Source organism: Rhizobium sp. 05L429, assembly GCF_056397645.1.
Genome location: NZ_JBFTNV010000033.1, coordinates 1 through 57117, shown reverse-complemented (window position 1 = coordinate 57117; position 57117 = coordinate 1). Strand labels below are relative to the sequence as shown.

Below are 57117 nucleotides of genomic sequence, written 5' to 3'. Positions count from 1 at the left end.
CTGGCCGGCCGCATCGATGGGCTTGCGCTGCTCTTCGGCTTCCTCGTCCTGTTCATCCTCGGCAGTCGTGTCGTCCAGCCGGTGCTTGATCGCCAGAGCATAGATCACATCGAGGATATTGCGGTCCTTCAGGTGGGGATCGGTAAGCGCCAGCAGCGAGGCGCGAACGATCTTCTTGCTGGAGGCCTTCGGACAGCGCTTGCGTACGAAATCATAAAGTGCATCGCCCACCAGACCGTCCATCGCGCCGTCCACGAGAGCCTCGTAGACCCGCTTCTTCTCTTTCATACTCTATGGTCCCCTTACAATTCTGCGGGGCATACTCTGTCATAGAACCGTCATAAACAACCGCCGAACGCGATCTGTCGACGATTGACCAGCTGTGCAATGGTGGAAAAACAATGATTTTTCGCCTCGCTTCTCCGGGCGTCGGGAGGATCTCGGGGCCGGCTGAGCGGAAATTGCTCTGCCAAGCCGGCCCCGGCAGACTCAATCCGCAAGCTGCAGCTTCAGCGCGGCGACACCGACAGCCAGATTGACGCCGACCTCGCCATCGAGCGAAACCGGCTGCAGCGAGACGGTCTTGCTCGTTCCGCCGACCAGCACATTGGCGCCGCCGCCGACGCCGACACTCGCATCAGCCGTGACACCGGCATAATTGCCCCCGAGGCCGGCAACCGGTTCGCGCGTGGCGTTGAAGACCAGCCACACCATGCGGCCCTTTTCGACGGTGCCTACATCAAGGCCGAAATTGGTGATCGTGCCGACATAGCGCTGTCTGGCATCGCCTGGAGCGCTCGGCGTATAGGTGCAGTCGACGTCCTGCTTGGAACCGACGATGACACCGATGCCCTTGGAAACGTCGCAATCCAGCGTGCCGACATCGGCCTGGGCGGCGTTTGCAACGACAGGGGCGGCCAGCATGCCGGCTGCGAGGAGAGAAAGAAGAGTGGTTTTCATGATAAATCCTGTTCGGAGTTGGAGATCGCATCGTGGCACAGCGCGTCAGGAGGACGGGTGTCGTCCGATTTCGTCGGCGGGGCTCGCCGATCGACGAAAAGAATAGGTGAGCAGTTCGACGCGATAAAATCACCTGCTGGTTTAGACGGGCCAATACGTAAGTTTAGTTCCGCCGTGCCAGGGATGGGCGTATCTTCTTCTCCATCGCCTGACGCCTCCTCCTGACAGGCGATAAAGATCTCGGTTAAGGCTTCCCGGTGTCCCTCCCCTCCGCCCGAAGTCACGGATTGCCCGAGGATCCGCAAATGGCCGCCTTCCGCATATCGGAGGCGGCCTCTTTTTTTGGCTGTGTGGCTATCGACCGCAAGCAAGGCCGCGGCCGCCTCGGATGCTGCCAATGCAAGGCGTACCTGAACCTACCGGCAGGCGCCCTAGACGTAGGTATGATTCAGCAATGTAGCATACGCGACTAACCTTCACGCCACCGGGGAGAAGCCCGGCTTGATCACCACAAAGACGAGGTGCCGTCATGTATCAGGATTCGATTGATCACTTCGCCCAGTCCGGCGAAGAGAAAGCAGCGGCAGTCCGAAGCCACTTTCCTGCCTTTCTGATCGGCGCGGCGATGGCCGGGGCCTATATCGGTTTCGGCGATATCATCATGTTCACCGTCGGTGCTCATGCCGATCCGGCCTGGGCGCATCTCGTGATGGGCATCGTCTTCTCGTCCGCCCTGACAATCGTCGTCTTTGCTGGCAGCGAGCTCTTCACGGGAACGGCGATGTATATGCCGCTTGCGGTGCTGACCAGGCGCATTCCGATGTCCGATATGCTGCTTGTCTGGATCTCGGCCTGGATCGGCAACCTGATCGGCGCCATGGCGCTTGCCGGCCTCTTCCACCTGGCAGGCGGTGGCGTGCTTCTGGGCGATGGAAGCCAGGCGTTCTTTTCCATCGTTTCCGCCAAGATGTCGGCAGGATCGCTGGAACTTCTCGCGCGCGGCATTCTCTGCAACTGGCTCGTCTGCCTCGCCATCTGGATGGCGGGACGTACGGAAAACGCCGCTGCCAAGATCATGCTGATCTTCTGGCCGATCACCATTTTCGTGGCCGCCGGCTACGAACACAGCGTCGCCAACATGTTCACCTTCTCGATGGCGCTGATGGGCGAGCATCCCGCAAACATCACAGTTTCTGCTGCCGTACATAATCTCATCTGGGTCACGCTCGGCAACCTTATCGGCGGCGCTGTCTTCATGGCCCTTGGTTACTGGCTGCAGGTCGACGGCAGCGGCCATGTCTCCTTCACGCCGGCACCGGTCCGCATCCGTGCAAAAGTTTCCACCGACCGCAGCAAGAAGTGAAGTGCCATGGCGGAGCCGACCACCATCACTAGCCTCAGTCCGTCCGAGCCTGCTCGCCCGTCGCAGCCGTCGGAGGCCCCTGCCGCGCCCGCGGCCGCCTCCCCGGTAGCCATGGCATCACTGAGACGCTTTGCCATTCCCCTCATCGCCATTGCCCTTGTCAGCGGCGGTGTGGCGATCGTAACCGTCGATTGGAACCGTTGGGTGGCTGGCGCGTCGCGCCAATCGACCGACGATGCGGTTGTCAGCGCTGATGTGTCGACGCTCAGCGCTCAGATCAGCGGCATCGTCCAGACCACCCCGGTCACCGACTATCAGACCGTGGCCAAGGGCCAGTTGCTCGCCGAAATCGACCCGCGTGAATATGATGCGGCAGTCGCCGTTTCGAAGGCCAATCTTGCAGCCGCGACCGCGTCGCTTGCCAATCTGGCAAACCAGATCGAATTGCAGAAGGCCGTCGTACAGGTAGCTGAAGCGCAGAACGCATCGGCCCAGGCACAGCAGACCCAGACCGAACAGGAGTTCCACCGCCAGACCAGCCTTGGCGGGGCGACCTCGCAACAGCTTCTGCAGCAGGCGCAGGCCGCCTATCTGCAGGCGCAGGCCTCAGTCAAATCGACGGCAGCTTCGATTGAGCAACAAAAGGCCCAGCTTAACGTTCTGAACGGACAATCCCCATTGCTGCAGGCTCAGGTAAATGCCGCTGAGGCCTCGCTGGATACGGCGTTGATCCGCCAGGGCTATTCCCGCATCTACGCCCCGTTCGACGGCGTCATCGGTCGCAGGCTCGTCCATGAAGGCGATTTCGTCACGGCAGGCACAAGCCTCGTGTCGGAGGTCCCGCTTCCGAGCGTCTACATCACCGCCAATTTCAAGGAGACGCAGCTCTCCCGGATAACGCCGGGCCGGACTGCCGATATCACCGTCGACACCTTCCCCGGCCAAAGGCTGCACGGCAAGGTCGTCGGCCTGTCGCCGGCAAGCGGTTCGATCTTCGCGCTGCTACCGCCTGACAATGCGACCGGAAACTACACCAAGGTCGTCCAGCGCATTCCGGTCAAGATCGTCTTCGATCCCGGCCAGCCGCTGGTGGATCGGCTCAAGCCCGGCATGTCGGCCGTCGTGACGATCGATACGAAGCCGGACCTCAGCCAATGAGCTCGGCACCGCGCGCCTTTGGTCCGCTTACCAGCGGCACGACGACGAGCCACCCTCTGCTTATCGTCACGGCGCTGCTGCTCGCCTCCTTCGTGGTCGGCTTCGACACGCGCGTTTTCGCCGTCGGCCTGCCGGATATCCGTGGCGCCTATTCGCTGGGCTTCGACGAGGCGTCCTGGCTTAGCACCGTCGCCAATGCGCCGCAGATCCTCATCTCATCGGCAGTGGCCTGGCTTGTGACGGTCTTCGGCGTACGCCGCGTGATGATCCCGACGACATTGGTCTATGCCGGTATTTCGCTCGCCATTCCCATGGTCCATGACGGCACCGCACTCTTTGTGCTGCATGCAGCAAGAGCCCTTTTGCTCGGCGTCTTCATTCCGGCCACCATCATGGTGATCTTTCGGAATCTGGACATGAAATACTGGCTGATCGGCCTCTCGATCTACGCACTTCGCGTGCCGCTGTCGCAAAATCTCGGCTTTGTGCTGGTCGGCATCTACGATGATTATCTCGGCTGGCAGTGGGTCTATTGGCAGGACGTGATCGTCACCCCGATCATAGCGCTGCTCCTCATCATTGGCGCCCCGAAGGAAGAGATCAATATCGGCCTGCTCGAAGGCGCCGACTGGGGCGGCATGATGCTGCTTGGATGTTCAATGACCATGGTTTATGTCGGTCTCGATCAGGGCAACCGGCTGGACTGGTTCAACTCCGGCATCGTTACCTCGCTGCTCGCGGGCGGTGCTCTCCTCTTCATCGGCTTCCTCATAAACGAGAGCGTCGTTGCCAATCCCTGGGCGCATGCGAGCGTGATCCTGTCGCGCAATATCGGCATCGGCTATGCGATCATCATCGCCTTCACCTTTGCAAGTTCCGGCGCCTCACTTTCCATTCCAGGCTTCCTGCAGACGGTCGTCGGATTGCGGCCGATCGCCATCTCCGAACTCTATATCTTCGGCGCCGTTATCCCGGTCTTCCTGTTCATTGTCCTTGCGATCTTCCTGCTGCGCAGGATCGATGCGCGCCTCTGCATCATGATGGGCCTAACTGCTATGGCGCTCGGCTCTCTCTGGGGATCAAACCTCACGATTACATGGGCGCCCGTTAACTTCCTGCCGGTCGTGCTGCTGCATACGGCCGGGCAATCCTTCGCCTTCTTTGCGACAGTCGTCTACCTGATTGCCAATTCCGATCCCAAACGCTCGACAGCGGTCTCGGCCTATATCCAGGTGATCCGGCTCGGCAGCGTCGAGCTGACGCTCAGCCTGTTAAACACCTGGCTTCGCCAACGCGAGCAATACCATTCCAATATATTGACCGGGCCGATTTCCTCATCCTCGGGCAGCCTTCACGACGCTTTGGCGAACCTGGAGACGCTGTTCGGCACCGGGCATCACGAGAGCCTCAAGGCCCTCACAACGGTCGCAACAGCAGTCCGCGCGCAGGCGAGCGTGCTTGCCTATGCCGATGTCTTCATCCTCTCCTTCTGTTTTGCGATTGCAGGCATTGCCCTTGTCGCCTGCATGGGCGCCATGCCCTTCGGACCACTGCATCCCGATTTCCGCAGGAAACCGCCGGCGGCCGAAGCGCAGCCGGCCACGGCGCGTTGATCGGCCACGCTCACTTTTCCTTTGAGGAGGTGCAGTGAGCCGGTGCGAATGCTTTTCGCGCCGGTCCTTCTGCGTCTCGCCGGCTGCCCGGATGCGGGAGCGTATACCTATGGGGAACGGCGACTAGACCTGCGTATAGATGCGCTGATGCCCGCCCGGACGTAGCCTTCTCGCGTGGAATTGATTGGCAGGACACAGAAGCGCCGGTCGGCTGCCGATAATCAGCAGTCTGACCCCTGGCCTCGGCACCACCGTCAATTCAGGAGACAGATACAGAGGCCGCCCAATGCCGGTGGCCGTTGCAGCATATTCAACCTTTAGTCTATGGAGCCGGCAGTGACATCCATCCGCATCATGACTGAACCCCGTCGTCGCCGGAAACCGGCGATCCTTGCTGCGATTGCCATTCTCGCCGTTGCGGGCGGATCGGCCGCAGCCTTCTGGTTTGCAGGGACGGAGCCGACCATTGCCGCCCCGGAGCCTGGCGCGCCGGCCGTGCCGGTCGAGGTCGCCACGCCTACCGTTACCAACGTACCTGTCTATCTTGACGGTCTCGGCACAGTGCAGGCGAACTATACAGTCAACATCACGACGCGTGTCGACGGAGAGCTCCAGAGCGTGATGTTTAACGAGGGACAGGCCGTCAAGAAGGGCGACGTGCTCGCCATCATCGACCCTCGCCCTTTCCAGGCGGCCGACGATCAGGCTGCCGCAAAGATCAAGCAGGACCAGGCCGATCTCGCCAACGCCCAATATCTGCTCGGCAAGGACCAGAAACTGGGCCAGCAGCAGATCGTCACGCAGGAAACCGTTGAACAGCAGCAAAGCATGGTGGCAAGTGCACAGGCACAACTTGTGCAGGATCAGGCGGCCAAGGAGGCCGCTGACATCTCGCTCTCCTACACGCAAATCCGCTCACCAATCGACGGCCGCACGGGTATCCGCCGGATCGACGCCGGCAACGAGGTCCACACGACCGATACGACCTCGATCGTCACGATCACCCAGACGCAGCCAATCACGGTCATCTCCACACTGCGTGAGGACGATCTCGACGCAGTGCGCAACGCGCTGAAGGCCGGCCCGGTCGAGGTGACCGCGATGTCGATGGACCAGTCGCAGCAGCTTGCATCAGGCACGCTCTCGCTCATCGACAACGAAATCGATCAGGCAAGCGGCACGATCCGCATCAAATCGATTTTTGAGAACAAGGATGATGCGCTCTGGCCTGGTCAATTCGTGACGCTGAGGGTCAAGCAGCAGACGCTCCAGAAGGCCGTGACCATTCCCTCCGCAGCACTTGAGCGGGGTGAAGACGGCTTCTTCGTTTACATTATCGATGCTGCCGGCACGGCCGCTGTGCGCAAGGTCACCCCCGGGCCGATCGAGAGCGGCCACGCCGTCATCAAAAACGGCCTTTCCGGCAACGAACAGGTCGTCACGTCGGGCCAGTATCGGTTGGATGTCGGCACTCATGTCAGCATTCAACAGGCGGCCGCTACGCAAGCCGCTAGCAAGGAGTAGGCCATGTCCATCTCCTCCTGGTTCATCGAGCGGCCCATCGCCGCCTCGCTGCTGATGGCTGGCCTCTTTGGCATCGGCATTGTCGCCTACCCTCTTTTGCCGGTGGCACCCCTGCCGCAAGTCGATTTTCCGACGATCCAGGTCTCGACGCAGCTCCCCGGCGCCGATCCGAAGACCATGGCATCGGCGGTAACCCAGCCGCTGGAGCGGCAGTTCGGCCAGATCCCCGGCGTTACCCAGATGACCTCGACGAGCACGCTCGGCTCGAGCGCGATCACTCTGCAATTCGATCTGTCGCGCGACGTCGATAGCGCCGCCCAGGACGTGCAGACCGCAATCAACGCAGCCGGAGGGCAATTGCCGACGGACCTGCCTTCGCCGCCAACCTATCGCAAGGTCAATCCCGCCGATCCGCCGGTCATGGTTCTTGCGCTCACATCGGATACGCTGCCGCTGACGCAAGTCGACGATTTTGCCGAAAGCGTGCTCGCCCAGCATGTCAGCCAGATCGACGGCGTTTCGCAGGTTCTGATCTTCGGACAGCAGAAGCCGGCCGTACGCCTGCAGATCGATCCCGGCAAGATCGCTGAGATGGGGCTTTCGCTTGAGGATATCCGCAGCGCCGTGACCAGCATCACCAGCAACTCACCGAAAGGCAGTGTGCAGGGTGGAGAGCACACCTACACGATCTATGACAATGACCAGCTCCTGAAGGCCGCCCCCTGGAACGATTCGATCGTCGCCTATCGCAACGGAGCGCCGGTACGCATCAGCGATATCGGCCAGGCGATCGACGGACCGGAGAACGATCAGCTGGCGGCCTGGGCCGATGGCAAGAGGGCGATCCTCCTGCCGATCTTCAAGCTCCCAGGCGCCAACATCATCGATACGGTCGGTGCGATCCGCGCTGCCCTGCCGCAGCTGCAAGCGATCGCACCGGCCGCCATCCACCTCTCTATCCTCAGCGACCGGACGACCACGATCCGCGCCTCGGTGGCGGATGTCGAAACGACGCTTGTCATTACCATCGCCCTTGTGGTCATGGTGATCTTCATCTTCCTGCGCAATGTCTGGGTGACGGTGATCCCGAGCGTCACCGTGCCGCTGGCGCTCCTGGCCACATTGGCGCTGATGTATGTCGCAGGCTTCAGCCTCGATAACCTCTCGCTGATGGGCTTGAGTATCGCCGTCGGTTTCGTCGTCGACGATGCGATCGTCATGGTCGAGAACATCCATCGCCATATGGAGATGGACAAAACGCCGAAACAGGCAGCAATCGATGGCGCGCGGGAAATCGGCTTCACCATTATTTCGATCAGCATCTCGCTCGTCGCCGTCTTCATTCCGCTGCTCCTGATGGGCGGAATTGTCGGCCGGTTGTTCCGCGAGTTCGCAATTACCGTGACGATGACGATCGTCGTCTCGGCAATCGTCTCCCTGACCATCACTCCGATGATGAGCTCGCGCTTCCTGAAGCCGGAAAAAGACGCCCACCACGGCAGGCTTTATGTAATAAGCGAGCAGGCATTCGACGGGCTTCTTGCCGCCTATCGCTACACGCTTGATATAGCGCTGCGCCATCACCGGCTGACCATGATAGCTTTCCTCGCTTCGCTCGCGGCAACCGGCTACCTGTTCGTCAATATTCCCAAGGGCTTCTTCCCGATTCAGGACACCGGTCTCATCACCGGTACCCTCGAAGCCGCGCAGGATATTTCCTTCGCTGAAATGTCGCGCCACCAGCTCGAGGCAGGCAATATCGTTGCCAGCGATCCCGGGGTTGCCACCGTCGGCATGGCCGTCGGCAGCGGGGCGGGCCAGACCGTCAATAACGGCCGCATGTTCATCACGCTGAAGCCTGAAGACCAGCGCGATGCCTCGGCAAGCGAAATCATCAACCGGCTTCGTCCGAAACTCGCGCAGATGCAGGGTGCAGAACTCTTCCTGCAGCCGGCGCAGGATATCAATGTCGGCGGACGGGCCTCGGCCACGCAGTTCCAATATACGCTGCAGGACGGCAATGCCGACGAGTTGGACGACTGGGCAGCCAAGCTGCTTGCCACATTCAAGACGCTGCCGGAGCTGACCGATGTCGCCACCGACCAGCAGAATAGCGGCGCTACCGTCACGCTTACGATCGACCGTGACCAGGCATCGCGCTTCGGCATTGCGCCGCAAATGATCGACGATACGCTTAACGATGCTTTCGGCCAGCGTCAGGTCACCCAGTATTTCACCGACCTGAACAGCTACCATGTGGTTCTCGAGCTTACGCCGCAGTTCCAGAAGTCGCCGCTGGCGATCAACGGTCTTTATATCAAATCGCCGCTGACCGGCGAGCAGGTTCCCTTGAGCGAGCTCGTCAAGCAGACGACGGAGCCGACGGCCGTGCTTGCCGTCAACCACCAGAGCCAGTTTCCGGCCGTTACACTCTCCTTCAACCTCGCAAAAGGGACCGCACTCAGCCAGGCGGTTGCCGCGATCAGCAAGGCTGAGGCCGATCTCGGCAAGCCGGCAACCGTCATCGGCACGTTCCAGGGCAATGCTCAGGCCTATCAGAGCTCGCTCTCAAGCGAACCGCTGCTGGTGCTTGCAGCAATTGCCGTGATCTATCTGATCCTCGGCGTACTCTACGAGAGCTATTTCCACCCGCTGACGATCCTGTCGACGCTTCCCTCCGCGGGCCTCGGTGCTCTCGCCATGCTCTGGGCCTTCGGCTTCGACTTTACCGTGATCGCGCTGATTGGCGTGATCCTGCTGATCGGCATCGTCAAGAAGAACGGCATCATGATCGTCGACTTCGCCATCGCCGCCCAGCGCGAGCAGGGACTGTCGCCGGAAGACGCGATCCGTCAGGCCTGTCTCCTGCGCTTCCGCCCGATCATAATGACGACAGCGGCGGCACTTCTTGCCGGCCTGCCGCTGATGCTCGGCCACGGCACCGGCTCGGAACTGCGCCAGCCGCTCGGCTATGCCATGGTCGGCGGCCTGCTCATCAGCCAGGTGATGACGCTCTACACCACCCCGGTCGTCTACCTCTACCTGGAAAAGCTGAGCGAATTCGTCAGCCGCAGACCGCACGCCACCACCGGCGCCTCAACTCAAGCTCCGGCGGAATAACCCTCCCAATCGACACGAAAGGATTAAAACCATGGAACCTCTTTCTAGACGTACGGTTCTAGCGCTTGGAGCGATGGGCGGAACGGCACTGGCGGCGGGTGCTGCGCGCGCGGCGAGCTTCGGCAATCCCGATCAGCCTGCAGAAGGCGCCATTAATGCCAATCCTGCCGGGCTCTCCGATCCCGGCCCGAAGAACCCTGCGATCAACGATCAGTTTCCTTCGTTCGGCAATCCGCCGGCTACCGATGTCGGCGATATGCAGCTCTTCTGGGGATCATTCAACAATGCGCCCAAGCGCATCCAGAACGGCGGCTGGGCACGGCAGGTGACGCAGGCCGATTTTGCGATTTCCCAAGCGGTCTCCGGCGTCAACATGCGCCTCGGCCCCGGCGGCATCCGCGAGATGCACTGGCATCGGGCTTCCGAATGGGCGATCATGACCAATGGCCGCTGCCGGGTGACCGTGCTTGATCCGCAGGGCCGCGCCTATGTGCAGGACGTCGAGGCTGGCGATCTCTGGTATTTTCCAGCCGGTTTCCCGCATTCGCTGCAGGGCCTTGGGCCCGAAGGCGCCGAATTCGTCCTCGTCTTCGACGAGGGCGACCAGTCCGAATACGGCACGCTGCTCCTGACCGACTGGCTGGCTCATACATCGCCGGAGCTGCTTGCCAAGAACTTCGGGGTGCCGCAGGATACGTTCAAGAACATCCCATTGCAGGATCTCTGGATCTTCCAGGGCAAGGAACCAGGTCCGCTTTCGGCCGACCAGGAGGCCGTGGCTTCCGCAGGCCTGCCGCCTTACCCTTTCACCTACAGGCTGACGGCATCGGCACCTCTGAAGCAGAATGCGTCGGGCACGATCCAGCTTGCCGACAGCAACATCTTCAAGGTGTCGAAGACGATCGCTGCGGCGATCGAGACGATCAAGCCGGGTGGCGTGCGCGAAATGCACTGGCATCCGAATGCCGACGAATGGCAGTACTGGATCAAGGGCGAAGGCCGCATGACGGTGTTCGATGCCGGGCCGCGCAGCCAGACCGCCGACTTCCGGCCTGGCGATATCGGCTATGTCAAACACAGCCAGGGCCATATCATCGAGAATACCGGCAAGACGGACCTTCAGTTCGTCGCCGTCTTTAAAGTGGCTGAATATCAGGAAGTCGGGCTTTCCTCGTGGCTGACCCATACACCGGCCGCCCTCGTTGCCCAGCATCTCAATATCAGTGTCCAGGACATTGCGAAATTTCCCGCCGACCAGCCGGGGATCATGCCGAAGGCCTGACCCGGATATTATGCCCGGGAACTGATCCCTTGCATTAAGCCTGCAAAACACCACCTCCGCCCTGGCAAATGGCGGAGGTTTTTGGCATTGCCCAAAAATCGGCATGCATTTTCTGGCACATTTGAAAAAATCTGCGTTCGGCCGGAATAAAATCGGCGATGCTTTCGTATACTCAATCATGGAACGGAAAGAACGCCCCTTCGATGTCATCGGTCAGCTCGCAGCGCTTCGGCGCTACGCACGCTCGCTGGTGCGCAATTCGGATGAGGCGGAGGATCTGGTGCATGATGCGCTGGTCCGGGCCTTCGAGAAGCGCAAGAGCTTCCGCAGCGGCGGAAACCTGCGCACCTGGCTGCTTTCCATCCTGCACAATGCGCATATCGACCGCGTTCGGCAGAACCGCTCCCTGACACGCCGCCATGACGAGGCGGCCGTCGAGGCGGAACAGTCGCTACCGGCCGGACAGGAACATGCGGTGCGCCTGCAGCAGGTGCGCAACGCCTTTTTCGATCTGCCGGAAGAGCAGCGTGAAGCGCTGCACCTCGTGGCGATCGAGGACCTTTCGTACCAGGAAGCGGCCAACGCGCTCGGCATTCCTGTCGGTACGCTGATGTCACGTATTTCCCGAGCCCGCGCCCAGCTGCGCGAGCTCGAGGAGAAGGCGCCGCGCACCGCGCATCTGAGATTGATTGGGGGGAACGGCAATGAAGGCGATTGATCCAATCATTGATGCCGATCTCGATGCCTATGTGGACGGCGAGCTCGATGTCGCACGGCGCATCCAGGTGGAATCCTATCTCTCCGAGAACCCGGCGATTGCCGCCAAGGTCATGGCTGATCTCAGCATGAGAGGCGAGCTGCGTTTGGCACTTGCCGGCGAAAGCGCCTTCGGCCGCGCTGAAACGCGCGATGCCGCCCGCAGGCTGGAGCGCGGCCTTTCTTATGGCCGCATCCTGCATTCCATGCAGCGCATCGCTGCCGTTGGTGTTCTCTTGGCGGCCGGCTGGGTGGCGCATAATTCCTTCGGCGCCTTTACGGCAACGGAGGTCGCAGCTTCTGTTCCGGCACCGGCCTATGTCGAGGATGCGGTGCGCGCCTATCGTACCGTTGCCGTGCGCGAAACCATTCCGTCGCAGGCCGCCCCGGCCTATAGCGCCGAGGAAATCCGCGCTGCGACAGCAATCGTCATGCCCGAACTGCCAAAGGACTGGAAGGTCGCCGATGTGCAGATCTTCCCGTCGGATTTTGGCCCGAGCGTCGAAATGGCAATCGAGGAAGCCGACGGCAAGCGCCTGTCGCTCTTTGCTGTCCGGCCGGGTGCCTTCGAGGTGAAGCCGGTCAGCCATATCGCCCTTGAAAAAATAGAAGCCGCCTACTGGCAGATCGGCGAGGTCGCTTACGCGCTGATCGCCGAAAACAAAGGCACCAATCTCGATCAGGCGGCCGAACGGCTAGCCCGATCGCTCTACTAGTTTAACCGAGGAGATCAGTCATGAACCCGATCAATCCCCGCTATGGTACAGGCTCGGCCGCCAATACGCAGGTCCTTTTCGATGAAGGCCTGCGCCAGCACATGCTGCGCGTTTACAATTATATGGCGCTTGGCCTCGTCATCACCGGCATCGTCGCCTTCGTCGTCGGCTCGACACCGGCGCTCTACGTGCCGATCTTCCAGTCGCCGCTCAAGTGGGTGGTGATGCTGGCGCCGCTCGCTTTCGTCTTCTTCTTCTCGTTCCGCATCCAGTCGATGTCATCGAGCACCGCTCAAATGACCTTCTGGGCCTTCTGCGCCGTGATGGGCCTGTCGCTTGCCTCCGTCTTCCTGGTCTTCACCAAGACGAGCATCGCACAGACCTTCTTCATCACCGCTGCCATGTTCGGCACGATCAGCCTCTACGGCTATACGACCAAGCGCGACCTCTCGAAGATGGGCTCGTTCCTGATGATGGGCCTGTTCGGCATCATCATCGCCTCGGTCGTCAATATCTTCCTTGGCTCGTCCGCCCTGCAGTTCGCGATCTCGGTGATCGGCATCGTCGTCTTCGTCGGCCTCACCGCCTACGACACGCAGAACATCAAGGAACAGTATTCGGAAAACTACGATCAGGAATCGAACCAGAAGCTTGCTGTCTTCGGCGCGCTCTCGCTCTACCTGAACTTCGTCAACATCTTCCAGCTTCTGCTCAACTTCACGGGCGAACGGGAATAAAGACCGCGCTTCTGGGGGCAATGGAAGCGCAAGAGCGCCCGGTCTGTGATCTGTGACAGGATGGCAGGCCGGGCGTTCACCCTAAAGGAAACGGCCGGGCTTGACGCCCGGCCGTTTTCGTTTGCTCGATCCTGTCTGACCGACAATCGCTCAGAGAATACCCCAGGCTCGGTAACGGCCGCGACCGGTGATTTCGCGGATGCCGATCTCGTTGACAAGGTTCAGCGCACCGCGCTGCGTGATGCCGAGCTGGCGTGCGATCATGGCGGCCGAGACCATCGGCCGCGACAAGACGAAATCTGCTAATAGCGGCAGGCTGCTGTTTGAGCGGCGGCCGCGGAAGCGCAGCTCCATCTGCGTGCGCGCCAACGACAGGCGATCGATTTCCTTGAGGCCAGCGGCGGCACTTTCTTGCATTGCATCAAGAAAAGCCTGCAGCCGGACCACCCGATCACGTGAGCGTCGGCGCTCGTGGCGGATCTGTTTCAGCCCGGCATGAAAGGAAAAAAGGTGCGAGGCGACCTTGCCTCTGGTCCGCAGGCTGCTGGCGACCAGAAGGCCGCCGAGCCAATGCTGGCGGCGCAATGGCTCGATCCGCTCCCAAGCGTCGAAAAGAAGCGCAGCCGCCAAACTGGGCGGCAGCTCCTCGACGAGCGGGATCAGACCACGCCATTGCTGAAGCCGTTCCTCCTCATTCCATTCATCGTCGCCAAACAGGCCGAGCGGATCGTCATCGCGCAGCGAGGACGCGGCCTCCGCTGGCTCTTGCGCAACAGGCTTTCCGGCATGATGATCGAGAAGCCTTTGCGAGCGGGCGAGCAGGGCATCGAGCTCGGCGATTTCTGCGGCGAGCGGCGCTTCGTCGTCCTCACCGTCAGCCTCCCGCCCGGGGGGTGTAAGATCTGCGGCCTCCGGCGCCCTATCCTCCCCTTCCAGCGTACTGGCGCTCAGCGCGCCGAGGCCTGTCGGGCTGAGCGCCCAGCCGGGATCAGCCGTCTCTATCCGCCGTCGCGTGCGCAGCACCGAATGGGCGATCGTCAGCTCGTGGCTCGGCGCACGGCTGTCCATATGGGCGTCGTGCAAGACCAGATCTTCGATATGAACAAGTTCTCCCGCCACCCACAATGCACCGGCTGCATCGAAAAAATGGCTGCGCTCGGCAAAGCCCTGCCCCACCGGCGAACGGGCGGCTCGTTCATCGAGCCGTGCCAGAGCATCCTCGGCCCCGGCGATAGCCGGAAGCAGCGTCTGGAGCATTGCAGCATCGATATCGTAGCGCATTGTTAGGCTTAATGGATTCTCGCAAAGGGAAGCGAAAGGCGCATTTTCTTCCGTCAGTTATTTCATGGCATAGACTTGCGGACAACATCATGGCGGGCGGGCACAGGGTTTTCACCCGGTTTTTCGGATGCGATGATTTGCCTCCATCGAAAAACAGCTCGGTCGTGACCGGAGCAAACGCTGCGCCAGTCAGATGAAATCTGCCCTATCGACCATGGCGCTTCATCGCAACCCTGCTCCAATTCGCCGCTAAGCACTAGCCTACTTTCCGGCGTTCGGCTTCCCCGCCTTGTAGGCTTCATAAAGTTCATCAAGGCGGCTTGAGAGGTATGCGCCGAAATCCGGTGCATCGCCGGTCTTGAGCGCAATCGTGAAGGACGTGCCGGAGCCCTTGATGCGACCGGCTATCCTGCCGCCGCTCGCCGGCTTCCAGTCATATTCGACACTCTCGGGCTTCATCTCTTCCTTCTTGGAAAGCTCGGCAATGACCAGCTCGAAACGGCGATCGCTTTCCACAGCATTGAAGGTGGAAGATACAATCAGCTTCGTCAGACGCGCGGCAGCAGCATCGGTCCAGTCCTGGGCAAGCGTCATCCATCGCCTGCGACCGATGCCGGGAGCGGCACCGACGGCCTGGATGACGTCGGCTGGAATGGCCTTCGCCACGGAGATAAGCTTCGACAATTCCGTCTTGTCGGTCGAGAGCGCCTTCATGATGATGGGACGATCGAACTTCTTCAGTTCGAGATTGAGCGCGAAGACGGCGCGCTCGATGTAGGAGAGATTCCGTCGCGCCGAGTTTTCAATGCCCTGGGCGATGACGAGATCGGTGTCGTCGAGCTTACGGATGACCGCTTGCACCTTGCGGCCGAGCAGCCTGACGGCCTGGAGGCGGCGATGACCATAGGCGACCTGGTAACGCCCGTCATGATGCGGATTGCGGCGCACGAGGATCGGCACTTCCTGGCCGTTCTCGGCGATCGATTGCACGAGCTCGTCTTCCATATCGAGCGGCTCGTCGGCGAGGCGATCGCGAATGAAGGAAGTGTCGATCAGTTCCGGATCGAGTTCGACGATATGCTCGCCTGATGACAGGGCCTCCTCCATCGCCCTGCTCTCTTCCTCCATGCGGCCAAGTGTCAGGGCCATGGTGCGCACCGGACCGGCTGCACCGCGCGCTGCAGTTTCCTCGAAGTTGGCCGCGGCCAACTCCTGCGCCGTATCGGTGAACAATCCCTTCAGTCGATCTCGTCTGCTCATGTGCGACCCCATGCTTTATGGATGCTGGCAATAATCTCGCCATTGGCGGCGTTAACCGATTCCAGTGCCCGGTCATAGGTGGAGCGGCGAACCTGGCCCTTTTCGATCTCGTAAAGGGTCTGCTTGGTCAGGCCGGCATCGGCGATCGCCGTCGATTTCAGGATGGTCGCCGTCAACACGTCATCACCGAAGAGACTTCGCAAGAGCGCAACGATCTGCGACTGCGGCGCATCGAAGGGCTCATGACGCGTAACGACATATTTGATGAAATCGTGCTGCAGGTCGCCGCCAGCCTTGCGCACGACGGAGAGAAGATCCGAGGTCATCAGGAGAAACTGCGACATGGAGGCGACATCGACCATCTGTGGATGGACGGTAATAAGCAGCGACGTGGCGGCGCAGACCGCACCAAGCGTGAGGTAGCCAAGCTGCGGCGGGCAGTCGATGACGACGATATCATACTCCGCCTCGACCTCAGCAATAGCGTTGCCGACGCGACGGAAGAACAGCTCTTCCGGCCTCTGGCGATCATTCAGGGCACGCGGCGTTTCATGCTCGAACTCCATCAGTTCGAGATTGCCGGGCACCAGATCCAGACCATCGAAATAGGTCTTGCGGATGACATCCTTCAGCGGGCGTCGCTGCGCGTCATAGCGGATTGCGCCATAGAGCGTATCGCCATCCCCGAGATCGAATTCCGGCTGGACACCGAGCAGTGAGGAAAGCGAGGCCTGTGGATCGAGATCGATCGCCAGGACCCGGTAGCCTTCCAGCGCGAGATGCTGTGCCAGATAAAGCGTGGTCGTTGTCTTGGCCGAACCGCCCTTGAAATTGGTGATCGCGATCGTCTGCAGCTTCTCGCCGTCGCGGCGCAAAGGCAGGTAGGAGAGCGCATCCTTCGGCTTGATCTTGGCCATATGCTGGCGGAGCTCGTTGATCTGGCCGAGCGTATAGGACCGGCGGCCGTTCTGGGAAACGTCCGGCTGCGGCCCTTTGCCGTCAAGCGAAAGCTGGCGAAGATAGCCATCGGAGACACCGACCATCTGTGCTGCCTCGCCCGAGGTGAAGGTGCGCAGCGTCTTCTGCGAAAGTGGCGGGAAGAGCTTCTCGCGCAGCAGTTTCAGCTGGCGAGAGAGTTGGGTGGCATGCCGTTCGATGCGAACGTCTGTAGTTGATACGTTAATATTGTCCAAAACACTTGCCCCTTCTCAAAGCGCTTTTTCGTCAGCATAGCCTCAAAAAGCGTATCGAAGATGACATGATTCGGGATTCGCGACAATAAACGGTTCGCTAACCACACAGATAGAAAGTTGGCCGCGGCCAACTTTTCGTCTGCCCTTGCGAAAGACCCACTTTAGCGGCACAAACCGCTGGAAATCGCGAGGGCAGAAAACGTGCGGCATATTCACATCATCGGTATTGGCACCGGCAATCCCGAGCATCTGACCATGCAGGCGATTAGCGCGATGAATGCGGCAGACGTCGTGTTCATTCCGACCAAGGGCGCGATAAAGGCAGATCTCGCCGAGCTTCGCCGGGAAATCTGTGAGCGGTATCTGACCCGACAAGGCGTCCGCATCGTCGAATTCGAGGTACCGAAGCGGGGAACCCAGGACCTGAGCTACGCCCAGAGCGTAGATGACTGGCATGCGGCGATCGCCGGTATTTATGAAGGCCTGATCGGCGACCTGCCAGCAACCGGCGCCGGCGCCTTCCTCGTCTGGGGCGATCCGAGCCTCTATGACAGCACGATCCGCATCATCGAACGGGTGCGGGATGCCGGCGCCTGCACCTTCGACTACAGCATCGTTCCGGGTATCACCAGCATCCAGGCCCTTGCGGCAAGCCATCGCATCCCCGTCAATCTCGTCGGCAAGCCGATCGAGATCACCACCGGAAGACGGCTGATCGAAACCGGGCTGACGCATGAAAGTACCGTCGTCATGCTCGACGGCCAGCAGGCATTCTCGCAGATCGACGATCCCGATGCCGAGATCTTCTGGGGTGCTTATCTCGGCACGGACAATGAAGTGATCCGCTCGGGCCGGCTTGGCGATATTGCCGACGACATCGTCCGGCTCCGTGCCGAGGAGCGGGCGCGCCATGGCTGGATCATGGATATCTACCTTCTCCGCAAGGGGCGGGATTTCGAAGAGTAACCGTCCCGGTTCTCAGCGCGACCTGACTTTGCTGCATCCTGTGCAATCATGTAAGAGACGGGTCCAGAGGATAGATGAATGCGCAGCTCCGCCGGTAAAACCTTAAAAGCAGAAAGCCCTGATATAGTGGGGATGCAGCGTGGTGCCTGCCCGGCGCTCGCAGCCCCCATGCAGACCGGCGATGGCCTGCTCGTCCGGCTGCGGCCGGCCGCCGGTGCGCTTACGCTTTCCCGGTTCCGACAGCTGGCCTTGAGCGCGGCACAGCATGGAAACGGCATCCTGGAAATTACTGCCCGCGGCAATCTGCAGATCCGCGGCCTTCGCGCTGAAACCGTGGAGCCGCTGGCGGCGGATATCGAGACTGCCGGCATCACGGTGCCCAATGGCGTGGCAATCGAGATATCGCCGCTGCATGGTATCGATGCCAATGAGATTGCCGATGCGGGGGATATGGAGGCGGCGCTGCGCAACAGGCTCGGCGGGCTTCTCACCTCGCACCATCTCGCCCCGAAACTATCCATCCTGATCGACGGCGGCGGGCAGTTTTCGCTGTCCTGCCTCACTGCAGATATCCGTCTCGTCGCGCAGCAGTCCGGGCAATGGCTGTTCTCCATAGCCGGCGATGCAGAAGCCGCGACGCCACTGGCTCTCGACAATGTCGATGCCGTGATTATAGCCGTGGGCGAGCTCCTTGAGATGCTGATTGCCAGCGGGAGGCAGATGCGCGCTCGAAATCTCGAGACAGCGGCATTGCATGCGCGTTTTCCGCAGATGGATAGCATCCCATTTACTCAATCGGCACCGAAGAAAGCCTCCTTCGTCGGCACCACGAGATTGGCCGACGGCAAAATCGTGCTCGGTGTGAGGCTCCAATTCGGGCAAGTGAAAGCCGCTGATCTGGTCTCGTTCCTTGACGCTGCCGAAAGCGCCGGCGCGCAGCAAATCCGGCTGGCGCCCGATCGCGGCTTCTTGCTAATCGGCCTGACCGAGACAGCGCTGCAGACTATGCAACGCTCTGCGATCGATCATGGTTTCAGCGTGACGGCCAATGAACCGGCCGAGCAGATCGCCGCCTGTGCAGGGGCAGGCGCCTGCGCCTCGGCCTTCTACGATACAAGGGCTCTGGCCGGACAGCTGACAGCGCTGATACCCGCACTCTTCGACGGCTCGGTCAAACTTCACCTTTCCGGCTGTGCGAAAGGCTGCGCGCACCGGCGCGCCGATCTGGCAATTGTCGGTTCAGCCGAGGGCTATGGCCTCGTCCTCGACGGGCTTGCCGCGGACAGGCCGGCTGCAAGGATTGCTGGCGAACGGATCGAATTCGCTATAGAGAGGCTCGCCCGGCTGATCGAAGACAAAAGAAGCGTCGGCGAGTCGAGTGCCGACTGCCTGAAAAGGCTTGGTCCCACGGGTCTCGTCAAAGCGCTGCAATAGGAATAACAATGCCAGACTATGATTATATCCGCAGCGGAGACGCGATCTATGAGCGCTCCTTCGCGATCATTCGCAGCGAAGCCGATCTCTCGCGTTTTTCACCCGAGGAGGCGGATATTGCTGTCCGCATGATCCATGCCTGCGGGTTGGTCGAAGCCGCACAGAATTTTGTCTTCTCACCCGATTTCGTCCATGCGGCGCGCATTGCACTGCAGGATGGGGCGCCGATCTTCTGCGATGCCGAGATGGTCGCGCACGGCGTGACCCGCGCCCGCCTGCCGGCTCAAAACGAGGTGATCTGCACCCTGCATGATGTCCGCACCCACGAGCTCGCCTGTGAAACCGGCAATACCCGCTCGGCCGCCGCCATCCACCTCTGGCTCGATCGGCTGGGCGGCAGCGTGGTTGCTATCGGCAACGCGCCGACGGCCCTCTTCCATCTTCTGGAACTGCTGCGTGACGGCGCGCCGAAACCGGCTGTCATCATCGGCATGCCGGTCGGCTTTGTCGGTGCTGCCGAATCCAAGGATGCGCTTGCGGAAAATTCCTATGGCGTTCCCTATGCCATCGTCCGTGGCCGGCTCGGTGGCAGCGCCATGACGGCGGCCGCCATCAATGCGCTTTCGAGGCCCGGCCTATGAGCGGCCGTCTGATCGGCGTCGGTACCGGACCCGGCGATCCTGAGCTTCTGACGATCAAAGCCGTCCGCGCCATCGAGAGCGCCGACGTGATTGCCTATTTCGCCAAGGAGGGCAGGGGCGGCAATGGCAAGGCGATCGTCGAGCATCTGCTGAAACCCGGCGTCGAGCTGCTGCCACTTTATTATCCGGTCACGACCGAACTCGCCAAAAACGATCCGCTTTATCAGAGCCGCATCACCGGTTTCTATAATGCATCGGCCGATGCCATCGCCCATCATCTCGCTGCGAGCCGCACGGTTGCGGTGCTGAGCGAAGGCGATCCGCTATTCTACGGCTCCTACATGCATCTGCACGTGCGGCTGGCGCAGCGCTACCCGACCGAAGTCATCCCCGGCATCAGCGCGATGTCCGGCTGCTGGTCGCTAGCAGGTATGCCGATCGTCCAGGGCGACGATGTACTCTCCGTGCTGCCGGGCACGATGGCCGAGCAGGAGCTCACCCGTCGTCTTGCCGATACCCAAGCTGCCGTCATCATGAAAGTCGGCCGCAACCTGCCGAAGATCCGCCGCGCGCTACAGGCCGCCGGCCGTCTTGGCGAAGCCGTCTATGTCGAGCGCGGCACCATGGCGAATGCCGCGATGGTGAAGCTTGCCGAGAAGGACGAGGGCGAAGCACCCTACTTCTCTCTGGTGCTGGTTCCCGGCTGGGAGGCCAACCGATGAGCGGCCGGCTGTTCGTGATCGGTACCGGTCCCGGCAATCCGGAGCAAATGACGCCGGAAGCATCGGCTGCCGTGGCGGCCTCCACCCAGTTTTTCGGTTATGGACCCTATCTCGATCGCCTGACGCTGCGCGCCGACCAGACCCGGCATGCCTCCGACAATCGCGAGGAACTGGACCGGGCAGGGGCTGCGCTAGCGCTCGCAGCCAGGGGCGCCGATGTCTGCGTCGTCTCCGGCGGCGATCCCGGCGTCTTTGCGATGGCGGCCGCCGTGTGCGAGGCGATCGACAAGGGAACGGCGGAATGGCGCGACGTCGACCTCGTCATCCTTCCGGGCATCACCGCCATGCTGGCTGTTGCCGCCCGTGTCGGTGCACCGCTCGGACATGATTTCTGCACGATATCGCTGTCGGACAACCTGAAACCCTGGACCGTCATCGAAAAACGCCTGGAACTTGCAGCACAAGCAGGCTTCGTCATTACGCTTTACAATCCGATCAGCAAGGCGCGGCCCTGGCAGCTCGGCAAGGCATTCGAGCTGCTGCGCCGGTACCTGCCTGAGACAACACCGGTTATCTTCGGCCGAGCGGCCGGACGGCCTGACGAACGGATCGCCGTGCAGCCGCTCGCAGAGGCCAATGCCGATATGGCCGATATGGCGACTTGTGTGATCATCGGATCGCCGGAGACGCGGATCGTTGCCCGCGAAGGCCGGCCGGATCTGATCTATACGCCACGCTTCATGGCCTCGGAGACGAGATGATCAATCGCTTCGACCGCCGCCTCCACCGTTTCCACCGTCATCATGGCGGCAGCTGGCGCGCGGGCGATCACGACAACCTTGATACCGAGCACACGTGCGGCTTCGATCTTCGCATAAGCAGCCGAGCCGCCGCTATTCTTGGTGATGATGGCCTCGATGCTGTGTTTCCGCAGGAGATTAAGCTCGCCTTCGAGCGCGAAGGGACCGCGGTCGAGGATATATTCGACGTCGGTAAGGGCAAGCGGCGGATCCACAGGATCGACGCTGCGCACCAGATAGGAATGCTGCGGAGCGACCTCGGCATGAGGGGCGCCCTGGCGGCCGGTCGCCAGAAAGACACGGCGCGGTGTCGGGCCAAGCGAGGCGATAGCCGATGGAATATCAGGAACGATGTGCCAATGATCGCCCGGCACTGGCACCCATTCGGGACGGACAAGTGCGATGGCGGTTATGCCGCTGCGTTCGGCTGCGGCCGCGGCATTGGCCGAAATGCGTTCGGCGAAAGGATGGGTAGCATCAATCAGCAGGTCGTAGCGTCCGGCCATCAGGAAATCGGCGAGGCCTTGCGCACCTCCGAAGCCGCCAATGCGGACGGGAACCGGCTGTTCTGCAGGAGCTTCCGTGCGGCCCGCCAGCGACAGCAGGATATCGAGGTTTTCTCGCGCGGCAAGTTCGGTGGCGAGTCTGCGCGCTTCGCTCGTGCCGCCGAGGATCAGAATGCGGGTCCTGTCCATGTCTGATATCTCCCCCACCGGCCCGCGCTGGCTCACTCTTATCGGTATCGGCGAGGATGGTCCAGAAGGCCTTGGCGAGGAGGCGAAGCGCTTGATCGCTGCCGCCCCCGCCGTCTTTGGCGGCGCACGCCACCATGCGCTTGCCGGTCCGCTGATTTCGGGCGAGCGTTTTGCCTGGCAGAGCCCTTTCGAACAATCCGTCGAGGCGATCCTGACACGACGCGGCACACCTGTCGTGGTACTAGCCTCGGGTGATCCCTTTCTCTATGGCGTTGGAGCGACGTTGTCGCGCTATGTCACGGCGGACGAAATGCGTACCATTCCTGCACCATCCGCATTCAGTATCGCCGCCGCACGTCTCGGCTGGCCGCTGCAGGAGACGGCCTGCGTGTCGCTGCATGGACGCCCGCTCGATCTCATCCGCCCGCATCTTCATTCCGGCCGGCGCATTCTGGCGCTAACCTCGGATGAGAAGGGGCCGCAGGCACTTGCCGAACTGCTTGCTGCCGATGGGTTTTCCGGGACACGGCTGACGGTTCTCGAAGCGCTCGGCGGCAAACAGGAGCGTATCAGGAGCACGACAGCATCAGCCTTCGATCTCACCGATATCGACCCGTTGAATGTCTGCGCCCTCGAAGTAGCAGCGGGGGCAGGGGCGCGCATCCTGTCCTATGCTTGCGGCCTCGATGACGCGCTCTTCGACCATGACGGACAGATCACCAAGCGGGAGATCCGCGCCATCACGCTCTCAGCGCTTTCACCGCGCCATGGTGAAGTCCTCTGGGATATCGGCGCCGGCTCGGGTTCGATCGGCATCGAATGGATGCTTGCCGATCCATCGCTCAGGGCGATCGCCATCGAGCAGGCACCGGCGCGGGCCGCCCGTATCGCCCGCAATGCCGCCGCCTTCGGCGTGCCGCAGCTTGCGCTTGTCGAAGGAACAGCACCTGCAGCACTTGCCGGCTTGCCGGTACCGGACGCGATTTTCATCGGCGGCGGCGGCAGTGAAGCCGGTGTGATCGATGCGGCGATTGCGGCCCTGAAGCGGGGAGGGCGGCTCGTCGCCAACGCCGTGACGCTGGAAATGGAAGCGGTGCTCTTGGCAGAATATGCCGCACGTGGCGGCTTCCTGACGAAGATCGAAATTGCGCGCGTCGCACCCGTCGGCGGCATGAGCGGTTGGCGGCCGGCCATGCCAGTCACGCAGTGGCGCTGGATCAAGGAATAAACGAATGACGGTTCATTTCATCGGCGCCGGACCGGGCGCAGCAGATCTCATCACGGTTCGCGGACGCGACCTGATCGGCAAATGCCCTGTCTGCCTTTATGCCGGTTCCATCGTTTCGCCGGACCTCCTGCAATATTGCCCGCCGGGGGCGCGCATCATCGATACCGCGCCTCTGTCGCTCGACGAGATCGAGGCCGAATATCTCCGCGCAGCGGAGGCTGGTGAGGATGTGGCACGGCTGCATTCCGGCGATCTCTCGGTCTGGAGTGCCGTTGCCGAGCAGGTCCGCCGGCTGGAAAAGCACGCCATCGCCTATACGATGACGCCGGGCGTACCGGCCTTCGCCGCCGCCGCCGCCGCACTCGGCCGAGAACTGACGATCCCCGCCGTGGCCCAAAGCCTCGTGCTGACGCGTGTTTCCGGCCGCGCCTCGCCGATGCCGAACGAGGAGACGTTCGCAAAATTCGGGGCGACGGGGGCAACGCTTGCCATCCACCTCGCCATCCATGTGCTGGCTGAGGTCGTTGCGGACCTGACCCCGCTTTATGGCGCCGATTGCCCTGTCGCAATCGTCGTGAAAGCCACCTGGCCTGACCAGCGCATCCTGCGCGGCACGCTCGCCGATATCGAGGAGAAGGTGGCGGCCGAGCCGATCGAACGCACGGCGATCATCTTCGTCGGCCGCTCGCTTGCATCAGAGGATTTTCGCGAAAGCTCGCTCTACGACCCTGCCTATCAGCGCCGCTTCCGCGGTCGGGAATAGGCGTCTCAGACATTCGCTGCGAGATAATCCATGCTCGCTTTCAATGCGGCGGCGGGATCCTTCAGCGCATGGACTTCGGATGCGAAAGGCTCGAAGGAGAAAGGCCCCTTGTAGCTTGCCTGCAGCAGCGCGCTGATCTGGGCGGCATTGCCCACCCGGTCATCGGCGTCGACGAGAACCCGGTGCGGATCGCGCATGTCGGCGATGGAAACGGCTGGATTAATGACGCCGGAAATATGCACCAGCCCCGTCAGATGTGGGAAGAATGGCGTTTCACCAGCCAAGTGATGATGGAAGGTGTCGTGCACCAGCCGGAAAGTCGGCTGCGCGCCGAGCGTCTCGATTGCGTCGGCGGCTTCCGCCTTGGAGCGTAACGAGCAGATCTCGAAGCCCAGCGGCTCCACGAGACCGACAATTCCGGCGGCATCGAGCATCGGGCGGAGTTCTTCGAGCGAGCGGCGCAGATTGGCCTGCCGTTCGCCATCGGCGCGTCCCGTGCCGTCATTCTTCGGAACCAGCACTAGCGCCTGCGAGCCGACGGCCTTGGCATAATCGATCAGCTCGCGGGCCTCGCGCTCGCGCGTCGCATTCCATTCATTGAAGCGCTGCAGCGCATTGATGGAGATGATCGCAACGCCGTGGCGAGCCGCCGCAGCCTTGATGACATCGGGCCTGGTGCCATCAAGGATGGCGTTGCCCGAGAGATCGTTGCGGATTTCCACTGCATCGATACCGAGCGAAACGGCAAGCGCGAAAAAATCCTCGATCGAAAGCAAGGGCGCTGCCATGTGGTTCAGCGCAAAACGAATGGATGCCATGCGAAGTCTCCTCCTTGCCTCTCAGGTGAGAAGCAATGTGAATGTCTAATCGAATTTCTACTGGAATTTGCCAGCCAATCCACCTGCTGCGCACCATCAAACCCTGTCATCGCTGATAGATTTTCCATGAGAATGATGGGATTCCATCATTTCAACAGCCGTCTGTTCCGCAATTGCGGGCTTGAAACCGCTGCACCCTTTAGCGGGGACTGCTCTAGATATTCTCCGGCAGAAAAATCTCGAAGGGCAGGAAGGACTGGCCTGGAACGGCGATTTCGCCGTGTTCCAGCGCGCCGGTCATCAGCGCCACCGCTTCCTTGCAGAGTGCGGTCAGCGGCGTTGCGATCGCCATAGTGACGATGCCGTCGGCAAGCCCGGCCTTGCTGTCGCCGGTCAGCTCGTTGACAACAAGCACGATGCGGCCGGCGATGCCCTCTTCCCGAAATGCCGAGATCGCCCCCTCCATGCCGCCGCCGCAGACATAGAGGCCGACGAGATCGGGATGTTTCTGCAGGAGCGTCAACGTCGCCTCATGGGTGATCTCGGGCGTTTCCAGATTGATCAGCGTTTCGACCACCTCGAAATCCGCGGCCTCTTCACGGAAATAGGAGCGGAAGCCCATTTCGCGAAGCTCATGACCATGAAAACGATGGCTGCCGACGAAACAGGCAACCTTGCCGGGCCGGCGGGCAGCTTTGGCAATCATCCAGGCGGCAGTGCGGCCGACCTTGCGATTGTTGACGCCGACATAGGCGTCCCGCACGCCGGTCGCAAGATCGGAGAGGAGCGAGAAGACCGGAATGCCACGTTCCTTCAACTCCTCGACGGCTGCCGTCACCGCAGGATAATCCGGACCGACGAGAGCGACGGCCTGGTTCCGGGCGCCGAGCAGCTTGATCTTTTCAATGATCGCGGCGGGCGTCGTCGCGACAGGATATTCCACCTGAGTCTGGATCCGCGCACTTGTGACATTGCGGGCTGCCATCTCGATCTCGCGGGCGAAGGCTTGATAGAAAGGCTGCGTCGGCTTCTGCAGCAGGAAGGCCAGACGGTATTGCGGCAGATCCTCGAAGACGCGCTGGCGGATCAGACCCACGGCATGATAGCCGATCGACTGGGCCGCATCATAGACACGGCGCGCCGTTTCCTCGCGCACACGGTGGCGGCCGTTCAGGACACGATCGATCGTCGCGACGCTGACGCCGGAAGCCTGGGCGAGATCGGAGATGGTCGGACGGCGCACGGTTGTTCCTGATAGTTTTCAATCATCAATGAAAGCCGTTTTTGATGGCTTTTGATAGAATATATCAAGCCTGCATTGAGCGCCTTTCGAAGTCAACCTATTCTCCTGATCCAGAGCTTAGCAGGGAGGAAAGCATGGCTGGCGGGGCAGGCAAGCGCGATTACAGCCTCTTGGGAGAGAACGGCAGGACGGCGGTGGAAACCGGTCTTGCGGCTGCGCAATGGTATCACACGGACGTTTCGCGCAAGGAGATGAAGGCGCTGATGCAGCGCTCCGATGCACCGGCCATTCGCGACACGGCGCTGTGGCTTGGTAGTATGGTCGTCTTTGCAGCACTTGGCATTTATTTCTGGGGCGCCTGGATCGCCGCGCCCTTCTTCCTGGCTTACGGTGTGCTCTACGGCTCGGCCTCCGACAGCCGCTGGCATGAATGCGGCCACGGCACGGCCTTCAAGACGCGCTGGATGAACGACGTCGTCTATCAGATCGCCTGCTTCATGATCATGCGCAATCCGGTGACCTGGCGCTGGAGCCATACGCGCCACCACACTGACACCGTCATCGTCGGCCGCGACCCCGAGATCGCCGTCATGCGGCCGCCGGATCTCTTTCGGCTGATCCTGAATTTCTTCGGCATTCTCGATGCCTGGCATGCAGTCATCGACATGATCAGAAATGCGGCCGGCATCGTCAGCGCCGAAGAAAAGACCTTCATCCCCGAGATGGAGCAGCCGAAGACGATCCGCATCGCCCGCATCTGGCTGGCGATCTACGTCGTCACTATCGCGCTTGCCATCTCCATGGGCTCGATCCTGCCTCTGATGTTGATCGGCCTGCCGCGCCTTTATGGCGCCTGGCATCACGTCCTGACCGGCCTGCTGCAGCATGGCGGGCTTGCCGACGACGTCATCGACCACCGCCTGAACAGCCGCACGGTCTGCATGAACCCGATCAGCCGCTTCATTTACTGGAACATGAACTACCACGTCGAGCATCACATGTTCCCGATGGTGCCCTATCACGCGCTGCCGAAGCTGCATGCAATGATCAAGCACGATCTGCCGGCGCCCAATCCATCGATCTGGTCCGGCTACCGCGAGATGATCCCGGCCTTCCTGCGCCAGCTTCGTAACGAAGATTATTTCCTGAAGCGGGAACTGCCGGCCACGGCGCGGCCCTATCGCGAGGAATTCCACGTCGAACTGGCACCGGCAGCCCAATAACAGGATCAAGGGAGGAACAGAGATGAGCGGAAACTGGATCGAGGTTTGCGGCAAGGACGAGATCGACGAGGAAGACGTCATGCGTTTCGATCATGGCGGGCGTACCTTCGCGGTCTATCGCAGCCCGGACGACGAATTCTTCGCCACCGACGGGCTCTGCACTCATGAGCAGATCCATCTCGCCGACGGGCTCGTCATGGACGAGATCATCGAATGTCCCAAGCACAATGGCCGCTTCAATTACAAGACGGGCGAGGCCAAGGGAGCACCGGTCTGCGTCAATCTGAAGACCTATCCCGTCAAGATCGAAGACGGTGCTGTCTTCATCGCGATCTGAGGTGCGCCATGGCCCATTGCGTCATTGTCGGAGCAGGCCAGTGCGGGGCACGCGCCGCCTTCGCGCTCAGGGAAAAGGGATTTGGCGGAGAGGTCACGCTGGTTGGTTCCGAGCCGCACGCGCCCTATGAACGGCCGCCGCTTTCCAAGGCCGGTCTTGCCGGCGGTGTCGATCCAAAATTCATCGCGTCACACGAAACCTATCCCGCTGGCAATATCCGCCTCGTGACGGGCGTAACCACAATCAGCGTCGATGCTATGGCGCGCACCATTGTCCTGTCGGATGGCAGCAAGCTTGCCTACGATCGGCTGCTGCTTGCGACAGGCGCCAGCGCCCGCAACTTTCCGAATGCACCCGAAAGCAGCCATATCCGCTCGCTGCGCACCCACTACGATGCCGTGACGTTGCGCGCCATACTGCAGCCCGGCAGGCGGCTTGCTGTCATCGGCGGTGGCTTCATTGGGCTGGAGGTCGCCGCGACCGCCCGACAACTCGGCGCCGATGTCGTTCTCATCGAAGGGCTGGAGCGGGTGCTGAAGCGCGGCGTTCCGGAGGAAATTGCCCATGTGGTTGCCGAACGCCATCGCGCCGAGGGCGTCGACCTGCGTTGCGGTGTTTCCATCGAAAGCCTGACGGAGCGGAACGGCAAGGCCGTCATCACGCTTTCGACCGGCGAGATGATCGAGGCCGATCTCGCGCTTATCGGCATCGGCGCCCGGCCGAATGTCGAGCTTGCGGAGGCCACCGGACTTGTTATCGACAACGGCATTGCCGTCGACGACCGGCTGCGCACCTCCATCCCCGATATCTTTGCCGCCGGCGACTGCTGCTCCTTTCCCTTGGCGATCTACGGCGGTCGGCGGGTGCGGCTCGAATCCTGGCGCAATGCACAGCAGCAGGGCATGCTTGCCGCTGCCAATATGCTCGGCGCCGATGAGCCGGTTTCTGCCGTGCCGTGGTTCTGGTCGGATCAGTACGACATGACGCTGCAGATCGCTGGTCTTGCCGATGGCGCGGTCATGCATCTGCGCCGCGATCTCGGCGAGCGAGCCTTCATCCTCTTCCACCTCGATGGCGAGGGTCGGCTCATTGCCGCAAGCGGCATCGGGCTGGGCAATGCGGTGGCGCGCGATATCCGGCTGGCGGAAATGCTGATTGCCGCGCGCGCCCATCCAGATCCCACCGCGCTGACCGCCAGCAACGTCAAGCTGAAGACGCTGCTCGCCGCCTGAGAGAGATATCCAGATACTGGCCCCAAAGGAATTTGCGATGAAAAGACACTATCGCGCGACGGTCGCTGACCTGCTTGCACTCAAGGGAAAACGGCAGCTCACCATGTTGCGCATCACCTCGCTGGAGGAGGCGGAAGCGGCGGAAAAGGCGGGTATCGACATGGTCTCCGTGCCACCCGCTTTGCTCGGGCCAGTTTTTCGAGAAGCGGCGCCCACGCCCTTTGCCGTTCCAGGTCTGGAATATGGCGACCACGTTTCGGCCGAGGAGTATATGCGTGAGGCCTTCAAGGCGCTGAAGGCGGGCGGCGATGCCGTCTATTGCGCCGCAAGCCTGCAGACCATCAGACGCATGCGCGACGAGGGCATTCCCGTCTGCGGACATGTGGGCCTCATCCCATCGAAAGCCACCTGGACCGGCGGCTTCCGCGCCGTTGGTAAGACGGCCGCCAGCGCTTTCGATATCTGGCGCCAGACGAAGGCGCTGGAGGAGGCGGGCGCTTTTGCGGCCGAGATCGAAGTCGTTCCCGGCGATGTGGCGGCAGCAATCTCAAAGAGAACATCAATGCTGATGATCTCGATGGGCGCCGGCCACGGCTGCGATGCGCAATATCTCTTCGCCGACGACGTGCTCGGCACCAACCGCGACCACACTCCGCGCCACGCCAAGATCTATCGCAATTTCGCCGCCGAACATGACCGGCTGCAGCGCGAGCGTATCGCCGCCTTCAGCGAATTTGCCGAGGATATCCGCTCCGGCGCCTATCCGGAAAAGCGCCACCTCGTCGGCATCGATGAGGCCGAGTTGCGCAATTTCCTGCATCGGCTGGAAGCCGGCGAATAGCAGCCACCGACACCCCTCGCCCGGCGGGAAGAAGATACCCCCGTCAGGGCAGATGAGGAGATCCGCTAGGGGCTCGGGGGGCCGCTTCCGCTGAACTCTCTGCGTTGCCTTCCACGCCGCTCCATTCCGGCAACCTCTCCTGGGCGCAACCGGCAGGCGCGAAAGCCGGGTTTCGGCCTTGCGGCGATGCGTCACTGCACCGGAATTGTGGAACGATTGACTTGCCCCCGCGAAGGATTAAGCTTTGCGGCATCCCAGCCACCGTCCGCGCGCCAATGCCACGGCGAGTGCGAGTGGCTTGGCGACCTTGAGGAGGATGAGGTTTGCCGTGGATTACCGTGTTGTTCTGCTGATCGGCTTATCCGTGATTGCCCTTTCCCCTGGTAAGTCAGGGGCGCAGGAGGGTGATGCGACGGCAGGTGCCGTTGTTTTCAAGAAATGCGCGACCTGTCATGTCGTTGAATCCGATACGAACAAGGTCGGTCCGTCGCTGAACAAGGTGTTCGGTCGAAAGGCCGGAACGCATCCCGACTTCGCCTACTCGCCCGCAATGAAGGCGGCCGGCGAAGGCGGTCTCGTCTGGGACGAGACAGTGCTGCGCGACTATCTGCACAATCCGAAAGCAAAGGTGAAGGGCACAAAGATGGCCTTCGTCGGCGTGAAGGACGATCAGGAGATCACCGACCTCATCGCCTATCTCAAACAATATTCTCAGTGATGGGCAATACTCCAAATGACGGGCCTTTGATCGGCGGCGCATGCCTAAATTGCCGTAATTGCCGATATTTTCTATCTGTGCGATAATAAACACGGACTTTTTGCGGAATGCGGTTTCACGGGTCAACCTGCTCGAGGAGGAGCAGAAATGGCTGTCGTGCTGATTCTCGTCCTGATTGTCGTCGGCTCCGTGCTGTTCCATGTGCTCAGCCCGTGGTGGTGGACGCCGATCGCGTCCAACTGGACCTATATCGACAGCACGCTGATCATTACCTTCTGGATCACCGGCATCGTCTTTGTGGCGGTGATTTCCTTCATGGCCTATTGCGTCTTCCGCTTCCGACACAGACCGGGCAACCGCGCTCACTATGAGCCGGAGAACCGCCGGCTGGAATTGCTGCTGGCAGGAGGAACGGCGGTCGGCGTGGCGGCCATGCTGGCGCCCGGCCTGATCGTGTGGAACCAGTTCATCACGGTTCCTGCCGATGCCGCATCCGTCGAGGTCGTCAGCCAGCAATGGCTTTGGAGTTTCCGCCTGCCGGGCGCGGACGGCAAGCTCGGCCGTGCCGAGACGCGCGATGTCAGCCCTGAAAATCCGCTCGGTCTCGACAGGAACGACGCAGGCGGCCTCGACGATGTCATCATCGAGGGCGGCGAACTGCATCTGCCGATCGGCAAACCGGTGCACATTTTGCTGCGTTCCGTCGATGTGCTCCACGATTTCTACGTGCCGGAATTCCGCGCCAAGATGGACATGATCCCCGGCATGATCACTTATTTCTGGTTCACGCCGACGCACACGGGGACCTTCGAGATCCTCTGCGCCGAACTCTGCGGTGTCGGCCATCCGCAAATGCGCGGCACCGTCGTCGTCGATAACGACGCGGACTACCAGACCTGGCTCGGGCAGCAGCAGACATTCACCCAGCTCACGGCGTCATCGGGAGAGCCGCCGCCGGCAAACTGAACCGGCAAAGGAAGGAAGAGAGATCATGGTCGAGATTCCATCCGGCAGCGCGGGCGCCATCCCATCCGCCGAAGTCGAGGATGTCGAGCTCTATCATCCGAGAAGCTGGTGGACGAAATACGTGTTCAGCCAGGACGCCAAGATCATCGCCGTGCAATATTCGGTGACGGCGATCGCGATCGGCCTGGTGGCGCTGGTGCTCTCCTGGCTGATGCGGATTCAACTCGCCTTTCCCGGCGCTCTCTCTTTCATCGATGCCGATCACTATTATCAGTTCATCACCATGCACGGCATGATCATGGTGATCTATCTGTTGACCGCGCTGTTCCTCGGCGGCTTCGGCAATTACCTCATTCCGCTGATGGTCGGCGCGCGCGACATGGTTTTCCCCTACGCGAACATGCTGAGCTACTGGATCTACCTCGTCGCCGTGCTGATCCTGGTCGCGGGCTTTTTCGCCCCCGGTGGCCCGACCGGGGCCGGCTGGACGCTTTATCCGCCGCAATCGGTTCTGTCAGGCACGCCTGGTGGTAAGGACTGGGGCATCCTCCTGATGCTCACCTCGCTGATCGTCTTCATCATCGGCTTCACCATGGGCGGCCTGAACTATGTGGTGACGGTGCTGCAGGGCCGTGCGCGCGGCATGACGCTGATGCGGATGCCGCTCACCGTCTGGGGCATCTTCACTGCGACCGTGATGGCGCTGCTCGCCTTTCCCGCGCTCTTCGTCGCCTGCGTCATGATGCTCTTCGACCGCGTGCTCGGCACCAGCTTCTTCATGCCTGCCATCGTCGAGATGGGCACGCAGCTCCAGCATGGCGGCGGCAGCCCGATCCTCTTCCAGCACCTGTTCTGGTTCTTCGGCCATCCGGAGGTCTATATCGTGGCGCTGCCGGCCTTCGGGATCGTTTCGGACCTGATCAGCACGCATGCGCGCAAGAACATCTTCGGCTACCGCATGATGGTCTGGGCGATCGTCATCATCGGGGGCTTAAGCTTCGTCGTCTGGGCACACCATATGTATGTCAGCGGCATGAACCCGGCCTTCGGCTTCTTCTTTGCCACCACGACGCTGATCATTGCCGTGCCCACGGCGATCAAGGTCTATAACTGGGTGCTGACGCTGTGGCGCGGCGACATTCACCTGACGCTGCCGATGCTCTTTGCGCTCGCCTTCATCGTCACCTTCGTCAATGGCGGGCTCACCGGTCTCTTCCTCGGCAACGTCGTCGTCGACGTGCCGCTGTCGGATACGATGTTCGTCGTCGCGCATTTCCACATGGTCATGGGGGTCGCGCCGATCCTCGTCATCTTCGGGGCGATCTATCACTGGTATCCGAAGGTGACGGGACGCATGCTGGACGAGACGCTCGGCCAGATTCACTTCTGGATCACCTTCCTCGGCACCTATGCCATCTTCTTTCCGATGCATTATCTCGGCCTGCTCGGCGTGCCGCGCCGCTATTTCGAGATGGGAGAGACGGCTTTCGTTCCGCCCTCGGCCCATACGCTGAATATCTTCATCACCGTCATGGCGCTCGTCGTCGGGGCCGGGCAGATGGTGTTCCTGTTCAATCTTGTCTGGAGCCTTTTCCGGGGCAGGGAGGCAGGCGGCAATCCATGGCGGGCAACGACGCTGGAATGGCAGACGCCGCAGACGCCGCCCGCGCATGGCAACTGGGGCAAGGATCTGCCTGTCGTCTACCGCTGGGCTTATGATTACAGCGTGCCGGGCGCGGCGGAAGATTTCATCCCGCAGAATGTGCCGGCAAGCGATGGCGTCACCCGCGAGGTTCCGGCATGAACGTCATCCTGCTTTTTCTCGCCGCCATCGCCGCCATCATCATCTGGTGGCTGGCCGGGCAGCGGCTAACCTCGAAGCCGTGGCTCGAAACCGGCTCGGTGCAACTGCCGGATCGTCATGGCATCGACCGGCCGCCGGTGCCGGCGGTGAAGATCGGCCTCTTCGTGTTTCTCGGCGTCGTTGGAGCGATCTTCAGCCTTGCCGTCAGCGCCTATTTCATGCGCATGGCATCGGCCGACTGGTGGGGGATGCCGGTTCCGCGCCTGCTCTGGGTGAACACCGCAGCACTCGCCTTGAGCAGTGCCGCGCTGCAATGGGCCAAACGTGAAGCACGGAATGGCCACATGGAAAGCCTGCGGCCGGCGCTTGTGACAGGCCTTGCGCTTGCCGTCTTCTTCCTCGTCGGGCAGATCCAGGCATGGCGGGAGCTTACGGCAGCCGGCTATGTGCTTGCCGACAATCCCGCCAACAGCTTCTTCTACATGCTGACCGGACTGCACGGGTTGCATATTCTGGGCGGGCTTGCCGTGCTCGCGCACACGACGTTCAGGGCATTTTCAGCCGACGTTCAACCGGAGAGGCTGCGGCTCAGCGTCGACCTCTCGGCCATCTATTCACATTTCATGCTCGCCGTCTGGCTCCTGCTCTTCGCGCTTTTTGCCGGCTGGGCGAATGATTTCGTCGATCTCTGCCGCACATTACTGAACTAGGAGATTTGCAGATGGCACATCCTGTCCAGACACACGGCGAACCCGGCCTCAGGCCGGTGGGCCTTCGGGGTGTCGCGGCCGATTTCAGCTCGGATCAGCGCGCCTTCAAGACCGCCTCCTGGGGCAAGGCGATGATGTGGATCTTTCTGCTCAGCGACACCTTTGTCTTCGGCTGTTTCCTGATCGCCTATATGACCGCCCGCATGTCGACGCCGGTCCCCTGGCCCAATCCGAGCGAGGTCTTCGCGCTGCATATCGGCGGCCAGGACGTTCCGCTGATCCTGATCGCGATCATGACCTTCGTGCTGATCTCCAGCAGCGGCACCATGGCGATGGCGGTCAATTTCGGCTATCGCCGCGACCGCCACAAGACAGCTGTCCTGATGCTGCTAACGGCGCTTCTGGGCGCATGTTTCGTCGGCATGCAGGCCTTCGAATGGACGAAGCTGATCACTGAAGGCGTGCGCCCCTGGGAAAACCCGTGGGGGGCAGCGCAGTTCGGATCGACCTTCTTCATGATCACCGGCTTTCACGGCACCCATGTCACAATCGGCGTCATCTTCCTCCTCATCATCGCCCGCAAGGTCTGGCGGGGCGATTTCGACGTGGAACGGCGCGGCTTCTTCACCAGCCGGAAAGGCCGCTACGAGGCCGTCGAGATCATGGGTCTCTACTGGCATTTCGTCGACCTTGTCTGGGTCTTCATCTTCGCATTTTTCTATCTGTGGTGAGGTCGTCATGAGCGAGACAACGGCGCATGCACAAACCCAAACGGCGCATGCTCAGGCACATACCGGACAGCAGCATCCGATCAGACTCTATCTCCTCGTCTGGGGCCTGCTCTTCGTGCTCAGCGCGGCGTCCTACATGGTCGATTATCTCGGTATCCAGGGCTACTTGAGGTGGACGCTCATCCTGCTGTTCATGATGCTGAAGGCCGGGCTGATCGTCGCCGTCTTCATGCACATGGCCTGGGAGCGGCTGGCGCTGGTCTACGCCATCCTGCTGCCGCCGGTGCTGGTGCTGGTTTTCGTGGCGTTGATGGTATCGGAAGCGGACTATACGATCTTGACCCGGCTCGCCTTTTTTGGAGCCGGGCCGTAGAAGGGCGGGCGGCTCCATGAGCCACGGAAAAGTTGCGGCGAGAGCAATCATTGCCGGATCGTTTCGCAGAATTCGGTGAAAGCACCGCCCCACTTCCCTTCCGCCTGCCGGCACTTCTCTCCGCTGAGGGAGAAGGTGGAGTTCCATTGGCATCAGTGCCAGCCTATGTCAGAGAATAGATCCATCAGGAACAGATTCTCGGTAACCGGTGACGATAGGCTTTGCACATGCGGAATTGATCGCGGTTCTCGTCGCGGTGACGGGCGACGAGCCGCGCGTCATGACGATCCAGAGGGGCGATGCGCTGCCGTCAGGTTCCTTCGAAATGGGCCATCGCACGCTGCAATCGGGCTTGCGCGAATGGATCCAGGAACAGACCGCCCATCCGGTCGGTTTTCTGGAGCAGCTCTACACCTTTGCCGACCGCGACCGGAACAATGATATCCAGGGCGGGCGAACCATTTCGATCAGCTATCTCGGCCTCGTCAACGAACAGATGGGGGCGGGACGGCCAGGATGGCACGGCTGGTACGAATATTTCCCCTGGGAGGACCATCGCGACGGACGCCCTACCATCCTCGATGAGCTTGTTGCGCGCCTGCGGCTTTGGGCCGATGCCGATCCGGCAAAGCGCGAATACCGCCATCGCCGCGCCGATTTCACCTTCGGGCTCGACGGCGGTGGCTGGAACGAGGATCTGACGCTGCAGCGCTACGAACTGCTTTATGAGGCGGGCCTCGTCACTGAAGCCGGCTGCGGCAGGGAAGACAATCTCGGCCGGCCGATGTTTGCCGACCACCGCCGTATTCTGGCAACCGGGATTGCAAGGCTTCGCGCCAAGATCAAGTACAGGCCTGTTGTCTTCGAACTGATGCCCGAGAGTTTTACCCTGCTTCAATTGCAGCGGGCCGTCGAGGCGCTGGCCGGCCTGACGCTGCACAAGCAGAACTTCCGCCGCCTGATCGAACAGCAGGAGTTGGTGGAGGAAACGGGCGAGGCGACGAGCGAAACCGGCGGCCGGCCGGCCAAGCTTTTCCGCTTCCGCCAGACTATCCTCGAAGAGCGCGCGCTCGCCGGAACGAAATTACCGCTCTCCCGCAATTGACATATGCTCACCATGAGAATATCTCTTTACCTGAGATATGCTCAAATCGAGCATAATTAGGAGCCGGCCATGAACCACCTCGTATCCGCGTCTTCCCTGTATGACCGCGTCAGCCGCGTCATTCCCAAAGCCGAATGGATGACGTTTCAGGACGATGTCGAAGCAATCCTGGAACTGAAGCGTAAGCGCAATGCGGTCATCCTGGCGCATAATTACCAGACGCCGGAGATCTTCCATGGCGTTGCCGATATCGTCGGCGACAGCCTGGCGCTCGCCAGAAAAGCAATCGAAGTCGATGCCGACGTAATCGTGCTGGCCGGCGTGCATTTCATGGCAGAGACGGCAAAGCTCCTGAACCCGGAAAAGACGGTGCTGATCCCCGATATGGGTGCCGGCTGTTCGCTGGCAGATTCGATCACCCCGGAAGATATCGCCCTGCTGCGCCAGGCCCATCCCGGCGTGCCCATCATCACCTATGTCAATACATCGGCTGCCGTCAAAGCCGCCTCCGATATCTGCTGCACCTCGGGCAATGCCAAACAGGTGGTTGAATCCCTCGGCGTGCCGAAGGTGCTGATGATCCCCGACGAGTATCTTGCCCAGAATGTCGCAAAGGAAACCAATGTCGAGATCATCGCCTGGCATGGCCATTGCGAGGTCCATGAGCTCTTCACTGCCGAGGATGTGCGCCAGCTGCGGGAAAACCACCCCGGCGTGACGGTGCTCGCCCATCCCGAATGCCCGCCGGATGTCGTGGCTGAAGCTGATTTCGCGGGCTCCACCGCCGTCATGTCCGATTATGTCAGGCAGAAGAAGCCGGCCCGCGTCGTGCTGCTGACCGAGTGCTCAATGAGCGACAATGTTGCCGTGCATCACCCCGATGTCGAGTTCATTCGCCCCTGCAATCTCTGCCCGCACATGAAGCGCATCACGCTCTCCAACATCCGCACGGCGCTCGAAGAAAACCGCCACGAAGTGACCGTCGATCCCGCGGTCGCTGTCGCTGCCCGTCGGGCTGTGGAGAGGATGCTGGCAATATGAGCGAGATTGCCGATCGACTCACCGGCCGCACCGTCATCGTCGGCAGCGGCCTCGCGGGCCTGATGACGGCGCTGGCCCTTGCCCCAGAGCCCGTTATCATCGTCACCCGCGCGGCCCTGGGCGCGCAGACGTCGAGCGCCTGGGCACAGGGGGGCATCGCCGCCAGTCTCGGAGCCGATGACAGCGCCGAGCTGCATCTCGCCGACACGCTTGCTGCCGGCGACGGGCTTTGCGATCCCGTTATCGCCGCCGGCATCGTCGCCGAAGCGCCGGCGGCCATCGCCGCGCTGGAGCGGGCCGGGGTCCGCTTCGATAAGACGGCCAATGGCAGCTTTTCGCTGGGTCTGGAGGCCGCCCATAGCCGCCGTCGCATCGTGCATGCGGAAGGTGATGGCTCGGGTGCTGCGATCGTCCGCGCGCTGGTCGCAGCCGTTATCGCGACACCTTCCGTCACGGTGCTCGAAGGTCAGGAAGCCCGCCGTATCCTGACCGACGAGAGTGGCGTGACCGGGCTCCTCTGCACCGGGGACAGCGGCGCCGTCACTCTGCCAACGCGGCGGATCGTGCTGGCGACCGGTGGTATCGGCGGGCTTTATGAAGCGTCCACCAATCCAATGGGCAATTTCGGGCAGGGCATCATGCTTGCGGCGCGCGCTGGCACGGTACTCGCTGACATGGAATTCGTGCAGTTTCACCCGACTGCGCTCGATTCCCGCCGCCAGCCTTTGGCGCTGGTCAGCGAAGCTGTCCGCGGCGAGGGTGCCGTGCTCGTCAACGAAAGCGGCGAGCGCTTCATGGCTGGCGTGCCAGGCGCAGAACTTGCGCCGCGCGATGTCGTGGCGCGTGCCATCAGTGCTGAACTCGCGCGCGGTGGCAGGGTCTTCCTCGACGCCCGAGTGGCACTTGGAGATCGTTTTGCCACGCGCTTCCCGGTCATCGATGCGCTCTGCCGGGAAGCCGGCATTGATGCCAGTCGTCAACTCATCCCCGTTCGCCCCGCCGTTCACTACCACATGGGCGGTGTCGCCACCGATGCCGCCGGCCGCAGTTCCGTTGCCGGCCTCTGGGTTGCCGGCGAGGCGGCATCGACAGGGCTGCATGGCGCAAACCGGCTTGCAAGCAATTCGCTGCTGGAGGCTGCCGTCATGGGCATGCGCGCAGGATGCGACATTCTCGCAGCTCCGGCAGCAAGCACGCCTGTGACCCAAGCTGCCTATCCGCTGCCGGTCGTGGCCGATGCCTCGCTTGTCCGGCTGATCGTCTCGCGCCATCTCGGCGTGCTGCGCAATGCAGGCGCGATCCACGGCGCCGTCGCAAGCCTGCTGCCGCTGGTCGAAGGCGACGGCCCGGCCGCCGATCCGGCGATTGTTGCGCTATTGATTGCCGTCTTTGCCAGCCTTCGGACAGAATCGCGCGGCGCCCATGCCCGCACCGACTTCCCGTTGAAGCGTGCTGAAGTCGTACGGCGGGCAATGACGCTTGCCGAAACCCTGGAAATTGCCCGGGCCACCGCCTCCCATCCCCTTGCAAGGAGTGCCTGAGATGAACTTCGCTTCCCTTCCGCGCGTCATTGTCGAGCCGCTGGTGCGTTCAGCTCTTGTCGAAGATCTCGGCCTTGCCGGGGATATCACCTCGGCAGCCGTCATCCCCTCAGATCATCGCTCGACGGTCGTCATGGCCGCCCGCCAGCCGGGCGTCGTTGCAGGCCTCGATGCAGCAGAGCTGGCCTTCCAGCTCGTCGATCCCGCCATCACCCTGAAACGGCATCTGCCGGATGGTGCCACGGTGCAGCCGGGCAGCGTGATCGCCACCATCGAAGGCCCGTCGCGCGGACTTCTGGCGGCGGAGCGCACGGCACTGAACTTCCTCGGCCATCTCTCCGGGATCGCCACGGTGACGGCAGGCATCGTCACCGCGATCCGGGATACGAAAGCCTCTGTCGTCTGCACCCGCAAGACGACGCCCGGTCTCCGGGCGCTGGAAAAATATGCCGTGCGTGCCGGCGGCGGCATGAACCACCGCTTCGCACTCAGTGACGCGGTATTGATCAAGGACAATCATGTCGCCATCGCCGGCGGAGTTTCGGAAGCAATCCGCCGCGCCAAGACCGGTGTCGGCCATATGGTCAAGATCGAGGTGGAGGTCGACACGCTCGATCAGCTCCATGAAGCCATGGCCGAGGGGATCGATGCCGTCCTTCTCGACAATATGACGCCCGATCAGCTCCGCGAGGCAGTCGACATCGTTGCCGGGCGTGCGATCACCGAGGCCTCAGGCCGCGTGACGCCCAGAACGGCACCTGCCATTGCCGCCTCAGGCGTCGACCTGATCTCTGTCGGCTGGCTCACACACAGCGCCCCGGTGCTCGATATCGGCCTCGATTTTGTCGAAGCCGATATCGAAAGCGAGACGCTGTTGCGCCGGGTCGCCCAAGCCTTCTAGAGAGATTTGGCCGCCTGAGCCGCTCAAGCCGAGTGGGGCTGCGGCTCCATATCGGAGTTGAACTCCAGAAGTCCGATCATGACACCGAGGTCCTTCACGGTGTCACAATGGCATCGCGCCTTCGTCCTGCCGAAACCCGCGGTCCGCACCGCCGCCTCCTGGATTCAACGTCCGAATTCCAGGCTTGTACCGTCGCTGGACCAGGCCGGAAATTTGCCTGAGACCAACAGGCGTTTTTCGCTGGACTTCGCCGCAAGCTGTTGCAAAGCTCGGCAAGTCTCTGGCGGAGTGAGGCGAAATGGAGGAGATACTCTTGGAAAAACATAACGTTATTCCATTGATGGGATTTGGCACCTTTGGGCGGAACGGCACGGAGGGTATCGATGCAATCCTCTGCGCGCTCGAAACCGGTTACCGGCATCTCGATACCGCGCAAACCTATGACACCGAATTCGAAGTCGGCGAAGCGCTGCGCCGCTCTGGCCTTGACCGAGACGAGGTTTTTCTGACCACGAAGATTTCGACCGACAATTTCGATCCCGGCGCACTCGTCCCTTCTCTGGAAAAGAGCCTAGAGACGCTCAAGGTCGATCAGGTGGACCTGACACTGATCCACTGGCCGTCGCCCAATGGCCGCATTCCGCTCGAAGTCTACATCACCCAGATCGCCGAGGCGCAGGCCCGCGGCCTGACGAAGCTGATCGGCGTTTCGAACTTCACGATTGCCCTGCTGGAGGAGACGGAAGCGCTGCTCGGCAAGGGTAGGATCACCAACAACCAGTTCGAACTTAACCCGATCCTGCAGAACAAGAAGCTCGCAAACTACTGCCGGGAAAAGGAAATATTGGTCACCTGTTATCTGCCGATCGCCCGTGGCATCCTTTCCGACGAGCCGGTGCTGCGCGCGATCGGTGAAAAACACGATGCGACGCCGGAACAAGTGGCGATCGCCTTCGAGCTTGCCAAGGGCTATTGCACCATCCCGACATCGGGCAGGCCGGAACGCATCCGCTCGAACTTCAAGGCAAGCTCGATCAGGCTTTCAGCTCAGGAAATCTCCCATATCGAGACCATCGACCGCAATCACCGCGTCGTCGATCCGGACTGGGGCCCGAAGTGGGACTAGGTGTTTGATCGGTGATCTCGGCAGGCTGTCGGATCCGATCTCTGTGAGACCGAGATCGAATATCTCGTCCAACATGAATGGGCCAGGCACGCCGAAGAGGTGCTCTGGCGGCGCAGCAAAAAGGGGCTTAAATCTAGGCAGAGGAAGCTGCAACACAGGACGAATATATGGCGGCATCGCCGGTCCGCATGTTCCAAAATAGAGCGGTGTCTCACGCCCATATGCAGCATTCGTAAAGTATGCCGGCAGCAAGCACCTGCCGCGACCGTAAATATTCGATGAAAATCTTGCTCCTTCAAAGCAAAAGCGCTTCCCGTTGCCCGCTATTCACTCTAACATCATCCAATCGGCCGGTGCGCTCCAGGCGTTCTGGCTTTTGAAGGTGAGAACCGTGATGGACGGGTCAACCGGGGAAGTGAAAGCGAACAGACTATGTCTGCTCGGCAGGCCGCAATTGTTGGTCGCCGGGACTGAGCTTCCCTTACCCGAAAAATCCTACTTCCTGCTGGCAATGTTAGCGCTGTCGTCGGAGCCGCTGGTCGACCGCGAAACCATCCGATGCCAGCTCTGGCAATCCGAACTTCCCGAAAAACGCGCCGGCAGCCTACGCCAGCTCCTCTCCCGCATCGAGCAGAGCATTCCCGAAGGCCTGCCGCCTTTGCTCACCGCCACGCGCACCCATCTGGGACTGGCACCGGGCTGGGAGATCGACCTCAATATCCTCAAGCGGAAGGATGTGCTGGAGCCGGCCGAAAGCGGCATCCTGCTCGGCGAACTGCTCGAAAGCGTCAAATCCCCGACGCAGGGCGCAGAAGACTGGCTGACCTTCGAGCGCCAGCGCATCGACGAAGCGCGCTCGGCCCATCTTGTCCGCCTGCTGGAAAGTGACGACGAGCGCCCGGACGAGGAACTGATCGCCTTTGCCAAGCGGCTGATCGAGCTCGATTCCGCCAATGAGATCGCCTGCCGGGCGCTGATGCGCGCCCATGCCCGCATGAACGACCTGCCGGCGGCGCGTCAGGCCTATCTGAAGTGCCGCAGCCAGCTGAAGAACGATTTCGATATCGAGCCGGACGGGGCTACGACGGCGCTTGCCCGTGAACTCGGCATCCTGGCCGCCGCGCAGCCGGCAACAGAACGTCCGCGTCCCACCTCGGAGTTGCTGATCGATCCGGCTGGCCAGCCGCGCATCGTCATTCTGCCCCCCGAAAGCATCTTCACCGATCCGCTGATGGAGCGTGTCGGCCGCGCACTGCTCGAGGATGTCACGATCGGCCTCAGCCAGCAACGCGGCTTCAAGGTGATCGCCGCCCATACGAGCCTCGAAATGCTGAGCCGCGCCCTCGACCCGACGCGCGCCACCGTCGGCCCGCTCGACCTGTCCTTCGACTATGCCGTCTATGTAACGATCCAGGGCCGGGACGAGGATGTCTATGCCACCTGCCGGCTGACGCGCACGGCAACCTCTGAGGTTCTGTGGGCGGTCGAAATTCCCTTTGCGATGCAGAAGATCAGCGAAGCTTTCAGCCAGCTCACACGGCGCATCGTCATGACACTCGCCGATACGATCGAGCGCACCGAATTGGCGATGCCGCTCGGCGATGTGCCCGCTTCCGCCTATCGCCTCTATCTCGAAGGCAAGCGGTTGATTGCCCAGACCGACCTGCAACACCTGCGCCAGGCGCGCAAATGGTTCAAGTCGTCGCTCAGCCGTTATGAACATTTCTCGCCGTCCCATGCTGGCATGTCGCGCGCGCTCGGCATGGAATGGCTGATCCGCGGCATGCGCGACCGGGACCTGCTCGACGAGGCCTATAGCGCCGCGAGGATGGCGCGGCAGACCGATCCGAACAGCGGTCGGGCCTATCGCGAACTCGGCTTCGTGGCGCTCTATCGCCGCCGCTTCGACGAAAGCCTGGAGCATTTCCAGCAGGCCCAGGATCTCAATCCTAACGATGCCGATATCCTTGCCGATTTCGCCGATGCGCTTTCCCATGACGGCGATTTCGATCGGGCGCTGGAGCTCAGCAAGGCCGCCTTCAAGCTCAACCCGCTGCCACCAGACTATTACTACTGGAACCTCGGCGGTATCCACTTCATGCGCGAAGAGTATGAAGAGGCGATCGAGGCGCTGGAGCCGGTGAAGGCGAAACAGGCGACAGCCCGGTTGCTCGCCGCTGCGCACGCCATGGCGGGCGATGCCGCGAAAGCCAGAAATTACGCCAAAGTCGTGCTGGAAAACTTCCCCGATTTCCGCAGCGAAGAGATCCGTCATTTCGTTCCCGATCGCGATCCGGCCTTTACCGAACCGCTGATAAAAGGCCTGCAACTCGCCGGTCTTCCATGAAGCGCAGCCTTTTAACGAAGCCTGTAACGCTTAAATGACGCAGGCAATGCTCTCTTCCAATGGTTAACGGCGGCCAGCCGCCCAACCAATCGGAGAGAGATCATGAAGACCGTTGAAACCAACGCCGCAATCCAGACCCAGGCACTTCGTTTTTCCGCTGCCGCCAAGGCTGCCATCAAGCAGGATGAGCTTACCGTATCGGCAAACGGCCTCGAAAGCCTGACGCATGCGCTGAGGTTTCGCTAAGGAACCAATCAGCATGTCTGCTTTGGCCGACCTTGAAGTGCTTGCCGCCGACCTCAACCGGTCTTCGGCAGGCGTCAACAGTTACCACGACCGGTCGATGACACCGGCGCAGACCTTTGCGGCGATCAAACCGCATCTGCGCGACTTCGGCATCACCCGCGTCGGGCTGCTGACCGGGCTCGACGTGCTGAACATTCCGGTTGCCTTCGCCACACGGCCGAACAGCCACACGCTGTCGGTCTTCCAGGGCAAGGGCATCGACAAGGAAGCGGCGATGACCTCGGCCGCCATGGAGGCGATCGAGACCCGCATCGCCGAAATTGCGCCTGCCGACCTGACGCTCGCCAGCCTTGAGACCATGAAAGCCGAGCGGGCCGCGATGATCGATCTCGACAGCGTGGCGCGCTGTGCCCCCGACGAGATCGGCGACGGCCAGATCCCCTGGTGCTCCGGCTTCGAGCTTCTCTCTGGCAGCACCACTTTCGTGCCCTGGTGGCTGGTTGGACTCGACCATCGCGGCGAGCGCCCACCGGGCTTCGAACAGTCGAGTGATGGCCTTGCCTCGGGCAATACGCCAGCCGAAGCCGTCTTGCACGGGCTCTGCGAACTGGTCGAGCGCGATGCCTGGGCGCTCACCCAGCTCAAGTCCCCTGAACAGCTCAAGCAGAACCGCGTTGATCCGCTCGCCTTCGGCGATGCCGTGATCGACGTCATGGTCGATCGCATCCGGCAGGCCGGCATGCGCCTGCTGCTGATCGACATGACCACCGATATCGGTGTCCCGGCCTTTCTCGCCGTCATCATTCCGGGCAATCTTTCCGATCGCGTCGATGCCCGCTGGGCTCAGGTCTGCGGCGGTTGCGGCTGCCATCCCGATCCGGTGCGCGCGGCACTGCGCGCCATCACCGAGGCCGCCCAGAGCCGGCTGACGGCGATTGCCGGCAGCCGTGACGATTTCTCGCCGAGGATTTACCAGCGGATCGACCGCAGCGCTGGCATGCGCCAGGTCGTCGATCTCTGCAACGATGATGCGGCGCTCAAACCCTTCCCCATGCGCCCGCATCGCCCGGCGACGATCCAGGATACGATCCGCCATATCGCCGGCCGGCTGAGGGCCGCCGGCATCAGCCAGATCATTGCCGTGCCGTTTTGCCATCCCACCCTTCCGGTCTCCGTCGTGCGCGTCATCGTGCCGGGCCTCGAGGTCGATATCAGCGGCCAGTATATCCAGCTCGGCCTGCGCGCCGTCAACGTCATCAGGGAAGCCGCGGCATGAAAATCCTGTTCGTCGGCCCGAGCCTTGCAGGCGACATCGCCGAAGCCCGCAAACAGCATCCCGATATCGATTTTCGCGCGCCCGCGGCCTGCGGCGACATTCTGAAAGCCGTGCATGAGGGGGCGACAGCGATCGGCCTGATCGACGGCTATTTCGGCGATCTGCCGTCGGTCTGGCACAAGGAGATCCTCTTTGCACTGGAAAAGGGCGTTGCCGTTGCCGGCGGTTCCAGCATGGGGGCGCTGCGTGCTACTGAATGTTCCATCTTCGGCATGATCGGCATCGGCTCGATCTTCGACGACTACGAATCCGGCGATCTCATTGATGACGAAGCGGTGGCGCTCGTCCATGCGCCGCAGGAACTCGGCTGGCTGCCGCTTTCCGTACCCTGGGTCGATTTCGAGCCGACCATCGAAGGTCTCCATGCCAAGGGTGAAATTACCGTCAGCGAGCGCAAGAAGCTGCTGCTGGCCGGCCGCTTCCTGCATTTCTCCGAACGAACCTATTCGAAGGTGGTCGATGAATGCCATTTCGTCCGCAAGCTGCGGCGCGACCAGATCTTGGCGGCGATCCGCACCAACCGCGTCGAACGCAAACGCAGCGACGCCCGGCTAGTGCTGGACTGGCTGAAGAAGGGTGAGTTTGCGTCAACACAGCGTGACTGGAGCTTTGCAGCAACTTCGCATTGGGAGCTGCTGCAGGCCGAAATCACGCAGCAGATGCAACCTGTAACGCTCGAATAACGGTTCAAAGCCCAAGGTATCCTGCGTGGGGATTTGACTGTTGTCGAGGGCGGAAACAATGTTTGAAAAAAGGGACCAGGGTGCAGGCAGAGAATACGCAAGGCTCTTCCGGCTGCTGTCGGCAGCCAAGGACGAGGCTGAAAAACTTCAGCTGCGCAATCTCATGCACCTGACAAACATGGCACTGCTGCAGGTCGTCATCGATTGGGACGGCATCGATCCGGACAGGGAACTCGATGCGAACCTTGAAAAACTCGTCGGCAGCAAAGCCAAGATCGCAATGAAGGACGCTGGCGAAAATCTGATCTTGATCGAACGCCATTAATCCCGATGCGGGGTGCGACTGATCGCTATAAATTCAGGCCGACGTGTTATTCCGCAGCGTCGGCTTCCATCTGCTCGGTACTGGCGATTGCCTGAACGAGCTTGAGAATTTTCTTGCGAAGCTGCTCATTCTTGATCGAGAAAAAGGCAGCGTTGAGCTGGACGCCTTCACGCGAAATGACGAATTCTTCGCTCGGAGCGGGATTATCATTTGCGTTGGCGGCAGCTGCCGTCAGATCGTCGAAGAAGGTTCTGACGTCAACGCTCAGCGCGCCGGCGATTTCGACGAGCATGCTGGCGGAGACGCGGTTGGATCCCTTTTCGTATTTCTGGATCTGCTGGAAGGTCACGCCAACACGATCGCCCAGTTCCGTCTGAGAAACCTTTCTCAGCAGTCGCTGTATACGGATCGTTTTGCCGACGTGAACGTCCACGGAATGCGGTTCTTCTTTCATCTGATATTCCCTCCTGCGAAAACCGGCCAGACAACTTACACGGCCGGCAGTAACAACTTTTAGCCGAGTTAGTTCAACCTAGCAATTGTTCGCATGTCGTTTAGGCTGGGCCAAAACATCGCGCCATCCGAGAGCCCCTACGGATTGCACGTCGGGACAGATCACTTCAGACGAGAACCCGGCAGAATTGAACTCCGAAAGCGCGACGCTGGGTGAGCTATCGGGGCAAACTCAGAGCTTCCACAGACGCTGCGCATTACCATGAAGGAGCTTCGAACGCTCCGTTTCCGCCGTGCCCGACAGCACGGCGTGGGTGGCCGCGACCCAGGTGGAAAGGCCGTTCGCCAGCGTGCAGACGGGCCAGTCGCTACCCCAGACCACTCGATCCCAGCCGAAGCTTGATACGACATGCTCGATATAGGGCCGCAGGTTTTCAGCCGTCCAGCTTGTCGGGTCGGCATTGGTAACGATGCCGGAAATCTTGGCGACGATATTCGGCCGGCGGGCGATTTCGACGATACCGCGGCTCCAGGGCTCGAAAGCGTTCGACTTGATATCCGGATTGCCGCAATGATCGAGCACGAACTGGACATCGGGCGCGGCGTCGGTGAGCGCGCCCACCTTGCTCACCTGATGCGGCAGCGTGCAGAGATCGAAGGTCAGACCGGTGCCGGAAAGTCTTCTGACATTTTCGCGAAAGAGCGCGCCTTCCGAGATATCGTCGGGCACCACATGCAGCACGCGCCGGAAGCCCTTGACGAAGGGATCGGCTTTCTGGCGATCCAGATAGGCGGCAAAGCCGTCGTCTTCCGGCCGGCAGGAGACAATCGCTCCGGCCACCAGATCGCCGAGGCGGCTGATGTAATCGGTCTCGGCCTGCATGATGACGGGATCGACGTCCACCTCCATGTGCAGCGCTTTGGTGATGCCACAGCGTTTGGCTTCGCTCGCGTAGGTCTCGTAGAGAAAATCACGGTCGAGCGAGGGCACATCGGCAAGCCAGGGATAGCTCAGCGCCGAACGGTCGATGACGTGCAGATGGGTATCGATGAACACGCTCTTTTCCTCCAAAGAGTGGCATTCAACCTATCTCTGGTGAATGGATTGTTCAAATAGAAATTCTGCTGCCTTAACTCGGTCCTGCGATGGTGGCGCCGGCAAGCGCCGAAAGCTCGGCCGCCGTCTTCTGCACCATGCCGATCGCCTGGGTGATATCGGGCGCTGCCGGCGCATTGACGAGCGCGATATAGGGGCAGGTGAGCGCCGCAATACCGCGTCCGTCCGACCCCAGGACCGGTGCCGAGAGATTATAGACGCCAGCGGTCTGGGCGCTCGCCATCATCTCATAGCCGCGCTTGCGGATCTGATTCAGCCGCTCGTGAAAATCCGGGCCTAGGTCGACGTCCTCGCGGCTGCGCACATGCTCCGAGATCATCATCTCGCGCTCCTCGTCGCTGCGGAAGGCAAGCAGCACATGGCCGGACCCGGTGTCGAACAGGCTGATATGGGAACCGATGCGGATCGACAGGCCCCAATAGTCGGGCGCCTCCTGTTGGGCGATGACGACGGCAGCCCCACGGTCGAAGACGGCCAGATGGTTTGCCTGACGGGAGCGTTGGGCGAGCTCGCGCATGAGCGGCGTCGCATAGGAGGCGAGCCGGCGCACCGGCGCATGCAGTTGCGCCAGGCCGAAGAGTTTCAGGGTGAGAGAGTAACGGTCGCCATCGAGCCGCGTCACGTAACCGCGCTTCACGAGACGGTCGAGCATGCGGTAAAATTCGTTCGGGCTGCGCTCCAGCCGCTTGGCGATTTCCGCCTGCGTCAGGCCGCTATCGACACCCGCCAGAAGTTCGAGAATATCGAGACCCTTGTCGAGCGCCGGAGCGCGATAGCGATCTGACTCGTCGGTCTCCATTCTTCCCTCCTGTGAATATCATTCTGCATATACGCAGACAGGCGGACGGAAAAGAAAAAGTTCGCGCTTGACCATAGAACTATCGTCTGTTTGTCTATAAACAGACAAATCAAGTTTGAGGATATCGTTTCCGGAAAACTCGCCAAGGCGAGACAAAAACAAGATAATGGGAGAGGGAGGAGGGCCATGCGCAGGGATATCGTGACCATCTGCCTGATGTCGCCCAAGAGGGCGTTCGAACGCGGCCTGCATCCTGACCGATCCTTTTGAGATATATTTCAGCATCAACGCCAGCGCGCGCAATCCCCACAGAGGCCATGACATGACAAGCAATCTTTCCGGCAAGAGCGTTCTCATCACCGCAGCAGGTCAGGGCATCGGCCGCGCCACCGCGCTTGCTTTCGCCGCGGCCGGCGCCAGGGTGCACGCCACCGACATCAATACCGATGCTCTTGCGACCCTGGCGGCGCAGGCCAAGATTTCCACCCACAAGCTCAACGTGCTCGAAGACGCGGCGGTCAAGGCACTGGTGGCCGAAATCGGCGCCGTCGATGTGCTCTTCAACTGCGCCGGCATCGTCCATAACGGTTCTGTGCTCGACATGAAGGATAGCGATCTCGAGTTTGCCATCGATCTCAACGTCAAGGCGATGATCCGCACCATCCGCGCAGTGTTGCCGGGCATGCTGGAGCGCAAGGATGGCTCGATCATCAATATGTCCTCGGTCGCCTCGAGCATCAAAGGCGTGCCGAACCGCTTTGCCTATGGCGTCACCAAGGCCGCCGTGATCGGGCTCACCAAGTCGGTCGCTGCCGATTATGTCACGCAGGGCGTGCGCTGCAACTGCATCTGCCCCGGCACGGTGGAAAGCCCCTCGCTGCAGGACCGCATGCGCGCCCAAGGCGATTATGACACGGCGCGCGCCGCCTTCATCGCCCGCCAGCCGATGGGCCGCCTCGGCACGCCGGAGGAAATCGCCGATCTCGTCGTCTATCTCGCGGGCGCCACCTATACGTCCGGCCAAGCCTACGCCATCGACGGCGGCTGGACGATCTGAGCTTTTCGCATGGCCGGCTCGCTGCGAAAGCGGATGCCGGCCAACCCAACGGCCTAGCCAAACGGGAAAGACATCATGACCCGCATCACCGACGTCCGCGTCTTCGACCTTCGCTTTCCGACCTCGCAAAGCCTCGATGGTTCCGATGCGATGAACCCCGACCCGGATTATTCCGCCGCCTATGTAATCCTTGAGACCGACAAGCAAGGTCTCGCCGGCCACGGCTTGACCTTCACCATCGGCCGCGGCAACGACATCTGCTGCGCGGCGATCGAGGCGATGCGCCATCTGGTCGTCGGCACAGAACTGTCGGAGGTGAAGGCGCATCCCGGCAAATACTGGCGGCATCTGACGAGCGATAGCCAGCTTCGATGGATCGGGCCGGAGAAGGGCGCAATCCATCTTGCGACCGGCGCCATCGTCAATGCTGTATGGGATCTTCTTGCCAAGGAGGCCGGCAAGCCGGTCTGGCGTCTCGTTGCGGAATTGCCGGCCGAAGAGATCGCCGATATCGTCGATTACCGCTACCTCACCGACGTGCTGACACGCGAGGAAGCAATTGCCATCCTCAGACAAGCCGAAGCCGGCAAGGCGGAGCGCATCGCCACACTCGAGAAGGAAGGGTATGCCTGCTACACGACCTCGGCCGGCTGGCTCGGCTATGAGGACGAGAAGCTGCGCCGTCTCTGCCAGGAAGCGATCGATGCCGGCTTCAACCACATCAAGATGAAGGTCGGCCGTGACCTGCAGGACGATATCCGCCGCCTGAGGATCGCCCGCGAGGTGATCGGCCCGGACCGCTACCTGATGATCGACGCCAACCAGGTTTGGGAAGTCGGACAGGCTATCGACTGGGTCAAGCAACTCTCCTTCGCCAAGCCCTTCTTCATCGAGGAACCGACGAGCCCTGACGATGTCGCCGGCCACCGCAAGATCCGCCAGGGCATTTCCCCGGTGAAGGTCGCGACCGGCGAAATGTGCCAGAACCGCATCATGTTCAAGCAGTTCATCGCTGAAGGCGCGATCGATATCGTGCAGATCGACTCCTGTCGCATGGGCGGTCTGAACGAAGTGCTCGCCGTGCTCTTGGTCGCGGCGAAATTCGGCCTGCCGGTCTGGCCGCATGCCGGCGGTGTCGGGCTCTGCGAATATGTACAGCACCTGTCGATGATCGATTATGTGGCGGTGTCGGGCACCAAGGACGGCCGCGTCATCGAATATGTCGACCACCTGCACGAACACTTCCTCGATCCCTGCATCATCAAGGACGCCGCCTATATGCCGCCGACACGGCCCGGCTTCTCGATCGAGATGAAACCTGCCTCGATTGCCGGCTACACATTCCGTGGATAGGGCGGTAGGCGCCTTTTCAACGGCTTTCCCCGGCATGACTGCTGGGGAAAGCCGTAGGGCCGGCCATTGCAAAAAGCTCCCGGTTCTTCTATAAGATTGGCCTGTAAAGGCTGCTCGAAAGAGCCCTTTGCGAGCCTCGGGTAGCCCATTTGGCCTATTTCTAACTCGCTGTTTTTTCTCACATCTTTCGTTGATACGGAATCGATCTAGCAGATTGATTCTGTCACCTCCTGGTCAATTTTCGAACGTCCAGCCATCGAGAACGGGCGTCAGAAGGCGGTTTGCTCATATGCGCTCACCAGGTAGGCGCAGCCTGCCGATCTCGTGTTCCGGATTTGAAAAGGCGAACCCCCGATCCATCCCACGCCATAGCCCATAGAGTTGCAGCAACAGCACCTTCTCGGCTCTCAGCCGTCAGTTCCTTTGCCGGCGAAGATTAGGGACCAGTAATAGCTGATTCTTCTCAATGGGTTGGACCGCGGCCCGTCTACGGGATCAAAACAGCGGCTTTGCCGCGTCCATCGCAAAAATCATATGGGGATGACACGGCTTTGCAAGGCGAATCGGATTTCTGTTAACTGACGGAGATATCAGGGGAAATTGTAATCCTTCTGTCGTAAACTCATGATCCTGGCCGCTTCCGCTAAGGGCTTGTTCCGCCGGAGTACCTTGCCAGAATCGCTGCGATCGGTAATCGTCACGGTTAAACAGCCGTTTCTGGTGTTTTTCCGTGATGAAAGATTAGAGCGTGAGCAAGGCACAAAGGACTTCTCGGACCCTTCAGCGTAGCGTCGATGAGACGATCGGCGCCCATGCGTCGACGATCAGCTCGCAGTTGCAGGCGATCAGCGAAGCCCTGTTTCCGCCGACCGCGAGTAAGACGCTGCGCCGCTTCACATCAGGCGAGGCTGCCAAACTCATTGGTGTCTCAGATTCGACCTTGCGAAAGATGACGCTTGCCGGCGAAGGCCCGCAGCCCGATGTCGGCACCAACGGCCGACGGCTCTATTCCTTGCGCCAGCTCAATGAGCTGCGTGCCCTTCTTGCCGCCTCCGCCCGTGGGCGTGAGGCGCATGAGTTCCTGCCGCGCCGCGGCGAGAACGACCATCTCCAGGTCATTGCCGTTACCAACTTCAAGGGCGGATCGGGCAAGACCACGACCTCCGTGCATCTTGCGCAATATCTTGCCCTGCAGGGTTACCGCGTGCTCGCCCTCGACCTCGACCCGCAGGCCAGCATGTCTGCGATGCTCGGCGTCATGCCGGAGACCGATGTGCGCTCGAACGAGACGCTCTATGCCGCGATCCGCTATGACGAGGAGCGTCGTCCCCTCTCCGAGGTCGTGCGCAACACCTATTTTGACGGTCTGGATCTCATTCCCGGCAATCTCGAACTCATGGAGTTCGAGCACACGACACCACGCGCGCTGACCCGCGGCCACCGGGATGGCGAAGGCGTGTTTTTCATGCGCGTCGCCAAGGCACTCGACGATGTTGCCGAAAATTATGACGTCGTCGTCCTGGATTGCCCGCCGCAGCTCGGTTACCTGACGCTGAGCGGCCTTTGCGCCGCAACCTCGATGATCGTCACCGTGCATCCGCAGATGCTGGATGTGGCGTCAATGAGCCAGTTTCTGCTGATGACCCATGACCTTCTCGCCGTCGTGCGGGAAGCGGGCGGCGAGCTCAATTATGATTTCATCCGTTATCTGCTGACCCGCTACGAGCCGCAGGATGCGCCGCAGACGAAAGTCGCTGCCCTCTTGCGCAATCTGTTCGACGATCACGTCATGACCAATGCGATGGTGAAATCCGCGGCGGTCTCCGATGCTGGCCTCACCAAGCAGACGCTCTATGAGATCGGCCGCGAGAACCTGACGCGTTCGACCTATGATCGTGCGATGGAAGCGCTCGATGCCGTCAATGGAGAGGTCGAGATGCTGATCCGGCAGGCATGGGGGCGCACATGATGCTCTCCTTGATTAATATCGATTTACCTTGTTTCGACGGACCAGCGGATCTGTTGGGAGATCCCAACAAGAGGGGCTGGCGTGTAAGTATCCGGCTAAGATCCGTCCGTCTATCGGCAGCCATCAAGCGTGTTGGGAGCTCCCAACTGCGCTATTACGGCTTGCCCGCATCCGACTGGAAAGGAGAGAATTGATGAGCAGACGCGATACGGTCAACTCACTTTTCATGCGTAAAACGGATGCGTTGGCGCCGTCTGCCGGTGTCGAGAAAAACCCGGACAGGGTGCGCACTGGTGCCGTCTCGGCCATGGGCGCATCTCTGCAGGAGATGACGGAAGCGGCACGTGCGGTCGGAAGACTGCAGGCGCAGATTTCGTCAGGATTTTCCGTTCTGGAGATCGACCCATCGGACATTTCCAATTCCTCGATCAGCGATCGTATCCCGGTCGAGCGCGATGCCGATTTTGATGCGCTTGTGACAAGCATTGCCGAACACGGCCAGAAGGTGCCGATCCTGGTGCGCCCCGATCCCGACGAGGAAGGGCATTACCAGATCGCCTATGGCCGCCGCCGCCTACGTGCTGCGGCAAAGCTTGGGCTCAAGGTCAAGGCGATCGTCCAGAGCTTGACCGACAATGAACTGGTCATCGCCCAGGGCAAGGAAAATCTCGACCGGCAGGACCTCTCCTTCATCGAGAAGGCGCTGTTTGCCCATCGTCTTGAAGAGGCCGGTTATCCGCGCGATGTCATTATCGCAGCACTCTCGACCGACAAGGCGGATCTCAGCCGTTATATCTCTGTTGCGCGTGGCGTGCCGCACACTGTGATCCTGGCGATCGGCCCGGCACCAAAGGCTGGCCGCGCACGATGGCTGGCTCTCGTCGATGCCGTCTCTTCTTCTCCGAAGAAGGTGGAGGCGATCATTGACGACAATGCCTTTGCCGATCTCGACAGCGATCAGCGTCTGCAGCGCGTATTGTCCAAAATCGCGGCGCGTGATGCGAAGAAGGCAACGGGCGAAACCTGGGAAACGCGCCACGGTCAGAAGGCAGCGCAGATCGAACGCTCCGGAGCCAGGACGCGTATCACGTTCGATGAACGCATGGTGCCTGAATTTGCCGATTATCTCACGACCCGGCTGGATGAACTCTTCGAGGAGTTCGGCGCCGTCAGGTCACAACAATAACTGTTGGCAGGCTAGGCCTGCTGATGAGGATCTAACTGTCATGAAAAGGAGCCAATAGGCAAAGAAAAAGGCCCCCGAACAAACATCCGGAAGCCCTCTTCTCTCGTTTAGCACCTAGAGAATCGCACTTCCCGGAATCGCTGTCAAGGTTTTTGAACGCCGTTTTGGCGGGCGCCGATGATTTGCCTTTGTATAAGGTGAACCACGATGGATACGGGATTTGTCACGACGCCTTTCGGGCGGCGGCCGATGTCGCTTGCCTTGATGAGAGGTCAGCTTCAGGCCGAATCAGTTAAACCAGATAAGTCCGTCGACAAGTGGAAGGTGTTTCGTGACGTCTGCGAAGCACGTCCGCTGCTCGACATTTCCGACCGCACGCTGGCTGTGTTGAACGCGCTTCTCTCCTTCTATCCAGAGAGCCATCTCTCCGGTGAAGCGAGCATGGTCGTCTTTCCATCCAACCGGCAGCTCATGGTCCGGGCGCACGGTATTGCAGTCACCACGCTGCGCCGGCACCTGGCGGCTCTGGTGGATGCCGGGCTGATCACCCGCAAGGACAGCGCCAACGGCAAACGTTTTGCCCGCCGGAAGAGTTCGGGCGAGTTGGAAGATGCCTACGGCTTCAGCCTGGTGCCGCTTCTTGCCCGCAGCGAGGAACTGTCTGCCATGGCTCAAAAGATCGAGGCCGACCGGCTTGCACTCCGTCGTGCGCGTGAGCGCCTGACCATCTGCCGCCGCGATGTCCGCAAACTGATCGAAACCGCAGTCGCCGAAGGCGTTCCCGGCAACTGGGACGACGTCGAGGTTGCCTACGCCCATCATCTCGCATGCCTGTCCCGCAATGCCGCGGCTTGCGATCTGGACAGCGTGCGCCTGAAGCTCGAAATCCTTCGCGCTGACATCGTCAATCTGTTGACGAACTTCGATAATTTCAAAAAAACGAGCGCCAGTGTGGTTCAAAATGAACCGCACATACAGAATTCAGATACAGATTATCTTGAATTAGAATCTTGTGCGACGGTGCAAACAGAAACGCTGCCGCCTGCGACAGAACCAGTTGATACTAGCGGACCCCAGAAAATATTCCCTCTTGCACTCATCCTGCAGGCTTGCCCGCAAATCAGCGATTATGCTCAGGGAGGGCCGATCAGGGGATGGCGGGATCTCCTGACCGCTGCCGTCACCGTGCGTTCCATGCTTGGGATAACGCCGCAGACGTATCAGGCAGCCTGCGAAAGTCTCGGCCGGGAAAATGCCGCTGTCACCATTGCCTGCATGCTGGAGCGGGCGACCCATATCAACTCACCGGGCGGCTATCTGCGGGATCTGACCCGCAAGGGAGCACGCGGAGAATTCTCGCTTGGACCAATGCTGATGGCGCTGGTACGTCAGAACAGTCCGGTCGCGCGCAGGGCCTGAGAGGGTTTGAACAAGGTCGATAACCGCTTGCCGTGACCGTTTATTTGAAAGGAAAAAGATGCCGAAAGACCGTGGGAGAATTTTGGCGGTGTCATAAAGGCGATTGGAGAGGCACATCCTTCTTTCGGTAAAGCGCAGGTGTCGGAAATAAAGGCAGGATTAACTTCCGCAATGAAAAGAGAGCTTGGTCTTATCAATGGTTTGGATAAAGCGCTGTTTCGATCGGTGGTGGCTGAATTGCCGCAAATGCCTGAGAAACAACGCATAAGGCGCCCGGAAGCCGGAAAGGATCGTTGACGGGAATTGGGCGGAGACGATAGGGCAGACGGGTCGTTCGAGGCGGGAAGAATGTTCAAAAGGCGAGGACGGATGTGAAGCGGGCAGTGGATCTTTTTTTGGCTCTGGTGGCAGCCGTGATCCTGATCATTCCGATCGGCGTCGCGGCACTGTGCGTGCGCATGACCTCACCGGGACCGGCGCTTTACTGGTCGAACCGCGTGGGCCGCCGCAACAGGATCTTCCGGATGCCGAAATTCCGCAGCATGCGAATTGACACGCCGACGGTCGCTACGCATCTGCTCGATGACCCCTCCCGCTACCTGACGCCGATCGGCGGCTTCCTGCGCAAGTCGAGCCTCGATGAACTGCCGCAGCTCTGGTGTATCCTGAAAGGCGAGATGAGTTTCGTCGGCCCGCGCCCGGCGCTCTATAACCAGGACGACCTGATCGCGCTGCGAACGGCCGAAGGTGTCGATGCGCTGCTGCCGGGGCTGACAGGCTGGGCGCAGGTCAATGGCCGTGACGAGCTGCCGATTTCCGAAAAGGTAAAGTTCGACGTTGATTATCTGAACCGCCGCTCCTTCTTCATGGATATGCGCATACTGGCCATGACTGTTGGCAAGGTATTGGGCAGCAAAGGCATAACCCATTGAGGTTACGACCTAAGGTTATGAACAGGTTGCTCACGCGACTACAGATTATTCGGTTGCACTTGAAATCGAAAAGGACAAGAAGAAGTTAGGCTGGAATGATGGGTGGACAGTATAAAAATGCATGATGATCCCTCAAGCGACGGATCAAAGACCAGCCGGTCCTGGACGTCGATGCAGGCATTGGTTGGACCGCTGCTGGCGATGCCGCGTCCGGCCAAGCGTATTATTGCGCTTCTCGTCGATTCCAGCCTCTGTGTTCTCACCATCTGGCTTGCCTATTGTTTCCGCCTGAACGAGTGGACCATCCTGACGGGCGTGCAGTGGCTCGCCGTTCTGGTGTCGCTGTGTCTGGCGCTGCCGATCTTCATCGTCATGGGCATGTACCGGGCGATCTTTCGTTATGCCGGCATTGCCGCTTTCCTGGCGGTGCTGAAGGCGATTGCAATCTATGGCGTTGCCTTCGCGACGATCTTCACCGCGCTCAGCGTTCCCGGCATTCCGCGCACGGTCGGCATCCTGCAGCCGCTGCTGCTGTTGATCGCGATCGGCCTTTCCCGGCTCGGCATCCGCTACTGGCTGGGCGATACCTATCAGCGCATCCTGCATAAGGGCGCGATGGCAAAAGTGCTGATCTATGGCGCAGGCAGTTCCGGCCGGCAGCTTGCTGCCGCGCTGACCAACAGCGATGAACTCAGCGTTGTCGGCTATCTCGATGACGACACCAAGCTGAAAGGCGGCATCATGGGCGGCCTGCCGATCTATGATCCTTCCGATCTCCAGGCGCTCGTCCAGACGCTCAATGTCCACAATGTGCTTCTGGCTCTTCCCTCGGCATCGCGCCAGCGCCGCAACGAGATCCTCGAGCAGATCCGCAACGCGCGGGTGAATGTGCGCACGCTGCCGGATATGACGGCACTCGCTCAGGGCCGCATCGCCGTTTCCGATATCCGCGAACTCGAAATCGAGGATCTGC

General features: G+C 61.0%; 55 protein-coding genes and 1 pseudogene (1 of these 56 only partly in view). 44 read left to right on the top strand and 12 right to left on the bottom strand.

The genetic code is table 11. The features are described 5' to 3' along the window. A protein-coding gene (locus AC1DNW_RS27980) for a hypothetical protein (protein WP_477855054.1) crosses the window boundary here: on the bottom strand, positions 1 to 288 show its 5' portion. It extends 21 nt beyond the left edge of the window; 288 of the gene's 309 nt are visible here — the first part of the coding sequence; the start codon lies at positions 286 to 288; its stop codon lies off the left edge, out of view. A gap of 201 nt (positions 289 to 489) precedes the next feature. After that, complete coding sequence (locus AC1DNW_RS27975) at positions 490 to 960, bottom strand: DUF992 domain-containing protein (protein WP_477855053.1); 471 nt, start codon at positions 958 to 960, stop codon at positions 490 to 492. A 529-nt stretch (positions 961 to 1489) separates the two neighbouring features. Here AC1DNW_RS27975 and AC1DNW_RS27970 point away from each other — a divergent pair. From AC1DNW_RS27970 to AC1DNW_RS27930, 9 genes are all read left to right on the top strand, one after another. After that, the gene (locus AC1DNW_RS27970) at positions 1490 to 2323 is read left to right on the top strand and encodes a formate/nitrite transporter family protein (RefSeq protein ID WP_477855052.1); all 834 of its coding nucleotides are present in this window, start codon (positions 1490 to 1492) and stop codon (positions 2321 to 2323) included. A gap of 6 nt (positions 2324 to 2329) precedes the next feature. Beyond that, on the top strand, positions 2330 to 3481 hold the full coding sequence (locus AC1DNW_RS27965) for an HlyD family secretion protein (protein ID WP_477855051.1): 1152 nt from the start codon (positions 2330 to 2332) through the stop codon (positions 3479 to 3481). Then, positions 3478 to 5094, top strand: a complete 1617-nt coding sequence (locus AC1DNW_RS27960) for an MFS transporter (protein WP_477855050.1) — start codon at positions 3478 to 3480, stop codon at positions 5092 to 5094. Before AC1DNW_RS27965 ends, AC1DNW_RS27960 begins: the two co-directional genes overlap by 4 nt. A 336-nt stretch (positions 5095 to 5430) precedes the next feature. Next, positions 5431 to 6618, top strand: a complete 1188-nt coding sequence (locus tag AC1DNW_RS27955; protein WP_477855049.1) for an efflux RND transporter periplasmic adaptor subunit — start codon at positions 5431 to 5433, stop codon at positions 6616 to 6618. Positions 6619 to 6621: 3 nt separating this feature from the next. Continuing rightward, positions 6622 to 9738 (top strand): efflux RND transporter permease subunit, encoded by a 3117-nt coding sequence (locus AC1DNW_RS27950; protein ID WP_477855048.1) that lies wholly within the window; start codon positions 6622 to 6624, stop codon positions 9736 to 9738. Between the two features lie 31 nt (positions 9739 to 9769). Beyond that, positions 9770 to 11020, top strand: a complete 1251-nt coding sequence (locus tag AC1DNW_RS27945) for an oxalate decarboxylase family bicupin (protein WP_477855047.1) — start codon at positions 9770 to 9772, stop codon at positions 11018 to 11020. Between the two features lie 178 nt (positions 11021 to 11198). After that, positions 11199 to 11738, top strand: a complete 540-nt coding sequence (locus AC1DNW_RS27940; protein WP_477855046.1) for a sigma-70 family RNA polymerase sigma factor — start codon at positions 11199 to 11201, stop codon at positions 11736 to 11738. Continuing rightward, positions 11725 to 12492: an anti-sigma factor family protein gene (locus AC1DNW_RS27935; RefSeq protein WP_477855045.1), complete on the top strand. Its 768-nt coding sequence runs from the start codon at positions 11725 to 11727 to the stop codon at positions 12490 to 12492. The genes AC1DNW_RS27940 and AC1DNW_RS27935 overlap by 14 nt, the downstream gene beginning before the upstream one ends. Before the next feature lie 20 nt (positions 12493 to 12512). Beyond that, the gene (locus AC1DNW_RS27930; RefSeq protein ID WP_113300593.1) at positions 12513 to 13229 is read left to right on the top strand and encodes a Bax inhibitor-1/YccA family protein; all 717 of its coding nucleotides are present in this window, start codon (positions 12513 to 12515) and stop codon (positions 13227 to 13229) included. Positions 13230 to 13379: 150 nt separating this feature from the next. On the opposite strand, the gene AC1DNW_RS27925 is transcribed toward AC1DNW_RS27930, so the two are convergent. The 3 genes from AC1DNW_RS27925 to repA (AC1DNW_RS27915) all read right to left on the bottom strand — a co-directional run bounded on the left by AC1DNW_RS27925 (position 13380) and on the right by repA (AC1DNW_RS27915) (position 16963). Then, the gene (locus tag AC1DNW_RS27925; protein WP_477855044.1) at positions 13380 to 14510 is read right to left on the bottom strand and encodes an RHE_PE00001 family protein; all 1131 of its coding nucleotides are present in this window, start codon (positions 14508 to 14510) and stop codon (positions 13380 to 13382) included. A gap of 261 nt (positions 14511 to 14771) precedes the next feature. Next, positions 14772 to 15770: a plasmid partitioning protein RepB gene (repB, locus tag AC1DNW_RS27920; protein WP_477855043.1), complete on the bottom strand. Its 999-nt coding sequence runs from the start codon at positions 15768 to 15770 to the stop codon at positions 14772 to 14774. Continuing rightward, positions 15767 to 16963, bottom strand: a complete 1197-nt coding sequence (gene repA, locus AC1DNW_RS27915) for a plasmid partitioning protein RepA (protein WP_477855042.1) — start codon at positions 16961 to 16963, stop codon at positions 15767 to 15769. Before repA (AC1DNW_RS27915) ends, repB (AC1DNW_RS27920) begins: the two co-directional genes overlap by 4 nt. Before the next feature lie 201 nt (positions 16964 to 17164). On the opposite strand from repA (AC1DNW_RS27915), the gene cobF reads away from it, so the two are divergent. From cobF to AC1DNW_RS27890, 5 genes are all read left to right on the top strand, one after another. Then, on the top strand, positions 17165 to 17929 hold the full coding sequence (gene cobF, locus AC1DNW_RS27910; protein WP_477855041.1) for a precorrin-6A synthase (deacetylating): 765 nt from the start codon (positions 17165 to 17167) through the stop codon (positions 17927 to 17929). Positions 17930 to 18007: 78 nt separating this feature from the next. Further along, entirely contained in the window at positions 18008 to 19363 is a 1356-nt protein-coding gene (cobG, locus tag AC1DNW_RS27905) for a precorrin-3B synthase (protein WP_477855040.1), read from the top strand. A gap of 8 nt (positions 19364 to 19371) precedes the next feature. Further along, positions 19372 to 20004, top strand: a complete 633-nt coding sequence (locus AC1DNW_RS27900) for a precorrin-8X methylmutase (protein WP_477855039.1) — start codon at positions 19372 to 19374, stop codon at positions 20002 to 20004. Continuing rightward, positions 20001 to 20726 carry a precorrin-2 C(20)-methyltransferase gene (locus AC1DNW_RS27895; RefSeq protein ID WP_477855038.1) on the top strand — a complete coding sequence of 242 codons (726 nt, stop codon included), beginning with the start codon at positions 20001 to 20003 and terminating at the stop codon, positions 20724 to 20726. Before AC1DNW_RS27900 ends, AC1DNW_RS27895 begins: the two co-directional genes overlap by 4 nt. Beyond that, a complete protein-coding gene (locus tag AC1DNW_RS27890) occupies positions 20723 to 21487 on the top strand; it encodes a precorrin-3B C(17)-methyltransferase (protein ID WP_477855037.1) in 765 nt (254 codons plus the stop codon). Before AC1DNW_RS27895 ends, AC1DNW_RS27890 begins: the two co-directional genes overlap by 4 nt. Here the strand turns inward: AC1DNW_RS27890 and AC1DNW_RS27885 are convergent. Continuing rightward, a complete protein-coding gene (locus AC1DNW_RS27885; protein ID WP_477855036.1) occupies positions 21451 to 22221 on the bottom strand; it encodes a cobalt-precorrin-6A reductase in 771 nt (256 codons plus the stop codon). The genes AC1DNW_RS27890 and AC1DNW_RS27885 overlap by 37 nt on opposite strands. Between AC1DNW_RS27885 and cbiE the strand changes: the two genes are divergently transcribed. Both cbiE and cobM read left to right on the top strand, forming a co-directional pair. Then, positions 22220 to 23449 carry a precorrin-6y C5,15-methyltransferase (decarboxylating) subunit CbiE gene (gene cbiE / locus AC1DNW_RS27880; protein WP_477855035.1) on the top strand — a complete coding sequence of 410 codons (1230 nt, stop codon included), beginning with the start codon at positions 22220 to 22222 and terminating at the stop codon, positions 23447 to 23449. The two genes, AC1DNW_RS27885 and cbiE, sit on opposite strands and share 2 nt — an antisense overlap. Positions 23450 to 23453: 4 nt before the next feature. Next, a complete protein-coding gene (gene cobM / locus AC1DNW_RS27875) occupies positions 23454 to 24212 on the top strand; it encodes a precorrin-4 C(11)-methyltransferase (RefSeq protein WP_477855034.1) in 759 nt (252 codons plus the stop codon). Between the two features lie 5 nt (positions 24213 to 24217). On the opposite strand, the gene AC1DNW_RS27870 is transcribed toward cobM, so the two are convergent. Next, entirely contained in the window at positions 24218 to 25030 is an 813-nt protein-coding gene (locus tag AC1DNW_RS27870) for a TIM barrel protein (RefSeq protein WP_477855033.1), read from the bottom strand. Positions 25031 to 25244: 214 nt separating this feature from the next. Further along, a complete protein-coding gene (locus tag AC1DNW_RS27865) occupies positions 25245 to 26273 on the bottom strand; it encodes a LacI family DNA-binding transcriptional regulator (protein ID WP_477855032.1) in 1029 nt (342 codons plus the stop codon). Between the two features lie 134 nt (positions 26274 to 26407). Here AC1DNW_RS27865 and AC1DNW_RS27860 point away from each other — a divergent pair, with 134 nt between their 5' ends. The 21 genes and pseudogenes from AC1DNW_RS27860 (at position 26408) to AC1DNW_RS27760 (ending at position 45859) form a co-directional block, all read left to right on the top strand. After that, positions 26408 to 27496, top strand: a complete 1089-nt coding sequence (locus tag AC1DNW_RS27860; RefSeq protein WP_477855031.1) for a fatty acid desaturase family protein — start codon at positions 26408 to 26410, stop codon at positions 27494 to 27496. 22 nt (positions 27497 to 27518) lie between these two features. Next, positions 27519 to 27833 carry a MocE family 2Fe-2S type ferredoxin gene (locus tag AC1DNW_RS27855; RefSeq protein ID WP_113334810.1) on the top strand — a complete coding sequence of 105 codons (315 nt, stop codon included), beginning with the start codon at positions 27519 to 27521 and terminating at the stop codon, positions 27831 to 27833. An 8-nt stretch (positions 27834 to 27841) separates the two neighbouring features. Continuing rightward, positions 27842 to 29065 (top strand): NAD(P)/FAD-dependent oxidoreductase, encoded by a 1224-nt coding sequence (locus AC1DNW_RS27850; protein ID WP_477855030.1) that lies wholly within the window; start codon positions 27842 to 27844, stop codon positions 29063 to 29065. A gap of 37 nt (positions 29066 to 29102) precedes the next feature. Further along, complete coding sequence (locus AC1DNW_RS27845) at positions 29103 to 29906, top strand: 3-methyl-2-oxobutanoate hydroxymethyltransferase (RefSeq protein ID WP_477855029.1); 804 nt, start codon at positions 29103 to 29105, stop codon at positions 29904 to 29906. A gap of 328 nt (positions 29907 to 30234) precedes the next feature. Further along, complete coding sequence (locus AC1DNW_RS27840) at positions 30235 to 30624, top strand: c-type cytochrome (protein WP_477855028.1); 390 nt, start codon at positions 30235 to 30237, stop codon at positions 30622 to 30624. 147 nt (positions 30625 to 30771) lie between these two features. Next, the gene (locus AC1DNW_RS27835) at positions 30772 to 31590 is read left to right on the top strand and encodes a cytochrome c oxidase subunit II (protein ID WP_477855027.1); all 819 of its coding nucleotides are present in this window, start codon (positions 30772 to 30774) and stop codon (positions 31588 to 31590) included. Positions 31591 to 31615: 25 nt separating this feature from the next. Next, a complete protein-coding gene (gene ctaD, locus AC1DNW_RS27830) occupies positions 31616 to 33394 on the top strand; it encodes a cytochrome c oxidase subunit I (protein ID WP_477855026.1) in 1779 nt (592 codons plus the stop codon). Beyond that, positions 33391 to 34104, top strand: a complete 714-nt coding sequence (locus AC1DNW_RS27825; protein ID WP_477855025.1) for a cytochrome c oxidase subunit 3 — start codon at positions 33391 to 33393, stop codon at positions 34102 to 34104. Before ctaD ends, AC1DNW_RS27825 begins: the two co-directional genes overlap by 4 nt. An 11-nt stretch (positions 34105 to 34115) precedes the next feature. After that, positions 34116 to 34835 (top strand): heme-copper oxidase subunit III family protein, encoded by a 720-nt coding sequence (locus tag AC1DNW_RS27820; RefSeq protein ID WP_477855024.1) that lies wholly within the window; start codon positions 34116 to 34118, stop codon positions 34833 to 34835. A 7-nt stretch (positions 34836 to 34842) separates the two neighbouring features. Further along, positions 34843 to 35208, top strand: coding sequence for a cytochrome C oxidase subunit IV family protein (locus AC1DNW_RS27815; protein ID WP_477855023.1), 366 nt, complete (start codon positions 34843 to 34845; stop codon positions 35206 to 35208). Between the two features lie 208 nt (positions 35209 to 35416). Further along, on the top strand, positions 35417 to 36313 hold the full coding sequence (locus tag AC1DNW_RS27810; protein ID WP_477855022.1) for an NUDIX hydrolase: 897 nt from the start codon (positions 35417 to 35419) through the stop codon (positions 36311 to 36313). A gap of 69 nt (positions 36314 to 36382) precedes the next feature. Then, positions 36383 to 37354, top strand: coding sequence for a quinolinate synthase NadA (nadA, locus tag AC1DNW_RS27805; RefSeq protein WP_477855021.1), 972 nt, complete (start codon positions 36383 to 36385; stop codon positions 37352 to 37354). Further along, positions 37351 to 38895, top strand: coding sequence for an L-aspartate oxidase (locus tag AC1DNW_RS27800; protein WP_477855020.1), 1545 nt, complete (start codon positions 37351 to 37353; stop codon positions 38893 to 38895). Before nadA ends, AC1DNW_RS27800 begins: the two co-directional genes overlap by 4 nt. Before the next feature lies 1 nt (position 38896). Continuing rightward, positions 38897 to 39796: a carboxylating nicotinate-nucleotide diphosphorylase gene (gene nadC / locus AC1DNW_RS27795; protein WP_477855019.1), complete on the top strand. Its 900-nt coding sequence runs from the start codon at positions 38897 to 38899 to the stop codon at positions 39794 to 39796. A gap of 313 nt (positions 39797 to 40109) precedes the next feature. Beyond that, the gene (locus tag AC1DNW_RS27790; RefSeq protein ID WP_477855018.1) at positions 40110 to 40922 is read left to right on the top strand and encodes an aldo/keto reductase; all 813 of its coding nucleotides are present in this window, start codon (positions 40110 to 40112) and stop codon (positions 40920 to 40922) included. Positions 40923 to 40929: 7 nt separating this feature from the next. Further along, positions 40930 to 41158, top strand: a pseudogene (locus tag AC1DNW_RS27785) (hypothetical protein); the annotation flags it as partial. 158 nt (positions 41159 to 41316) lie between these two features. Then, on the top strand, positions 41317 to 43269 hold the full coding sequence (locus AC1DNW_RS27780; protein ID WP_477855074.1) for a tetratricopeptide repeat protein: 1953 nt from the start codon (positions 41317 to 41319) through the stop codon (positions 43267 to 43269). Between the two features lie 102 nt (positions 43270 to 43371). After that, positions 43372 to 43515: a hypothetical protein gene (locus AC1DNW_RS27775; RefSeq protein WP_477834044.1), complete on the top strand. Its 144-nt coding sequence runs from the start codon at positions 43372 to 43374 to the stop codon at positions 43513 to 43515. Positions 43516 to 43528: 13 nt separating this feature from the next. Then, positions 43529 to 44791: a YcaO-like family protein gene (locus AC1DNW_RS27770; protein ID WP_477855017.1), complete on the top strand. Its 1263-nt coding sequence runs from the start codon at positions 43529 to 43531 to the stop codon at positions 44789 to 44791. Further along, on the top strand, positions 44788 to 45534 hold the full coding sequence (locus tag AC1DNW_RS27765) for a TfuA-like protein (RefSeq protein ID WP_477855016.1): 747 nt from the start codon (positions 44788 to 44790) through the stop codon (positions 45532 to 45534). The genes AC1DNW_RS27770 and AC1DNW_RS27765 overlap by 4 nt, the downstream gene beginning before the upstream one ends. Positions 45535 to 45592: 58 nt before the next feature. Further along, complete coding sequence (locus AC1DNW_RS27760; protein ID WP_113300180.1) at positions 45593 to 45859, top strand: hypothetical protein; 267 nt, start codon at positions 45593 to 45595, stop codon at positions 45857 to 45859. Between the two features lie 46 nt (positions 45860 to 45905). Here AC1DNW_RS27760 and AC1DNW_RS27755 read toward each other — a convergent pair whose 3' ends face one another. The 4 genes from AC1DNW_RS27755 to AC1DNW_RS27740 all read right to left on the bottom strand — a co-directional run bounded on the left by AC1DNW_RS27755 (position 45906) and on the right by AC1DNW_RS27740 (position 48552). Continuing rightward, on the bottom strand, positions 45906 to 46313 hold the full coding sequence (locus AC1DNW_RS27755) for a helix-turn-helix domain-containing protein (protein ID WP_113300181.1): 408 nt from the start codon (positions 46311 to 46313) through the stop codon (positions 45906 to 45908). Between the two features lie 231 nt (positions 46314 to 46544). Next, a complete protein-coding gene (locus tag AC1DNW_RS27750) occupies positions 46545 to 47369 on the bottom strand; it encodes an amidohydrolase family protein (protein ID WP_477855015.1) in 825 nt (274 codons plus the stop codon). A gap of 73 nt (positions 47370 to 47442) precedes the next feature. After that, a complete protein-coding gene (locus tag AC1DNW_RS27745; protein WP_477855014.1) occupies positions 47443 to 48228 on the bottom strand; it encodes an IclR family transcriptional regulator in 786 nt (261 codons plus the stop codon). A gap of 18 nt (positions 48229 to 48246) precedes the next feature. Continuing rightward, positions 48247 to 48552, bottom strand: a complete 306-nt coding sequence (locus AC1DNW_RS27740) for a hypothetical protein (protein WP_477855013.1) — start codon at positions 48550 to 48552, stop codon at positions 48247 to 48249. Between AC1DNW_RS27740 and AC1DNW_RS27735 the strand changes: the two genes are divergently transcribed. The 7 genes from AC1DNW_RS27735 to AC1DNW_RS27705 form a co-directional block, all read left to right on the top strand. Then, positions 48551 to 49285 carry an SDR family oxidoreductase gene (locus AC1DNW_RS27735; RefSeq protein WP_477855012.1) on the top strand — a complete coding sequence of 245 codons (735 nt, stop codon included), beginning with the start codon at positions 48551 to 48553 and terminating at the stop codon, positions 49283 to 49285. The two genes, AC1DNW_RS27740 and AC1DNW_RS27735, sit on opposite strands and share 2 nt — an antisense overlap. Before the next feature lie 75 nt (positions 49286 to 49360). Further along, complete coding sequence (locus AC1DNW_RS27730) at positions 49361 to 50638, top strand: L-fuconate dehydratase (RefSeq protein WP_113300185.1); 1278 nt, start codon at positions 49361 to 49363, stop codon at positions 50636 to 50638. 748 nt (positions 50639 to 51386) lie between these two features. Then, positions 51387 to 52607, top strand: coding sequence for a plasmid partitioning protein RepA (gene repA, locus AC1DNW_RS27725; protein WP_477855011.1), 1221 nt, complete (start codon positions 51387 to 51389; stop codon positions 52605 to 52607). A gap of 193 nt (positions 52608 to 52800) precedes the next feature. Continuing rightward, the gene (gene repB, locus AC1DNW_RS27720; RefSeq protein ID WP_477855010.1) at positions 52801 to 53793 is read left to right on the top strand and encodes a plasmid partitioning protein RepB; all 993 of its coding nucleotides are present in this window, start codon (positions 52801 to 52803) and stop codon (positions 53791 to 53793) included. Between the two features lie 207 nt (positions 53794 to 54000). Next, a complete protein-coding gene (gene repC, locus AC1DNW_RS27715) occupies positions 54001 to 55212 on the top strand; it encodes a plasmid replication protein RepC (protein WP_477855009.1) in 1212 nt (403 codons plus the stop codon). A 371-nt stretch (positions 55213 to 55583) separates the two neighbouring features. After that, a complete protein-coding gene (locus tag AC1DNW_RS27710; protein ID WP_477855008.1) occupies positions 55584 to 56144 on the top strand; it encodes a sugar transferase in 561 nt (186 codons plus the stop codon). Between the two features lie 171 nt (positions 56145 to 56315). Further along, positions 56316 to 57117, top strand: an 802-nt coding sequence (locus AC1DNW_RS27705; RefSeq protein WP_477855073.1) for a nucleoside-diphosphate sugar epimerase/dehydratase, incomplete at its 3' end; no start/stop codon positions are given.

Excerpts from the sequence above, each read along its gene's own strand:
- AC1DNW_RS27975 (WP_477855053.1), bottom strand. The coding sequence starts at position 960 with ATGAAAACCACTCTTCTTTCTCTCCTCGCAGCCGGCATGCTGGCCGCC.
- AC1DNW_RS27970 (WP_477855052.1), top strand. The coding sequence starts at position 1,490 with ATGTATCAGGATTCGATTGATCACTTCGCCCAGTCCGGCGAAGAGAAA.
- AC1DNW_RS27965 (WP_477855051.1), top strand. The coding sequence starts at position 2,330 with ATGGCGGAGCCGACCACCATCACTAGCCTCAGTCCGTCCGAGCCTGCT.
- AC1DNW_RS27960 (WP_477855050.1), top strand. The coding sequence starts at position 3,478 with ATGAGCTCGGCACCGCGCGCCTTTGGTCCGCTTACCAGCGGCACGACG.
- AC1DNW_RS27950 (WP_477855048.1), top strand. The coding sequence starts at position 6,622 with ATGTCCATCTCCTCCTGGTTCATCGAGCGGCCCATCGCCGCCTCGCTG.
- AC1DNW_RS27945 (WP_477855047.1), top strand. The coding sequence starts at position 9,770 with ATGGAACCTCTTTCTAGACGTACGGTTCTAGCGCTTGGAGCGATGGGC.
- AC1DNW_RS27940 (WP_477855046.1), top strand. The coding sequence starts at position 11,199 with ATGGAACGGAAAGAACGCCCCTTCGATGTCATCGGTCAGCTCGCAGCG.
- AC1DNW_RS27935 (WP_477855045.1), top strand. The coding sequence starts at position 11,725 with ATGAAGGCGATTGATCCAATCATTGATGCCGATCTCGATGCCTATGTG.
- AC1DNW_RS27930 (WP_113300593.1), top strand. The coding sequence starts at position 12,513 with ATGAACCCGATCAATCCCCGCTATGGTACAGGCTCGGCCGCCAATACG.
- AC1DNW_RS27925 (WP_477855044.1), bottom strand. The coding sequence starts at position 14,510 with ATGCGCTACGATATCGATGCTGCAATGCTCCAGACGCTGCTTCCGGCT.
- repB (WP_477855043.1), bottom strand. The coding sequence starts at position 15,770 with ATGAGCAGACGAGATCGACTGAAGGGATTGTTCACCGATACGGCGCAG.
- cobG (WP_477855040.1), top strand. The coding sequence starts at position 18,008 with ATGCGCAGCTCCGCCGGTAAAACCTTAAAAGCAGAAAGCCCTGATATA.
- AC1DNW_RS27900 (WP_477855039.1), top strand. The coding sequence starts at position 19,372 with ATGCCAGACTATGATTATATCCGCAGCGGAGACGCGATCTATGAGCGC.
- AC1DNW_RS27895 (WP_477855038.1), top strand. The coding sequence starts at position 20,001 with ATGAGCGGCCGTCTGATCGGCGTCGGTACCGGACCCGGCGATCCTGAG.
- AC1DNW_RS27890 (WP_477855037.1), top strand. The coding sequence starts at position 20,723 with ATGAGCGGCCGGCTGTTCGTGATCGGTACCGGTCCCGGCAATCCGGAG.
- cbiE (WP_477855035.1), top strand. The coding sequence starts at position 22,220 with ATGTCTGATATCTCCCCCACCGGCCCGCGCTGGCTCACTCTTATCGGT.
- AC1DNW_RS27885 (WP_477855036.1), bottom strand. The coding sequence starts at position 22,221 with ATGGACAGGACCCGCATTCTGATCCTCGGCGGCACGAGCGAAGCGCGC.
- cobM (WP_477855034.1), top strand. The coding sequence starts at position 23,454 with ATGACGGTTCATTTCATCGGCGCCGGACCGGGCGCAGCAGATCTCATC.
- AC1DNW_RS27870 (WP_477855033.1), bottom strand. The coding sequence starts at position 25,030 with ATGGCATCCATTCGTTTTGCGCTGAACCACATGGCAGCGCCCTTGCTT.
- AC1DNW_RS27860 (WP_477855031.1), top strand. The coding sequence starts at position 26,408 with ATGGCTGGCGGGGCAGGCAAGCGCGATTACAGCCTCTTGGGAGAGAAC.
- AC1DNW_RS27855 (WP_113334810.1), top strand. The coding sequence starts at position 27,519 with ATGAGCGGAAACTGGATCGAGGTTTGCGGCAAGGACGAGATCGACGAG.
- AC1DNW_RS27850 (WP_477855030.1), top strand. The coding sequence starts at position 27,842 with ATGGCCCATTGCGTCATTGTCGGAGCAGGCCAGTGCGGGGCACGCGCC.
- AC1DNW_RS27845 (WP_477855029.1), top strand. The coding sequence starts at position 29,103 with ATGAAAAGACACTATCGCGCGACGGTCGCTGACCTGCTTGCACTCAAG.
- AC1DNW_RS27835 (WP_477855027.1), top strand. The coding sequence starts at position 30,772 with ATGGCTGTCGTGCTGATTCTCGTCCTGATTGTCGTCGGCTCCGTGCTG.
- ctaD (WP_477855026.1), top strand. The coding sequence starts at position 31,616 with ATGGTCGAGATTCCATCCGGCAGCGCGGGCGCCATCCCATCCGCCGAA.
- AC1DNW_RS27825 (WP_477855025.1), top strand. The coding sequence starts at position 33,391 with ATGAACGTCATCCTGCTTTTTCTCGCCGCCATCGCCGCCATCATCATC.
- AC1DNW_RS27820 (WP_477855024.1), top strand. The coding sequence starts at position 34,116 with ATGGCACATCCTGTCCAGACACACGGCGAACCCGGCCTCAGGCCGGTG.
- AC1DNW_RS27815 (WP_477855023.1), top strand. The coding sequence starts at position 34,843 with ATGAGCGAGACAACGGCGCATGCACAAACCCAAACGGCGCATGCTCAG.
- nadA (WP_477855021.1), top strand. The coding sequence starts at position 36,383 with ATGAACCACCTCGTATCCGCGTCTTCCCTGTATGACCGCGTCAGCCGC.
- AC1DNW_RS27800 (WP_477855020.1), top strand. The coding sequence starts at position 37,351 with ATGAGCGAGATTGCCGATCGACTCACCGGCCGCACCGTCATCGTCGGC.
- nadC (WP_477855019.1), top strand. The coding sequence starts at position 38,897 with ATGAACTTCGCTTCCCTTCCGCGCGTCATTGTCGAGCCGCTGGTGCGT.
- AC1DNW_RS27780 (WP_477855074.1), top strand. The coding sequence starts at position 41,317 with ATGGACGGGTCAACCGGGGAAGTGAAAGCGAACAGACTATGTCTGCTC.
- AC1DNW_RS27775 (WP_477834044.1), top strand. The coding sequence starts at position 43,372 with ATGAAGACCGTTGAAACCAACGCCGCAATCCAGACCCAGGCACTTCGT.
- AC1DNW_RS27770 (WP_477855017.1), top strand. The coding sequence starts at position 43,529 with ATGTCTGCTTTGGCCGACCTTGAAGTGCTTGCCGCCGACCTCAACCGG.
- AC1DNW_RS27765 (WP_477855016.1), top strand. The coding sequence starts at position 44,788 with ATGAAAATCCTGTTCGTCGGCCCGAGCCTTGCAGGCGACATCGCCGAA.
- AC1DNW_RS27760 (WP_113300180.1), top strand. The coding sequence starts at position 45,593 with ATGTTTGAAAAAAGGGACCAGGGTGCAGGCAGAGAATACGCAAGGCTC.
- AC1DNW_RS27755 (WP_113300181.1), bottom strand. The coding sequence starts at position 46,313 with ATGAAAGAAGAACCGCATTCCGTGGACGTTCACGTCGGCAAAACGATC.
- AC1DNW_RS27745 (WP_477855014.1), bottom strand. The coding sequence starts at position 48,228 with ATGGAGACCGACGAGTCAGATCGCTATCGCGCTCCGGCGCTCGACAAG.
- AC1DNW_RS27735 (WP_477855012.1), top strand. The coding sequence starts at position 48,551 with ATGACAAGCAATCTTTCCGGCAAGAGCGTTCTCATCACCGCAGCAGGT.
- AC1DNW_RS27740 (WP_477855013.1), bottom strand. The coding sequence starts at position 48,552 with ATGTCATGGCCTCTGTGGGGATTGCGCGCGCTGGCGTTGATGCTGAAA.
- AC1DNW_RS27730 (WP_113300185.1), top strand. The coding sequence starts at position 49,361 with ATGACCCGCATCACCGACGTCCGCGTCTTCGACCTTCGCTTTCCGACC.
- repB (WP_477855010.1), top strand. The coding sequence starts at position 52,801 with ATGAGCAGACGCGATACGGTCAACTCACTTTTCATGCGTAAAACGGAT.
- repC (WP_477855009.1), top strand. The coding sequence starts at position 54,001 with ATGGATACGGGATTTGTCACGACGCCTTTCGGGCGGCGGCCGATGTCG.